General features: G+C 46.4%; 58 protein-coding genes and 1 tRNA gene (1 of these 59 cut by a window edge). 46 read left to right on the forward strand and 13 right to left on the reverse strand.

Annotated elements, in window-relative coordinates; translation table 11 throughout:
* From AC9UEY_RS00110 to AC9UEY_RS00120, 3 genes are all read left to right on the forward strand, one after another.
* Positions 1-399, forward strand: a 399-nt coding sequence (locus AC9UEY_RS00110; protein ID WP_509536169.1) for a preprotein translocase subunit SecD, incomplete at its 5' end; no start/stop codon positions are given.
* A gap of 2 nt (positions 400-401) precedes the next feature.
* Positions 402-1,454: a protein translocase subunit SecF gene (secF, locus tag AC9UEY_RS00115; RefSeq protein WP_509536171.1), complete on the forward strand. Its 1,053-nt coding sequence runs from the start codon at positions 402-404 to the stop codon at positions 1,452-1,454.
* Positions 1,455-1,462: 8 nt separating this feature from the next.
* Positions 1,463-3,625 (forward strand): RelA/SpoT family protein, encoded by a 2,163-nt coding sequence (locus tag AC9UEY_RS00120; RefSeq protein ID WP_509536173.1) that lies wholly within the window; start codon positions 1,463-1,465, stop codon positions 3,623-3,625.
* Here AC9UEY_RS00120 and AC9UEY_RS00125 read toward each other — a convergent pair.
* Entirely contained in the window at positions 3,622-4,920 is a 1,299-nt protein-coding gene (locus AC9UEY_RS00125) for a DUF349 domain-containing protein (protein WP_509536175.1), read from the reverse strand. The two genes, AC9UEY_RS00120 and AC9UEY_RS00125, sit on opposite strands and share 4 nt — an antisense overlap.
* A gap of 183 nt (positions 4,921-5,103) precedes the next feature.
* Between AC9UEY_RS00125 and AC9UEY_RS00130 the strand changes: the two genes are divergently transcribed.
* From AC9UEY_RS00130 to nusB, 15 genes are all read left to right on the forward strand, one after another.
* Positions 5,104-5,766: an MBL fold metallo-hydrolase gene (locus tag AC9UEY_RS00130; RefSeq protein WP_509536177.1), complete on the forward strand. Its 663-nt coding sequence runs from the start codon at positions 5,104-5,106 to the stop codon at positions 5,764-5,766.
* Positions 5,766-7,016: a histidine--tRNA ligase gene (gene hisS / locus AC9UEY_RS00135; RefSeq protein WP_509536179.1), complete on the forward strand. Its 1,251-nt coding sequence runs from the start codon at positions 5,766-5,768 to the stop codon at positions 7,014-7,016. Before AC9UEY_RS00130 ends, hisS begins: the two co-directional genes overlap by 1 nt.
* Before the next feature lie 23 nt (positions 7,017-7,039).
* Positions 7,040-8,794, forward strand: a complete 1,755-nt coding sequence (aspS, locus tag AC9UEY_RS00140; RefSeq protein WP_509536180.1) for an aspartate--tRNA ligase — start codon at positions 7,040-7,042, stop codon at positions 8,792-8,794.
* A 20-nt stretch (positions 8,795-8,814) separates the two neighbouring features.
* Positions 8,815-9,177 (forward strand): DUF948 domain-containing protein, encoded by a 363-nt coding sequence (locus tag AC9UEY_RS00145; protein ID WP_509536182.1) that lies wholly within the window; start codon positions 8,815-8,817, stop codon positions 9,175-9,177.
* A 9-nt stretch (positions 9,178-9,186) separates the two neighbouring features.
* Positions 9,187-11,859 carry an alanine--tRNA ligase gene (gene alaS, locus AC9UEY_RS00150; RefSeq protein ID WP_509536184.1) on the forward strand — a complete coding sequence of 891 codons (2,673 nt, stop codon included), beginning with the start codon at positions 9,187-9,189 and terminating at the stop codon, positions 11,857-11,859.
* A gap of 3 nt (positions 11,860-11,862) precedes the next feature.
* The gene (gene ruvX / locus AC9UEY_RS00155; protein WP_509536186.1) at positions 11,863-12,285 is read left to right on the forward strand and encodes a Holliday junction resolvase RuvX; all 423 of its coding nucleotides are present in this window, start codon (positions 11,863-11,865) and stop codon (positions 12,283-12,285) included.
* Complete coding sequence (gene mltG / locus AC9UEY_RS00160; protein WP_509536188.1) at positions 12,282-13,292, forward strand: endolytic transglycosylase MltG; 1,011 nt, start codon at positions 12,282-12,284, stop codon at positions 13,290-13,292. Before ruvX ends, mltG begins: the two co-directional genes overlap by 4 nt.
* Positions 13,289-14,095, forward strand: a complete 807-nt coding sequence (locus AC9UEY_RS00165) for a shikimate dehydrogenase (protein WP_509536190.1) — start codon at positions 13,289-13,291, stop codon at positions 14,093-14,095. Before mltG ends, AC9UEY_RS00165 begins: the two co-directional genes overlap by 4 nt.
* Before the next feature lie 45 nt (positions 14,096-14,140).
* Complete coding sequence (locus AC9UEY_RS00170; protein ID WP_509536192.1) at positions 14,141-14,530, forward strand: hypothetical protein; 390 nt, start codon at positions 14,141-14,143, stop codon at positions 14,528-14,530.
* 25 nt (positions 14,531-14,555) lie between these two features.
* Positions 14,556-15,737 (forward strand): chorismate synthase, encoded by a 1,182-nt coding sequence (aroC, locus tag AC9UEY_RS00175; RefSeq protein WP_509536194.1) that lies wholly within the window; start codon positions 14,556-14,558, stop codon positions 15,735-15,737.
* Between the two features lie 6 nt (positions 15,738-15,743).
* A complete protein-coding gene (locus AC9UEY_RS00180; protein WP_509536196.1) occupies positions 15,744-16,250 on the forward strand; it encodes a shikimate kinase in 507 nt (168 codons plus the stop codon).
* Positions 16,247-17,302, forward strand: a complete 1,056-nt coding sequence (gene aroB / locus AC9UEY_RS00185; protein ID WP_509536198.1) for a 3-dehydroquinate synthase — start codon at positions 16,247-16,249, stop codon at positions 17,300-17,302. Before AC9UEY_RS00180 ends, aroB begins: the two co-directional genes overlap by 4 nt.
* Complete coding sequence (locus tag AC9UEY_RS00190; protein ID WP_509536200.1) at positions 17,299-17,733, forward strand: type II 3-dehydroquinate dehydratase; 435 nt, start codon at positions 17,299-17,301, stop codon at positions 17,731-17,733. The genes aroB and AC9UEY_RS00190 overlap by 4 nt, the downstream gene beginning before the upstream one ends.
* 85 nt (positions 17,734-17,818) lie before the next feature.
* Positions 17,819-18,379: an elongation factor P gene (gene efp / locus AC9UEY_RS00195; RefSeq protein WP_029018688.1), complete on the forward strand. Its 561-nt coding sequence runs from the start codon at positions 17,819-17,821 to the stop codon at positions 18,377-18,379.
* A complete protein-coding gene (gene nusB, locus AC9UEY_RS00200; protein ID WP_509536202.1) occupies positions 18,379-18,801 on the forward strand; it encodes a transcription antitermination factor NusB in 423 nt (140 codons plus the stop codon). Before efp ends, nusB begins: the two co-directional genes overlap by 1 nt.
* Here the strand turns inward: nusB and AC9UEY_RS00205 are convergent.
* Positions 18,788-19,261, reverse strand: coding sequence for a helix-turn-helix domain-containing protein (locus tag AC9UEY_RS00205; protein WP_509536204.1), 474 nt, complete (start codon positions 19,259-19,261; stop codon positions 18,788-18,790). The genes nusB and AC9UEY_RS00205 overlap by 14 nt on opposite strands.
* A 125-nt stretch (positions 19,262-19,386) precedes the next feature.
* Here AC9UEY_RS00205 and pyrR point away from each other — a divergent pair, with 125 nt between their 5' ends.
* From pyrR to hisG, 19 genes are read left to right on the forward strand one after another with little or no spacing between them, the layout of a single operon-like run.
* Complete coding sequence (gene pyrR / locus AC9UEY_RS00210) at positions 19,387-19,920, forward strand: bifunctional pyr operon transcriptional regulator/uracil phosphoribosyltransferase PyrR (RefSeq protein ID WP_509536206.1); 534 nt, start codon at positions 19,387-19,389, stop codon at positions 19,918-19,920.
* Positions 19,920-20,867 (forward strand): aspartate carbamoyltransferase catalytic subunit, encoded by a 948-nt coding sequence (locus tag AC9UEY_RS00215; RefSeq protein WP_509536208.1) that lies wholly within the window; start codon positions 19,920-19,922, stop codon positions 20,865-20,867. The genes pyrR and AC9UEY_RS00215 overlap by 1 nt, the downstream gene beginning before the upstream one ends.
* Entirely contained in the window at positions 20,868-22,175 is a 1,308-nt protein-coding gene (locus tag AC9UEY_RS00220; RefSeq protein ID WP_509536210.1) for a dihydroorotase, read from the forward strand.
* Positions 22,175-23,290, forward strand: a complete 1,116-nt coding sequence (carA, locus tag AC9UEY_RS00225; RefSeq protein WP_509536212.1) for a glutamine-hydrolyzing carbamoyl-phosphate synthase small subunit — start codon at positions 22,175-22,177, stop codon at positions 23,288-23,290. The genes AC9UEY_RS00220 and carA overlap by 1 nt, the downstream gene beginning before the upstream one ends.
* Positions 23,290-26,550 carry a carbamoyl-phosphate synthase large subunit gene (gene carB / locus AC9UEY_RS00230; RefSeq protein WP_509536214.1) on the forward strand — a complete coding sequence of 1,087 codons (3,261 nt, stop codon included), beginning with the start codon at positions 23,290-23,292 and terminating at the stop codon, positions 26,548-26,550. Before carA ends, carB begins: the two co-directional genes overlap by 1 nt.
* A 45-nt stretch (positions 26,551-26,595) precedes the next feature.
* Positions 26,596-27,387, forward strand: a complete 792-nt coding sequence (locus AC9UEY_RS00235; protein WP_509536216.1) for an iron-sulfur cluster-binding protein — start codon at positions 26,596-26,598, stop codon at positions 27,385-27,387.
* Positions 27,384-28,334, forward strand: a complete 951-nt coding sequence (locus AC9UEY_RS00240) for a dihydroorotate dehydrogenase (protein WP_509536218.1) — start codon at positions 27,384-27,386, stop codon at positions 28,332-28,334. Before AC9UEY_RS00235 ends, AC9UEY_RS00240 begins: the two co-directional genes overlap by 4 nt.
* On the forward strand, positions 28,327-29,028 hold the full coding sequence (gene pyrF / locus AC9UEY_RS00245; protein ID WP_509536220.1) for an orotidine-5'-phosphate decarboxylase: 702 nt from the start codon (positions 28,327-28,329) through the stop codon (positions 29,026-29,028). Before AC9UEY_RS00240 ends, pyrF begins: the two co-directional genes overlap by 8 nt.
* A 21-nt stretch (positions 29,029-29,049) precedes the next feature.
* The gene (gene gmk / locus AC9UEY_RS00250; protein ID WP_509536222.1) at positions 29,050-29,925 is read left to right on the forward strand and encodes a guanylate kinase; all 876 of its coding nucleotides are present in this window, start codon (positions 29,050-29,052) and stop codon (positions 29,923-29,925) included.
* A gap of 45 nt (positions 29,926-29,970) precedes the next feature.
* The gene (rpoZ, locus tag AC9UEY_RS00255; RefSeq protein WP_018207237.1) at positions 29,971-30,219 is read left to right on the forward strand and encodes a DNA-directed RNA polymerase subunit omega; all 249 of its coding nucleotides are present in this window, start codon (positions 29,971-29,973) and stop codon (positions 30,217-30,219) included.
* Positions 30,220-30,229: 10 nt separating this feature from the next.
* Positions 30,230-31,414, forward strand: coding sequence for a bifunctional phosphopantothenoylcysteine decarboxylase/phosphopantothenate--cysteine ligase CoaBC (gene coaBC, locus AC9UEY_RS00260; protein ID WP_509536224.1), 1,185 nt, complete (start codon positions 30,230-30,232; stop codon positions 31,412-31,414).
* A gap of 2 nt (positions 31,415-31,416) precedes the next feature.
* Positions 31,417-32,607, forward strand: a complete 1,191-nt coding sequence (metK, locus tag AC9UEY_RS00265) for a methionine adenosyltransferase (protein WP_509536226.1) — start codon at positions 31,417-31,419, stop codon at positions 32,605-32,607.
* Positions 32,608-32,610: 3 nt separating this feature from the next.
* Positions 32,611-34,491, forward strand: a complete 1,881-nt coding sequence (locus tag AC9UEY_RS00270; RefSeq protein ID WP_509536228.1) for a primosomal protein N' family DNA-binding protein — start codon at positions 32,611-32,613, stop codon at positions 34,489-34,491.
* Between the two features lie 20 nt (positions 34,492-34,511).
* On the forward strand, positions 34,512-35,072 hold the full coding sequence (gene def, locus AC9UEY_RS00275) for a peptide deformylase (protein WP_509536230.1): 561 nt from the start codon (positions 34,512-34,514) through the stop codon (positions 35,070-35,072).
* Entirely contained in the window at positions 35,072-35,977 is a 906-nt protein-coding gene (locus AC9UEY_RS00280) for a methionyl-tRNA formyltransferase (RefSeq protein ID WP_509536232.1), read from the forward strand. The genes def and AC9UEY_RS00280 overlap by 1 nt, the downstream gene beginning before the upstream one ends.
* Entirely contained in the window at positions 35,958-37,325 is a 1,368-nt protein-coding gene (locus AC9UEY_RS00285; RefSeq protein WP_509536234.1) for an RsmB/NOP family class I SAM-dependent RNA methyltransferase, read from the forward strand. Before AC9UEY_RS00280 ends, AC9UEY_RS00285 begins: the two co-directional genes overlap by 20 nt.
* A gap of 9 nt (positions 37,326-37,334) precedes the next feature.
* Entirely contained in the window at positions 37,335-38,003 is a 669-nt protein-coding gene (gene rpe / locus AC9UEY_RS00290) for a ribulose-phosphate 3-epimerase (RefSeq protein ID WP_509536236.1), read from the forward strand.
* A gap of 20 nt (positions 38,004-38,023) precedes the next feature.
* The gene (locus tag AC9UEY_RS00295; protein WP_509536238.1) at positions 38,024-38,287 is read left to right on the forward strand and encodes a phosphoribosyl-ATP diphosphatase; all 264 of its coding nucleotides are present in this window, start codon (positions 38,024-38,026) and stop codon (positions 38,285-38,287) included.
* Between the two features lie 9 nt (positions 38,288-38,296).
* The gene (gene hisG / locus AC9UEY_RS00300) at positions 38,297-39,142 is read left to right on the forward strand and encodes an ATP phosphoribosyltransferase (protein ID WP_509536240.1); all 846 of its coding nucleotides are present in this window, start codon (positions 38,297-38,299) and stop codon (positions 39,140-39,142) included.
* Between the two features lie 8 nt (positions 39,143-39,150).
* Here hisG and serB read toward each other — a convergent pair whose 3' ends face one another.
* Entirely contained in the window at positions 39,151-39,786 is a 636-nt protein-coding gene (gene serB, locus AC9UEY_RS00305) for a phosphoserine phosphatase SerB (RefSeq protein ID WP_509536242.1), read from the reverse strand.
* 4 nt (positions 39,787-39,790) lie between these two features.
* On the reverse strand, positions 39,791-40,312 hold the full coding sequence (locus AC9UEY_RS00310; protein WP_509536244.1) for an ACT domain-containing protein: 522 nt from the start codon (positions 40,310-40,312) through the stop codon (positions 39,791-39,793).
* Between the two features lie 86 nt (positions 40,313-40,398).
* Here AC9UEY_RS00310 and AC9UEY_RS00315 point away from each other — a divergent pair, with 86 nt between their 5' ends.
* Both AC9UEY_RS00315 and AC9UEY_RS00320 read left to right on the forward strand, forming a co-directional pair.
* Positions 40,399-41,187: an ABC transporter ATP-binding protein gene (locus tag AC9UEY_RS00315; protein WP_509536246.1), complete on the forward strand. Its 789-nt coding sequence runs from the start codon at positions 40,399-40,401 to the stop codon at positions 41,185-41,187.
* Positions 41,168-41,809, forward strand: coding sequence for a uracil-DNA glycosylase (locus AC9UEY_RS00320; RefSeq protein ID WP_509536248.1), 642 nt, complete (start codon positions 41,168-41,170; stop codon positions 41,807-41,809). The genes AC9UEY_RS00315 and AC9UEY_RS00320 overlap by 20 nt, the downstream gene beginning before the upstream one ends.
* Positions 41,810-41,871: 62 nt before the next feature.
* Here AC9UEY_RS00320 and AC9UEY_RS00325 read toward each other — a convergent pair whose 3' ends face one another.
* A complete protein-coding gene (locus AC9UEY_RS00325) occupies positions 41,872-43,317 on the reverse strand; it encodes an NCS2 family permease (RefSeq protein ID WP_509536250.1) in 1,446 nt (481 codons plus the stop codon).
* Between the two features lie 93 nt (positions 43,318-43,410).
* The gene (gene yczE, locus AC9UEY_RS00330) at positions 43,411-44,076 is read right to left on the reverse strand and encodes a membrane protein YczE (RefSeq protein ID WP_509536252.1); all 666 of its coding nucleotides are present in this window, start codon (positions 44,074-44,076) and stop codon (positions 43,411-43,413) included.
* A 20-nt stretch (positions 44,077-44,096) separates the two neighbouring features.
* On the opposite strand from yczE, the gene AC9UEY_RS00335 reads away from it, so the two are divergent.
* Positions 44,097-44,828, forward strand: coding sequence for a DUF554 domain-containing protein (locus AC9UEY_RS00335; RefSeq protein WP_509536254.1), 732 nt, complete (start codon positions 44,097-44,099; stop codon positions 44,826-44,828).
* Between the two features lie 8 nt (positions 44,829-44,836).
* On the opposite strand, the gene AC9UEY_RS00340 is transcribed toward AC9UEY_RS00335, so the two are convergent.
* The 5 genes from AC9UEY_RS00340 to AC9UEY_RS00360 all read right to left on the reverse strand — a co-directional run bounded on the left by AC9UEY_RS00340 (position 44,837) and on the right by AC9UEY_RS00360 (position 49,008).
* Positions 44,837-45,877: an NAD(P)-dependent alcohol dehydrogenase gene (locus AC9UEY_RS00340; RefSeq protein WP_509536256.1), complete on the reverse strand. Its 1,041-nt coding sequence runs from the start codon at positions 45,875-45,877 to the stop codon at positions 44,837-44,839.
* A gap of 2 nt (positions 45,878-45,879) precedes the next feature.
* A complete protein-coding gene (locus tag AC9UEY_RS00345; protein ID WP_509536258.1) occupies positions 45,880-46,524 on the reverse strand; it encodes a thymidine kinase in 645 nt (214 codons plus the stop codon).
* Positions 46,525-46,545: 21 nt separating this feature from the next.
* The gene (locus tag AC9UEY_RS00350; protein ID WP_509536259.1) at positions 46,546-48,393 is read right to left on the reverse strand and encodes an acyltransferase family protein; all 1,848 of its coding nucleotides are present in this window, start codon (positions 48,391-48,393) and stop codon (positions 46,546-46,548) included.
* 2 nt (positions 48,394-48,395) lie between these two features.
* Positions 48,396-48,923 (reverse strand): adenine phosphoribosyltransferase, encoded by a 528-nt coding sequence (locus AC9UEY_RS00355; RefSeq protein WP_509536261.1) that lies wholly within the window; start codon positions 48,921-48,923, stop codon positions 48,396-48,398.
* Between the two features lies 1 nt (position 48,924).
* Positions 48,925-49,008, reverse strand: a tRNA-Leu gene (locus AC9UEY_RS00360).
* A 43-nt stretch (positions 49,009-49,051) separates the two neighbouring features.
* Between AC9UEY_RS00360 and AC9UEY_RS00365 the strand changes: the two genes are divergently transcribed.
* Entirely contained in the window at positions 49,052-50,365 is a 1,314-nt protein-coding gene (locus AC9UEY_RS00365) for a M20/M25/M40 family metallo-hydrolase (RefSeq protein WP_509536263.1), read from the forward strand.
* On the opposite strand, the gene AC9UEY_RS00370 is transcribed toward AC9UEY_RS00365, so the two are convergent.
* Entirely contained in the window at positions 50,362-51,306 is a 945-nt protein-coding gene (locus AC9UEY_RS00370; protein WP_509536265.1) for an aldo/keto reductase, read from the reverse strand. The two genes, AC9UEY_RS00365 and AC9UEY_RS00370, sit on opposite strands and share 4 nt — an antisense overlap.
* A gap of 51 nt (positions 51,307-51,357) precedes the next feature.
* Here AC9UEY_RS00370 and AC9UEY_RS00375 point away from each other — a divergent pair, with 51 nt between their 5' ends.
* Genes AC9UEY_RS00375 through mshC form a run of 4 tightly spaced genes read left to right on the forward strand, consistent with a single transcriptional unit; the run spans position 51,358 to position 54,497 of the window.
* On the forward strand, positions 51,358-52,035 hold the full coding sequence (locus AC9UEY_RS00375; RefSeq protein ID WP_509536267.1) for an Rv2135c family putative phosphatase: 678 nt from the start codon (positions 51,358-51,360) through the stop codon (positions 52,033-52,035).
* Entirely contained in the window at positions 52,032-52,541 is a 510-nt protein-coding gene (locus AC9UEY_RS00380; protein ID WP_509536268.1) for an Rv2134c family protein, read from the forward strand. Before AC9UEY_RS00375 ends, AC9UEY_RS00380 begins: the two co-directional genes overlap by 4 nt.
* Entirely contained in the window at positions 52,525-53,235 is a 711-nt protein-coding gene (locus AC9UEY_RS00385) for an SCO1664 family protein (RefSeq protein WP_509536270.1), read from the forward strand. The genes AC9UEY_RS00380 and AC9UEY_RS00385 overlap by 17 nt, the downstream gene beginning before the upstream one ends.
* A 20-nt stretch (positions 53,236-53,255) precedes the next feature.
* Positions 53,256-54,497: a cysteine--1-D-myo-inosityl 2-amino-2-deoxy-alpha-D-glucopyranoside ligase gene (gene mshC / locus AC9UEY_RS00390; RefSeq protein WP_509536272.1), complete on the forward strand. Its 1,242-nt coding sequence runs from the start codon at positions 53,256-53,258 to the stop codon at positions 54,495-54,497.
* On the opposite strand, the gene AC9UEY_RS00395 is transcribed toward mshC, so the two are convergent.
* Positions 54,494-55,357, reverse strand: a complete 864-nt coding sequence (locus AC9UEY_RS00395; protein ID WP_509536274.1) for a PAC2 family protein — start codon at positions 55,355-55,357, stop codon at positions 54,494-54,496. The two genes, mshC and AC9UEY_RS00395, sit on opposite strands and share 4 nt — an antisense overlap.
* Before the next feature lie 29 nt (positions 55,358-55,386).
* On the opposite strand from AC9UEY_RS00395, the gene metH reads away from it, so the two are divergent.
* Positions 55,387-57,671, forward strand: partial view of a methionine synthase gene (gene metH / locus AC9UEY_RS00400; RefSeq protein ID WP_509536276.1) — the 5' portion only. 1,216 nt of this gene lie beyond the right edge of the window; the window shows 2,285 of its 3,501 coding nt (coding positions 1-2,285); its start codon is at positions 55,387-55,389; its stop codon lies beyond the right edge, outside the window.

Raw genomic sequence — 57,671 nt, forward strand, 5'->3', positions numbered from 1 at the left:
ACGCTCACATTGGCAGGTATTGCTGGTGCAATCGTTGCAATCGGTGTTACTGCTGACTCATTTATTATCTACTTCGAGCGTATTCGAGATGAGATGCGAGAAGGTAGAACTCTGAGAACTGCAGTTGAAACTGGCTGGGTCAGAGCACGACGGACAATTTTGGTTGCAGACTTTGTATCACTCATTGCTGCCTCCCTTCTCTACTTCTTCGCCGTTGGCGGGGTACGAGGCTTTGCATTCACTCTAGGCTTAACAACACTTGTTGACCTCCTTGTGGTCTTTGTATTTACAAAACCACTCGTTTCGATCTTGTCGCGAGTTGCATTCTTTAATTCAGGTCATTCATGGTCAGGTTTCTCAAGCAAGAGCTTGGGCACTGTAGTTGCGAAGGAGGCATAAAGATGTCGAAGATGTCAGGTCTTGGTGGTCGTCTCTATCGCGGCGAAACAGCGGTTGATTTCATTGGGAAGCGTCGTCGCTGGTACTCCGTATCAGCCCTATTTGTCCTTGCATCGATAGCAGCTCTTGCTATTCAAGGTTTACACCTTGGAATTGAGTTCAAGGGTGGTTCATCCTTCACAGTAAATAAAGCAAGTGCCACCATTGAGCAAGCACGTTCTGCTGTTGAAGCAACTGGTATTCCAGGTGAGCTAATTGTTCAGGAAATTGGCAGTGACAAGGTTCGCGTTCAAACTGGCGCACTCGATACTGTTCAGAACAACGCAGTGCAGGATGCTTTGGCTGCAGAGTTTGGTGTTTCTGTTGAGTCTATTGATACGCAAATTATCGGACCTTCATGGGGTAAGGAAATCACTCGTAAAGCTATCTATGGACTCATCGGCTTCTTGATTGTTGTGATGCTTTATCTTGCGATGGCTTTTGAACCGAAGATGTCTATTGCCGCTATTGCTGCAGTTGTTCACGACGTCTTCATCACTGTTGGAATCTACGCACTCGTAGGCTTTGATGTTACGCCGGCCACGATTATCGGATTCTTAACTATTTTGGGTTATTCGCTCTATGACACGGTGGTTGTATTCGACAAGGTTCGTGAAAACACACGTGCTATTACCTCAAATTCAACCAAGACCTATTCACAAGCGGTAAACCACGCAGTTAATCAGACACTTGTTCGCTCTGCGAATACCTCGTTGATTGCACTCTTGCCTGTTGGGTCTATTCTCTTTGTTGGAGCTGGTTTGCTAGGTGCAGGAACATTGAAGGATCTCTCATTAGCATTGTTCATTGGACTAGCAGTCGGAACATATTCTTCGATCTTCATCGCACCACCTGTGCTTGCGCAACTTCGCGAAAGAGAGCCAGCAATGCAGGCTCTTGCAAAGCGCGTTAACGCTCGCTCAGGGGGAGCAGCTCCAGTTGCAACTTCTGCTGCAGTTGGTGCGGTTAATGGACGTGGCCCACGTAATCAACCAAAGCGTAAGGGTCGTAAGTAAGGTTTCTTGTGGATACTTTGATAGCACCAGTAATCAGTGCTCTCAAAGAGAATCACGCCTCAGTAGATTCTGATGAGGTCTCTCGTGCCTTTGATGTTGCGCGAGATGCCCATGAAGGTCAGCTGCGCAAATCAGGAGAGGCGTATATAACGCACCCTGTTGCCGTTGCCGAAATCCTTGCGCACTTAGGGTTGAATCAACCCACGGTCATCGCAGCACTGCTCCATGACACAGTTGAGGATACGCAGTACTCACTAACTCAATTACGAATTGATTTTGGCGATGAAGTTGCCAATTTAGTTGATGGGGTTACGAAGTTGGACAAACTGGCCTATGGCCCTACGGCAGAGGCAGAAACAGTTCGCAAAATGGTTATTGCGATGTCTCGCGATATCCGTGTGCTTGTCATCAAGTTGGCAGATCGTTTGCATAATGCTCGAACCTGGAAGTATGTATCTGAGGAAAGCGCGCTTAGAAAGGCGCGAGAAACCTTAGATATCTATGCACCATTAGCCCACCGTTTGGGTATGAACGCAATTAAATGGGAGCTTGAAGATCTTTCCTTTGAAGTATTAGAGCCAAAGAAATTTGAAGAAATCTCTCGTCTAGTAGCCGAGCGTTCTCCTTCTCGAGATGCCTTAACAGAGCAGGTCATTGGCTCTGTGAAAGAGGATCTAGCGCGTGAAAGTATTGAAGCAACAGTTACCGGGCGAAATAAGCATTTTTTCTCTGTTTATCAAAAAATGGTTGTGCGAGGACGAGAATTCAATGATATTTACGATCTGGTTGGCATCCGCGTACTAGTAAAGGATGTTCGTGATTGCTACGCAGTGCTTGGTTCTATTCACGCTCGATGGAGCCCAGTACCTGGACGCTTCAAAGATTACATTGCAATGCCTAAGTTCAATTTGTATCAATCTCTTCACACAACGGTAATTGGTCCAACAGGTAAAGCGATAGAAATCCAAATTCGAACATATGACATGCATGCTCGTGCAGAGTTTGGTATCGCTGCGCATTGGAAGTATAAGCAGGGTCCAGAGAACACGAATAGTTCTCCTGAGATGTTGTGGCTTCGCCAGTTACATGAATGGCAGAAAGAAACTGAAGATCCTTCAGAGTTTTTGGAAGCACTACGTTTTGATTTGGGCTCTCCTGAAGTATTTGTTTTCACTCCAAAGGGCAGCGTTGTGGCCTTGCCGGGAGGCTCAACACCAGTGGACTTTGCCTTCTCTGTTCACACAGATATAGGGCTGCGGTGTGCTGGTGCGAAGGTCAATGGACGCTTAGTTCCTCTTGATTCTCGACTCAATAATGGCGATGTGGTTGAGATTGTTACTAACAAAGGTGAAACGGCTGGACCTAGTCGCGATTGGTTAAACTTTGTTAAAAGTCCACGAGCACGTTCAAAGATTAAGGCGTGGTTTAGCAAGGAACGCCGCGAAGAAGCAATAGATGCGGGGCGGGAATCGATAGCTCGACAAATGCGAAAAGCTGGTTTGCCGTTGCAAAAGATATTTGCTGGTCATTCTTTACTGGAACTTGCGCATGAGTTACGTTATCCAGATATAGATGCGTTGTATTCAGCGGTAGGTGATGGTTATGTGTCAGCCGCCTCTATTATCGATAAGTTAGCAGCAGCACTACGTGCGGAAGATTCTCATCCAGAACCAACGATGGATGTTCTCCCTACTCGCGCCCCCACAACTCGTTGCTCAAGTAACGCGGTCGATGTTGAAGGCACCGATGATGTGCTTGTGAAGCTTGCACGTTGTTGTACACCAGTTCCTGGCGATGCAATCATGGGTTTTATAACTAAAGGAAGTGGTGTTTCGATTCATAGGGGAGATTGCGTCAATGCCCATGATCTACAGGTCCACCAGTTGGATAGGGTCGTAAATGTAAAATGGCGCATCGGAGCTTCTTCAGTATTTTTGGTAAACATCCAAGTCGAGGCTCTAGATCGAGCGTCATTACTGGCCGATGTAACTCGCACATTGTCTGATCAGCATGTAAATATTTTGAGTGCTTCTGTCAGTACCTCAAAAGATCGAACTGCATTTTCACGCTTTACTTTTGAGATGGCAGATGCAACACATTTGGATTCGGTACTTGCCGCTGTGCGAGGTATTGAAGGTGTCTACGATGTTTATCGAACAACCAACAATTAGTTAAACTCAGCCAAACTCTTCTCAGCCTCGGCTAACCACACCTTACGAGCGGTAGCAGACTCTGCAGCCTCTTCTGCCTTCTTTGTGTTTCCGCTGGCAGCAGACTTTGCTGCCACCTTTTCATAGTTAGCAATAGATTCAGTGAGCTGTGCAACAACCTCTTCAGCGCGCTTTTTCGCAGCAGGATCGGTCTTGCGCCAAACGTCAGCTTCGGCTTCCTTGATTACAGACTCAACCTTTGCAACGCGCGCATCTAAAGCGGCGCGCTTATCGCGGTGGGTCATTCCAATCTTTTCCCACGAGCGCAAATGCTCATTAAGCACCTTGCGTGACTCCTTGATATCGGTGATAGGCAGCACCGCCTCGATAAGAGTCAGTAACTCTTCTCGCTTGGCTAGGTTAGCTGCCATAGTCACATCACGCTTTTCTAGGTCTGCATTCTTAGATGCAAAGAATTGATCTTGTGCGGCCTTAAATCGTGACCATAGTTTGGCATCATCATTTTTCTTGCCACGACCAGATGCTTTCCAAAGATCCATCAAAGCCTTGAAGCGCTTAGCTGTTGGAACCCATTCAGTCGATGTTGCTAACTTCTCTGCCTCTTCAACAATTGCCTTCTTGGCATCTGCCACGACAGATTGAGTTGCCTCTAATGCAGCAAAATGTGTTCGGCGGCGCTTATCGAATTTATTACGTGATGAAGAAAAACGCTTCCATAAGTCGGCATCTGCTTTTTTATCAAGACGCGGGGCAGCCTTCCATTCATCAAGTAGAACCTTGAGGCGATCACCGGTACTCTTCCAACTTTCGGATAGAGCCAGACCTTCAGCTTCAACAACAATCTTTTCTTTTTCAACAATGATTTGTTCACGGCGAGCAGCCTTTGCAGCAGTTTCAGCTGCCTTCTTAGCCTCATACGCTTCGCGATGTCCTTCGATCAGCGGCTCAATTTGTTCAACTGAGGCGGCCAGCGCTTCGAGATCTCCAACACCGTTTAATTCCTTAACCTGTTCGCGCAACTTCTTAACCGCTGTGTATGCATCTGATGGAACCATCGCTCCACTTTTGATGCGCGCTGCCAGAAGTGCGACTTCAGCGGCAAGAACTTCGAACTTGCGGACAAAGTATGACAATGCTTCTTCAGGAGTTTTCCCTGGGTATGAACCAACGGCTGTTTCACCGTTTGATGTGCGAACGTATACTGTTCCATCTTCTGCGACTCGACCAAAAGCTGAAGGATCTCCGATCAACGCACTTGCTGCGCTGGCCTGGTGTGGGAAATTCATTTCTGTCATGAGAGTGAACCTTTCAGCGCGTTTCTTCGTGATGAAGTTCGCTATGTGGTGGGTGCGATGCTGAGAAGTTTTGACGCTTCTGAGCGTGGGTTGAGGGTGTATTCGTGTGCAAAAGGTACCCTGTCTCATGGTGTGAGCGTCAATCGCACCTCAATTTGAGCGTGGAATGGGGAGGGTTGTGCGATGCTGATCGACTCCTTTGCCGCTCCAATGTTTGCCACCAATTGCTGGGTGATAGCTACCGAGCCTGGTGCCGAGTGTGTCGTTATCGATCCGGGCATGCCAGATGTTTCTCACCAGTTAACAGAGATGTTAGAAAAACATAATTTGAAGCCGGTAGCGGTAATTGCCACGCACGGACACCTAGACCACACCTTTTCCATTCAATCAATAGCCGATGGATATGGAATCGCTTCTTATATTCATAGTGAAGATCGAGCTTTTTTGGGAAACCCTGAAAAACTCCATGGGCCAGAGTTCATGGCAACTTTGTCAGGAATGAGTTTTTCTGAGCCAAAAGATGTTCGCGAACTGCGCAACGGTGATGTGATTGATGTAGTCGGACTTTCATTTAAGGCAATACATGCTCCAGGCCATACCCGAGGCTCTTTAATGTTTGAGGTTTCCAATGAGGTATTGGTCAGCGGAGATGTCTTGTTTGCTGGTTCGATCGGTCGCACAGATCTACCGACAGGATCGGCAAGGGAGATGGAAGAGACCTTGCGTAAAAAAGTAGGGCCTCTATCAGATCATCTGCGCGTATTGCCTGGGCATGGCCCAGATACAACGATGGCACATGAAAAAAAGCACAATCCATACCTGAAGAGTTTGGTAGGTCGACACTAATGGCTGGACAGAAAATATCTGCACCTAAGGGTGTCAGCGAATACGTTCCGAGTAGATCTAGTGCATTTGAATTTGTACGAGATAGCCTCATTACTCCTGCAAAGTTGGCCGGCTATCAGTTAATTGAACTTCCAGTATTTGAAGATACTGAGCTCTTTACTCGTGGTGTTGGTGAATCCACAGATGTTGTATCTAAAGAAATGTATACATTTGAAGATCGTGGTGGACGTTCAATTACTTTGCGACCTGAAGGAACAGCGGGAGTAATGCGAGCTGTTATTGAACACGGTTTAGATCGCGGACAATTGCCGGTAAAAGTTTGGTACTCAGGTCAATTCTTCCGAGCAGAGCGCCCACAAGCTGGCCGCTATCGCCAGTTCTATCAGGTTGGGATTGAAGCAATTGGTTTAGATGATCCTGCAATTGATGCAGAGGTTATTGCTATCGCCGATGCGGGATTTAAAGCAATTGGACTGAAGCAATATCGCTTAGAGATAACATCACTAGGTGATGCTGAATCTCGAGCGGCCCATCGCATTGATTTAGTGAAGTTTATTTCAACTCTGACGTTGGATGAAGCAACAGCTGCTCGGGCGCAAATAAATCCGCTACGTCTATTTGATGATAAGCGTGAAGAGACGCGCAAAGCCATGGCTGATGCACCCTTATTGATCAACTACCTCAATGATGATGCGCGCCAGCAATTTGAGCAGGTACAAAAGTATCTTGATGCATTAGGGATTGCATACGTTGTTAATCCCCGAATGGTGCGTGGCTTGGATTACTACACAGGCACAACCTTTGAATTTGTTCACGAGCTACTCGGTGCCCAATCAGGCATCGGTGGCGGCGGACGCTATGACGGCTTAATGGAACAACTAGGCGGGCAATCGCTTTCCGGTATTGGGTTTGGATTAGGTGTTGATCGCGCTTTGTTAGCAGCAGAGGCGGAAGGAGTCATCGGCAACGATGCTTTTGTATCGGACCTTTTCATTATTCCTTTGGGGGAGGCGGCGAAAGTCAAAGCACTCACTCTTGCCTCTGATCTACGGGCTAGTGGCAAAACAGTGGAAATCGCTTTCGGTGATCGTGCGCTTAAGGGTGCTATGAAAGGTGCTGATAAGAGTGGTGCGACACATGTCATTATTCTTGGTGAGTCTGAGATTTCTAGCGGAACAGTTGAGTTGAAAGAGATGAAATCGGGTCACACATTGTCAGTTAAGATTGACTCATTGCTCGAAGTTCTCTAAATCGGAAAAATTGGACATAATTAATGTTGCGCACACATGAAGCAGGATCGCTCCGTAAATCCCATGCGGGTCAGACAGTCACACTTGCAGGATGGGTGTCACGTCGACGCGACCATGGCGGAGTGGCATTTATCGATCTACGCGACGCATCTGGCTCAGTCCAAGTAGTTATTCGTGACGAAAAAGTCGCAGGCTCTTTGCGAGCGGAGTGGTGTTTATTGATTACTGGTGAGGTAGTTGCTCGCCCCGATGGAAATCAGAATACGAATATTGCAACAGGTGAAATTGAAATTATGGGAGACACAGTAGTTGTCTTGTCAGAGTCAGCTCCGTTGCCTTTTCCAGTAGATAGTGGCGATGACTCAGATATCAATGAAGAGGTACGTTTGCGATATCGCTATCTCGACCTACGCCGTGAAAAACCGGCCCACAACCTTCGCCTGCGTTCTAAAGTAACTTCAACGATTCGTCGGGTTATGGAGGAAGAAACATTCCTCGAGATTGAAACACCTTATTTGACCAGATCAACACCAGAAGGTGCTCGTGACTTTTTAGTTCCAGTTCGATTGCAGCCAGGTAGTTGGTATGCACTGCCACAATCACCGCAACTGTTTAAGCAGCTACTTATGGTTGCAGGCATGGAAAAGTATTACCAAATTGCGCGTTGTTTCCGTGATGAAGACTTCCGCGCAGATCGTCAGCCAGAGTTCACTCAGTTGGATATAGAAATGTCATTTATTGATCAAGAGGATATCTTGGCTGTGGCAGAGAAGATCGTTGCTCGGATTTGGAAAGAGACAGTCGGCTATGACATTCCTCTTCCACTCAAGCGTATGACATATGCCGACGCGATGACACATTATGGTTCTGATAAACCAGATCTTCGTTTTGATAATCAACTCGTTGATCTCACGGCATTTTTTGCAGAAACTGAATTTAGAGTTTTCCAAGCACCATATGTTGGTGCTGTTGTCATGCCTGGTGGAGCATCATCTGCTCGTCGCGAACTAGATGCCTGGCAAGACTGGGCAAAGGCGCGCGGGGCCAAAGGTCTTGCATACATTCTTGTCAACGAGGATGGCACGCTAGGCGGACCAGTGTCGAAGAATCTTTCGGAAAAGGAAACGGCAGGAGTTGTGCAAGCAGCTGGTGCTAAGCCAGGGGATGCGATCTTTTTTGCAGCTGGTGAGCGCACCGCATCACAAAATCTCTTAGGAGCTGTTCGTTTAGAAATTGGTAAGCGATGTGGACTAATTCCAGATGGTAAGTGGGAATTTTTGTGGGTTGTAGATGCTCCTATGTTTGAGCCAACAGATAATGGTGGATGGACAGCGGTTCACCACCCATTTACTGGTCCTAAGCCAGAGTTTGCTTCAACATTTAAGTCTGATCCAGCGTCAGCACTTGCCTATGCCTATGACATTGTTTTGAATGGAACTGAATTAGGTGGCGGATCGATTCGTATTCATGATCGCACTATTCAAAAAGATGTTTTCTCTGTAATTGGTTTAACTGATGAAGAAGCAAACAGCAAGTTTGGTTTCCTATTAGAGGCTTTTAACTATGGTCCACCTCCGCATGGTGGAATTGCTCTTGGTCTCGATCGCGTCTGCGCATTATTGACTGGCTCTGACTCGATTCGTGAAGTCATTGCTTTCCCAAAGACTGCTAGCGGTGGCGATCCGTTAACAGGTGCTCCAACACCTATCACTCCGGCTCAACGCAAAGAGAGCGGAATCGACTGGGTTCCACAAGCAAAAACCAGCGAAGAGAAGTAAGGGTCAGGTAGGCTAAAGGTATGGGTCCAGGGGGAATTGCAACAATAATTGCAGCATCATCACTTGCTGTAATTGCAATAGCTATTGCGTATGTGGTCGTCCGAGTCGGTCGATTCATTGATGAGGCAAAAGCCTCGCTCAAAGCTATAACTGATGAAGCTGCGCCATTGATCGATGAGGTTCATACAACTGTGACTCTGGTAAACGGGCCTTTACACAGCATCAATCGTGTAACAAAAAACATTGAAGATTTGTCTGACAAGGTCAATGAGGCAACAACAGGTTTCATGAACAAGAATGGCTCAGCGGTTAAAGTCGCTGGGGCACTTTTGTCTGCAGCACAAATGAGCAAGGGCCGCTCAAAGAAGAAGAAGGCGGAGTGATCCCAGCTAGTGGAATCCGCCGAGATCCGTTCGCGCTGGCTGCGCTTCTTTGAATCTGATAATCGTCAGGGTTTAACTCACACGGTTGTGCCGTCAGCATCTTTGATCGCTGATGATCCAAATCTTTTATTAGTAAATGCGGGTATGGTGCCATTTAAGCCGTTCTTTCTCGGCGAGGTAACACCGCCGTATAAGCGTGCGACATCGGTTCAAAAATGTGTGCGCACACTAGACATTGATGAGGTTGGAAAAACAACTCGTCACGCCTCTTTCTTTCAGATGTGTGGCAACTTTTCTTTTGGTGATTACTTCAAGGAAGGCGCAATAGCACTTGCTTGGGAACTTCTCACCCGTCCTATTGCAGATGGCGGTTATGGATTTCCTGAAGAGAAGTTGTGGGTCACTGTTTACCTTGATGATGATGAAGCCGCAGATATTTGGCATAAACAAATTGGTATTCCTAAGGAACGAATCCAACGTCGTAACATGGCAGATAACTTCTGGTCCATGGGAGTACCTGGACCATGTGGGCCTTGTTCAGAGATTTACTATGATCGTGGTCCTGCATATGGAGCAGAGGGTGGACCGATTGCAGATGAAAATAGATATCTTGAAATCTGGAACCTTGTTTTCATGCAAAATGAACGCGGCGCAGGTGGCGGAAAAGATAGTTATCCAATTCTCGGTGAACTTCCAGCAAAGAGTATCGATACTGGTCTTGGCCTAGAGCGCACAGCTGCTTTGCTGCAGGGTGTTGAGAATATTTATGAGATTGATACAACGATCATGATTCTCAATCGTGCCAGTGAATTAACGGGTGTTAAGTACGGGTCTTCTGAAAAGTCAGATATTGCATTGCGAGTAATTGCAGACCACGCACGAACATCAGCGATGTTGATCGGTGATGGCGTTACACCAGGAAATGAAGGTCGAGGCTATGTGTTGCGACGTATGATGCGTAGAACAATTCGCAATATGCGCCTTTTAGGGTCAATGGATCCGATTATGTCTGAGTTAACTGTCACGGCAATTGCTGCGATGGGTTCACAGTATCCAGGGTTAATTGCTGACAAGAAGCGTATTTTGTCTGTCAGTGTTTCTGAAGAGGAAAGTTTCTTACAAACACTAAAAAGTGGGACGCAAATCTTTGATCTTGCTTCAGTTGCGTTAAAAAAGAGTAAGGCAACGGTTCTGCCAGGTGATGAAGTTTTCAAACTTCACGATACCTATGGCTTCCCCTTTGATTTAACTCTTGAAATGGCGCGTGAAGAAGGTCTTGGAGTTGATGAAGATGGCTTCCGACGCTTGATGAAAGAGCAAAAGGATCGCGCAAAGGCAGATGCTAAGGCGAAGAAATCAGGCCACACCGATGTTTCTGTTTATAAAGCAATCGCTGACAAGAGTGGTAAGAGTGAATTTATTGGATATGCACATCAAAGTACTGAATCTAAGCTAACAGGCATCGTTGTAGATGGCGTTGGAGTAGCTAGCGCCTCAGCAGGTGAAGATGTCGATATTGTTTTAAACCGAACACCATTTTATGCTGAAGGTGGAGGTCAGTTGGCCGATGGCGGTCGCATTACTTTGAGTAATGGTGCAATTATAGAGATTGAAGATGTTCAATCCCCGGTGCCAGGGTTATCTGTTCACCGCGGTCGAGTAATTAGTGGTTCAATCGAAGTTGGAAGTGAAGCTCTTGCTGAGATCGATATCGAACGCCGTCACGCAATTTCCCGAGCACACACAGCCACGCATATGGTGCATAAGGCGTTCCGTGAAATTTTAGGTGAGACAGCAACTCAAGCTGGTTCGGAAAATTCGCCAGGCCGATTCCGATTTGATTTTCCTGCTACTGGTTCAGTTCCTGTTAGCGTTTTGAATGATGTGGAATCTCGCGTTAATACCCTATTGCTAGATAATCTTGAGGTCACTGCAGAAAGTATGAGCCAAGCGAAGGCGAAAGAACTTGGTGCAATGGCATTGTTTGGTGAGAAATATGGTGATGTTGTTCGAGTTGTAAGCGTTGGTGACTGGGCACGAGAGCTCTGTGGTGGTACACACGTCGCACGTTCTGGACAACTAGGCGTTATCAAGTTGCTAAGTGAATCCTCAATTGGAGCTGGCGTGCGTCGCGTTGAAGCACTTGTTGGCGTGGATGCATACAAGTTCTTAGCTCGCGAACATATCTTGTTGAACTCATTAACGGATTTGATCAAGGGTGCTCGCACCGAAGAATTACCAGAGAGAATTTCAGATTTGCTCAACAAGATGAAAGATATTGAGAAGGAGTTAGCAACTGTTCGTTCTGTTCAGGCGCTTTCTCAAGTCGGAGATCTTGCCAAGACAGCCAAGGTCATCAATGGGATTTCCTTTATTTCATCTGTTATGGCTGATGGAGTTTCTGGTGATGATCTACGTAAGATTGCGCTGGATCTGCGAGAGCGTGAATCTAAATCTGTTGTTGCACTTATTAGTTCTAATGATGGCAAGCCGGTATTGGTTGTCGCGACAAGTGAGCAAGCACGTGCAGGTGGAGTCAAGGCGGGTGCGTTAGTCAGGATAGGTTCAACAGTTCTGGGCGGTGGCGGTGGCGGTAAAGATGATTTTGCACAAGGTGGCGGTACCGATGCATCGAAATCCTTAGAAGCTCTGACCGCGATCTCAAACGCACTCATTGGATAGATGATGGAGCGCGGACGTCGTATCGCATTTGATTATGGAGATGTGCGCATCGGTGTTGCTGTAAGTGATCCAGACTCGATTCTTTCCTCTCCACTGACGACATTAAAAGCTACGGACAAGCAATTAAGTAATCAGATCTCACAGATATTTACTGAGATTGAACCTGTGGTCATCTATGTCGGTAGACCTGCATTATTAAGTGGCAACGATGGGTCAGCGACAGAGAAGGCTTCAGAATTCGTAGCGCTGTTGAGGACAATCACTCAGGTACCAATCGAAATGATCGATGAGCGAATGAGCACGATTAGTGCAGCTCGAAATCTGCGAGACGCAGGTCGCAGTGCGAAGGATTCAAAGAATGCGATCGATATGGCAGCAGCGGTAGCTATATTGGAGTTTGCGATAGAGATAGAAAAGCGACGATGAAGAAGCAACTTGGAATCGTTGCAGGCCTGCTTGTTGTAATTGCAGCTTTTTTAGTGATGCGTATTGGTCCTTCTCCGGCGCCGGATTTCCCAACTAGAACAGTCCTGTCAGGTGCGACAGAGGTCATAATTGATATTCCTGCAGGCTCATCTGGTTCTGCCATCGCGGCATTGCTTTTTGAAAATCAAGTCATTAAGTCTTCAGAGGCATTCTTTAGAGTTGCGGTGGGGGATAAGCGTTCTGAAAAGATCGCTCCTGGAAATCATCGATTAACAAAAACAATATCTGCCCAACAGGCACTCGATCAGTTGCTAGATCCAGAACGTATACCGAACCTAATCAAAGTTTATGAGGGCAGCTGGAAAAGTGAAATCGCCAAGTCTCTGGTGAAGTACGGATTTTCGGCAAACGAAGTCTTGCGAGCACTTGCTACCGCGAAATTACCTAACGGTTTTAGGGATAGCGAAGGACTTTTGTTCCCGGCTCAATACAGTTTTGTAAAAGGCACCACGGCTAATGAAGCAGTTCAAGCAATGGTTGATCGATTTACACAAGAGCCCGCAGCAAAAGAGTTGCTGCTTGGCACAAAAAAGTTCAAGCCGTCACAGTTGTTAACGATAGCCTCGATAATTCAAGCCGAGGGAGAACAGAAGGATTTCGCCAAGGTCTCAAGCGTTATTTACAATCGATTGAAAATAGGAATGCCTTTACAGATGGATTCAACGGTCCACTTCGTTAAGAAGCTGCGTGGGGAAATTTTCTTGAGTTCCCAATCAACATTGATCAATTCTCCCTACAACACCTATAAAAAATATGGCTTGCCACCTGGTCCTATTTGTAGTCCAGGGGCAGAAGCTATTTCGGCAGCACTAAAACCTGCCGTCGGCGATTGGTTGTACTTCATTACAGTAGCCCCAGGGGATACACGTTTTACAAAGTCGCTTGAAGAGTTCAACAGTTGGAAAGCAATATATGTGAAGAATCGGAAGGCGGGTGTTTTCGGATGATTTCAGCCGGCGTTTTAGGTTCTCCGATCTCTCATTCACTGAGTCCTCTTCTGCATAACACGATGTATGACTTTCTCGGTATCAAGGCCAGCTATTCGGCGTATGAGGTTTCATCAGGTCAGTTGAGAAACTTTCTAGACAATGAGGGATCTTCCTTGAACAATCTCTCTTTGACGATGCCTTTGAAAGAAGAGGCTTTAGCCATTGCAGATACCATTTCAGATATTTCACGTCAGATTCAAAGTGGCAATACTTTGCGCAGAGATAGTGGATTATGGAATTTAACGAGCACTGATGTTGATGGCTTCACCCATGCATTGCAATTTAATAATCGAGATGCCAAGGGAAATATTTTGATCATTGGCGCTGGTGCAACTGCCCGAGCAGTTGTCGCAGCATGTGACAGAGTGAGTGAGTCAGTAACGGTAATTAATCGCAACCCTGAAAGAGAGCAAGCAATACGAGATTCTGGACCAAATCAGGATATTACTTTCATATCCTGGGGCTCAATCATTGACTTGAATATGTTTGATTTGGTTGTTAACACAACACCAGGGGAGACAGCTTCAATACTTGTGGATCAAATTGATGCAGCAAGTTCCACATTCTTTGAAGTTCTCTACAATCCTTGGCCGACACAGTTGCTATCACATTGGCGAAAAGCTGGTGGATTTGGAATTGATGGTTTGGATTTGCTGATTCATCAAGCAATTTCGCAGGTTGAAATATTCGCTTCATGCGTAGTTGAGCGAGAGTCAATTGCAAAGATGCTTCGCACAGTCGGTGAAAAAGCGCTGTCCTAATCCACAGGCGGTCTTTCAAGGGCATTTTCGTTGTAACTTGTTGTAATGAATTTTGTGCTGATCCTCTTAGCTATACCTGTATGTATCGCAGATATCAGCTCCTTTGTTATTCCGAACATCTATAATAAAATTCTTTCTTATGCAGCATTGATACACATAAGTCTCTTTGGAATAGGTCAGATCCGTGAATTCGGTTTCTCCCTTGTAATCCTGTTAATACTGTTGTTTTTCGGAATAGGTATGGGTGACATCAAGCTCCTGACGTTGATACTTGCGACGCATGCCTTTAGCGCAATTGATTTCTTGGGCTTTGTTTTTCTGTTGGCAATGGTTCATATAGTGGTACTTGTGGGAATTCATCGGAGGATCCCATCTAAAATCCCTTTGGCCCCAAGCATTTTTATAGGGCTTGCAACATATTTGGCAACGGGATAGCGCGGTTATCTGCAAGAATAAGCACATGCGTTGGTTAACAGCTGGTGAGTCTCATGGACAGGCACTTAGTGCCATAGTCGAGGGAATTCCTGCCTCTGTTTCAATCACAACAGCCGATATTGATTTTCATCTCCAACGCAGACGCTTAGGTGTCGGCCGTGGGGCCCGCCAGAACTTTGAAGCAGACAAAGTGACAATTCTTGGTGGCGTGCGTCTTGGTTTAACCCAAGGTGGACCCATTGCAATTCAAGTTGCTAATTCAGAATGGCCTAAGTGGGAAAAAGTAATGTCTGCTGATCCTGTGCCAGAGGAAGAGATCAAGGACCTAGGTCGCAATGCTCCATTGACACGTCCTCGTCCAGGGCACGCGGATTTAGTAGGAATGCAAAAATATGATTTGGATGATGCGCGTGCGATCTTAGAACGTGCAAGTGCGCGCGAAACTGCTGCCCGTGTCGCTCTTGGTGCAGTTGCACGAAACTTTTTGCAGCAAACAGTAGGGATAACGATTCTTAGCCATGTACTTTCAATTGGCTCTGTTCGAGTAGCCGATGATGCCCCTTTGCCATCAGCGGGTGATATGACAGCAATTGATGATGATCCAGTTCGTTGCGCCGATAAAGCAACAAGTGATCAGATGATTACTGAAATCGAAAATGCGCATCGTGATGGCGATACATTGGGGGGAGTAGTAGAAGTCTTAGCTTTCAATATGCCACCTGGCTTGGGCTCACATGTTCACTGGGATAGACGCCTTGATTCAAAATTGGCTGGCGCTGTAATGGGTATTCAGGCTATTAAAGGTGTTGAAATCGGTGATGGTTTTAGAACGGCAACTCGTCGTGGATCTGTCGCTCATGATGAAATCGAAAAGGATGCCAACGGGAAAATTGTTCGTCGCACCGATCGAGCAGGCGGCACTGAGGGCGGAATGTCTAATGGTGAAATTCTTCGCGTTCGTGCAGCGATGAAGCCAATTTCAACTGTTCCAAAAGCCTTAGATACGATCGATGTTGCAACAGGTGAGGCTGCAAAGGCAATCAATCAGAGATCGGATGTGTGCGCAGTTCCTGCGGCAGGCGTCGTTGCTGAAGCAATGGTGGCACTGGTTCTAGCCGAGGTTGTTCTTGAGAAATTTGGTGGAGATTCAGTAACTGAAACACGTCGTAACTTTGAGTCCTACATCGCTAATTTGAATTTTAAGTAGTAGGGCATGATGACGCGCATTGTTTTAATAGGTGCACCAGGTAGCGGTAAGAGCACAGTTGGCATGGCATTGGCCGCGCATCTGCAGTGGCCATTTGTTGATACTGATGCACTCATAGAGTTGAAGGAGTCAAAAAAGATTACGGATCTTTTCGTCGATAATGGTGAAGAGTATTTCCGTAGTGTTGAGTTCGAGACTTTGCAAGAGGTTCTTCTAGAACCTTCTGCTGTTATAAGTCTTGGTGGTGGAGCGCCGATATCTCAGCAGGCACAAGCTGCCTTGATCTCATCTGATTCCATTATCGTTTTTCTAGATGTTTCCCTTGCGACAGCAGCGCCACGAGTTGGATTCAATCGTGATCGTCCCTTACTTCTTGGTAATCCCCGCGCACAATGGCAGGCACTTTCTGACCAGAGACGCCCGACTTACGAGAAACTGGCAACACAATCTATTAAAGTTGATGATATGACCGTAGATGAAATAATTGCCATCATAGAATCGATGTTGTCATGACGGTAATCACGGTTAACGCTGAGCGTTCCTACCCAGTCACGATAACAAACTCATGGGGCAAAGATCTTGTTGCTATTTTTCAGGGGCGAACTCGTGTGGCGGTAATAGTTTCACAGAGTTACTCGCCAGACTTGTCAGCGTTAAGAGATCTAGATACGGATTGTCATGTCTTCGAAGTTCCTGATGGAGAAGAGGGCAAAAGTATTGCAACCATTACCAACCTCTGGAATTGGTTAGGCGCAGCTGGATTTACACGTTCAGATCTAATCGTTGGTATAGGTGGGGGAGCGATCACAGATTTAGCCGGTTTTGCAGCCGCTTCTTGGTTACGTGGCTTGGATTGGGTAGCAGTGCCGACATCATTGGCGGGGATGGTTGATGCCTCAGTAGGAGGCAAGACTGGGATCAATTCAGATTATGGAAAGAATTTGATTGGTGCGTTTCATTCTCCAATAGCGGTAGTTATTAATACGAGTTTCTTACAGACATTATCTGACCGTGACTTTTCTGCAGGTATGGCAGAAGTGATTAAGTGTGGTTTTATAGCTGATCCTAAGATTCTTACCGTAGCGGCGAAACATTCTGTTGAGTCTTTGCGCAATATGCCCGAGGATATCGCCGAACTGATTCAGCGAGCGATTGCCGTTAAAGCCCATGTTGTCTCCTCGGATTTCAAAGAGAGTTTTGCCCGTGAAGCACTCAATTATGGTCACACACTTGGTCATGCCATTGAGATTTATGCCAAGTATCAATTGCGTCATGGTGAGGCGGTTGCCATTGGCTTGGTTTATGCAGCCGAGTTAGCGGCAGCTCGTGGCTTAATTAGTGGGGTTGAACTTGATCTACATCGCACAATTTTGTCAGCGTATAAATTGCCGACAACCTTCGATCGTCAAGCATGGCAAAAGCTTGCACCGCTCTTGGCTTTGGATAAAAAGGCGCGAGGAAACACCATCAGATTCGTTGCACTCAGTGGCATCGGTGCAACAACTCGGCTTGAAGATTTAACCTCCGCCGAACTTGATGCTGCCTATGAGAGAATTAGCTCATGAAGTTACTCGTAATCAATGGTCCCAATTTATCGCGCTTAGACATACGAGACTCATCAGTTTATGGCGATCTCAATTATGGTGAATTGAAATCGATGATTGAGATAGCAGCAGGCAAGCACGGCTTCGAAGCTGATATTCGTCAGAGTGATGATGAAGCGACGATCATTGGCTGGTTGCATGAAGCGGCAGATAAGAAGCTTCCAGTGATCATTAACCCGGCAGCGTTTACTCACTACTCATATGCAATACGTGATGCCGCCGAGTTAGTGAACTCTCCTTTGATTGAAGTTCATCTTTCTAATCCACTATCTCGAGAAGAGTTCAGGCATACCTCTGTAATTTCTGGCGTTGCCAATGGAACTATCGGTGGATTTGGGCCTAATTCCTATGTTTTGGCCATCATTGCGATGCAAAATCTCCTAGCCAAGTAACAGAGCACCCCTTCGGAGCGGGTATCCTTACCCCTTCAATTACTTTTGAATTAAACCAAGTAGATAAAGAGCGGGTGGATTAGCTGTGGCATCAACAAATGATCTAAAAAATGGAATGACACTTGATATCGAAGGTCAACTCTGGACGGTTGTTGAATTCCAACATGTAAAGCCAGGTAAAGGTCCTGCCTTTGTTCGCACCAAGCTCAAGTCGGTTCTAAGCGGCAAGGTTGTTGATCGCACCTACAACGCTGGAGTCAAGATTGATATTGCGATCCTAGAGAAGCGTGAAATGCAGTACCTCTACAAGGAGGGCGATGATTTTGTGTTTATGGATACAAAGACCTATGACCAGATGACAATTAGTGCAGCAACGGTGGGCGATGCCGCTAATTACATGCTGGAAAATACTGAAGCGATTGTTGCTGTCAATGAGGGCAATCCTTTGTACATCGAGCTTGCGGCATCAGTACCACTCAAAATCACTTACACGGAGCCTGGCATTCAGGGAGATCGTTCTTCTGGTGGAACTAAGCCAGCAACCGTTGAAACTGGCATTGAAATTCAGGTTCCGTTATTTATTAAACAGGATGAGGTCGTTTTGGTTGACACACGTGACGGGTCATACCAGGGTCGCGCTAACTAGTGTCTGCTCGTAGTAAGGCACGTAAACAAGCTTTGGATTTACTGTTCGAAACAGACATCCGAGGAACTGACCCGGTTGCTACCTTGATGGCACGTGATATTCCTGCCGAAGGTCCAGATGCGCGTCCAATTCGTGAATATACCCGCGAGTTAGTCAATGGTGTTTCAGAACATCGTCGCAAAATAGATGAATTGATTACAACGTATGCACAAGGTTGGGACATGGATCGTTTGCCAGCTGTTGATCGCAACATCTTGCGCCTTGGAATCTATGAGATTCTTTGGTCTAACGCTGTGCCTATAAGTGTCGCAATTGATGAGGCGTTGGACTTGGCCAGAGAGCTTTCAAGTGATGATTCATCAAAATACATTCACGGTGTTCTTGGGCGTATAGCCAGCATCAAAGACACTATTTCGATTTAGGGAATTCGTAGTCAGCAATAACCTTTTTGATCTCTTCTGTTGTTAATCCTGAGAATACTTGAAAGTTATTGATATCTTGCGCCCTCAGGGAAATCACCTCACCGTTCCAATCTCCACGCATGCGAGCAATGTTGCGAAGTACCTCAGTGATCTTCTGTGCTACGGGGTTAGTAGTTGTAAGAATCTTTCGTAGATCGATACTGATGCGTTCTTCGGGCAGGAAATGTTGTGGCGGTTCGAAAAGCTCAGAGATCGGTACCTCGTACAAGTTTGCAATCGTGATCAATTTAAGTGCACTTACAGAGCGGTCTCCTCGTTCATAGGATCCAAGAGCAATAGCTGAAATCCGCCCTTTGGAAAGTTTTGCGGCTTGAATGAGGGTGAGGTGGCGTGATTCCCGAATGAGGCGCATGCGCGTATGAAGTGTTTGTATTTGAGTTTGAGCGTGAATAGTTTCCATAAAGCTCACACTATTGTTAGTACGACACCTGAAGATTTTGGTATCCACAGCCTGTCCAAGTCAATGCTATTATCTGCTCTGCATCCTTTAACGACCCATCCTGAGAGGTGGGAAAGGAGATTTACATGAGCGTAGCCCTGTCCGCACAAGACATTACACGTGCGTTGACCCGCATTTCCCACGAGATCCTTGAGAGGAATCAAGGCTCATCAAACATCGTTTTACTGGGCATTCCTACTCGAGGCGCACATATCGCGGTTCGTATTTCATCGATTATTACCTCGATAGAAGGTAGCGAAGTGCCTACCGGAACTTTGGATATCACCTTGTTTAGAGATGATCTAAGAATGCGTCCTCCGCGCGCGATCATGCCAACCAAGATTCCCACATCTGGAATTGAGGGCAAGGACGTCATCCTGGTTGATGATGTCTTGTTCTCTGGCAGAACCATCAGAGCCGCACTCGATGCGTTAGGTGAGATTGGTCGTCCTCGCACCGTGCAACTTGCTGCGCTGGTTGACCGCGGACACCGGGAACTTCCAATAAAGGCCGACTTCATCGGTAAAAACCTACCCACCTCAAAGAACCAATCAGTCAAAGTTTTACTCAGCGAGATCGATGGTCGAGATGAAGTAACGATTGAAGAGGGGGCTGAATAATGAAACATTTACTATCGATTGCTGACCTCAATAAATCTGAGGCTATCTCGATTCTAGACACGGCGACCGAATTAGCCCGAGTAAGTGATGGAGCGGTAAAGAAGCTACCAACGCTGCGTGGTCGGACAATTGTTAACTTATTTGCTGAGGATTCAACTCGTACACGCATTTCTTTCGAGGCTGCAGCCAAAAGACTTTCTGCAGATGTGATTAATTTTTCTGCAAAGGGATCAAGTCTGAGCAAAGGTGAATCACTCAAAGATACCGCCATGACACTTCAAGCGATGGGCGCAGATGCGGTAGTAATACGACATCCTGCATCTGGAGCGGCACAAAGATTGGCAGAATCTGAATGGATGTCCGGAAGTGTTGTAAATGCTGGTGATGGGACACATGAACATCCAAGTCAAGCGTTGCTAGATGCGTTTACTATCCGCAAGCACTTAGGTATGGGCGGTAGTGACCTATCGGGATTGAGTATTGCAATTGTTGGAGATATATTGCACTCCCGTGTTGCGCGTTCTAATGTGTTGTTACTGTCCATGTTAGGGGCTGAGGTAACTCTGGTTGCTCCACCAACCCTGCTTCCAGTCGGAATTCAGAACTGGCCTGTCACTGTTTCCTATGATTTTGATACGGTGATTCCGCATGTAGATGTGGTGATGATGTTGCGAGTTCAACAGGAAAGAATGTCGGAGCTATTTTTCCCCAATGCCAGAGAATATTCACGATACTTCGGCCTCAATGGGGAGCGAATGGCAAAGATGAAAAAGGGGGCAATAGTGATGCACCCTGGTCCAATGAACCGAGGGCTGGAAATTTCAGCCGAGGTTGCCGATAGTGCGCGTTCGGTGATAACTGAGCAAGTAACAAACGGTGTCAGTGTGCGGATGGCGATTTTGTATGTATTGCTCGCCGGTGGAACCTTAGAAGTTGGGAGCAACTAGATGACTACAGCAGATTACTTAATCAAGGGAGCATCTCTGCCTGATGGCAAGAAGACCGATATTGCTATCTCGAAGGGAATTATTTCTTCAATTGGATCCGGGTTAAAGGCTGAAGCCGATACGGTGATTGATGCTAAAGATTGTGTTGTATTGCCTGGCCTAGTCGATCTTCATTCTCATCTGCGCGAACCAGGACGAGAAGATGCAGAGACTGTTTTGAGCGGAAGCAGAGCTGGTGTCAAAGGTGGATTCACTGCAGTTTCAGCGATGGCAAACACATCACCGGTTGCAGATACGGCAGGAGTTGTTGAGCAGGTTTATAGATTAGGTCAAGAAGCAGGGTTGTTAGATGTTTTCCCCATAGGAGCTGTTACACAGGGCTTAAAGGGTGAAGCATTATCTGAGATTGGCGCGATGGCAGATTCAGTTGCCCGTGTTCGTGTGTTCAGTGATGACGGTAATTGTGTTTCTGATCCCTTGGTGATGAGACGAGCGCTGGAGTACATAAAGAAATTTGGGGGAGTGATCGCACAGCACGCACAAGATCCTCGAATGACAGTCGGGTCCCAGATGAATGAAGGTGAAATCTCAGCGCGTTTAGGACTTAAAGGCTGGCCGGCGGTTGCAGAAGAAGCAATTATTGCTCGAGATGTTTTACTTGCTGACCATGTGAAATCGCGGCTACATATCTGTCATCTAACAACAGCTGGTGGCGTTGAGATTATTCGTTGGGCTAAGGCTCGTGGAATTGATGTAACGGCAGAGGTAACACCTCACCACCTCTTACTGACAGATGACCTCGCGAATTCTTATGATCCTGTCTATAAAGTAAATCCGCCGCTTCGAACAGAAGCCGATGTTCACGCTCTTCGTGAGGCATTAGCAGATGGCACAATTAATATTGTCGCAACAGATCATGCCCCGCACCCAACAGAATCTAAAGAGTGCGAGTGGCAAGAGGCAGCTTTTGGAATGCTGGGGCTGGAAACTGCGCTGTCTATTGTTCAAAAGACCATGGTTGATACAGGATTAATGAATTGGATCCAAGTTGCCGATCGTATGTCAGTTGCACCGGCTCGGATTGGTGGGTATGAAAACCACGGTCAACCTTTGGTTGTAGGTTCGATAGCTAATCTTGTTGTGATTAATCCAACCCTCAAATGGACGGTAGACCGCGATTTAGTTCTGTCAAAGTCTTCTAATACTCCATACCATGGCCACGAACTACCTGGTGTGATCACACATACCTTCTTTAAGGGCGCTGCAACATATAGCAATGGAACCGTTGCTTCTATCGGAGGTCATTAATGTCTAGTGCATATCTTGTCTTCGATGACGGACGAATATTTGAGGGATCTTCGTGGGCTACAACTGGCAAGACTTTCGGAGAAGCTGTTTTCCAAACTGGAATGACTGGATACCAAGAGACATTAACGGATCCTTCCTATCACAAGCAGATTGTAATAATGACCGCCCCGCACATTGGTAATACTGGAGTAAATGATGCAGATAATGAATCTGCAAAGATTTGGGTTGCTGGATTTGTTGTGCGCAATCCATCATCAGTTACATCTAATTGGCGTGCACAAAATGATCTCGAAGCAGAGCTAATTTCTCAAGGAATTGTAGGCATTCAAGGCGTCGATACTCGAGCAATAACCCGTCACCTGCGCGATCGCGGTGCTATGAGAGTCGGCATTTTCTCTGGTTTAGAACTCTCTCGTGAAGAGATGGTTGTTGAGGTGCGCAAGGGTGAGGAGATGGCAGGTGCGTACTTAGTTCGGGATGTTTCAACACCACACACTGTCATCATTCCAGCGATTGGGAAGAAGAGGTTCACCATTGCGGCACTTGACCTTGGTATCAAAGGAGCAACACCTCGTGCTCTCGCTGAACGAGGGGTTGAAGTTCACGTTATGCCATTTGATTCATCAGCTGGAGAAATATTGGCGATTAAGCCAGACGGGGTCTTTCTATCTAACGGTCCGGGTGATCCATCAACGATGACAGACGTGATAGATGTTGTGCGAGAGTTACTTGTGGCTGAGGTACCTCTCTTTGGGATTTGTTTTGGTCACCAGATCCTTGGCCGTGCTTTAGGTTTTGAAACTTACAAGTTGCAGTTTGGTCATCGCGGAATCAATCAACCTGTCATGGATAAGAACACAGGCAAAGTCGAAATTACCGCCCACAATCACGGTTTTGCTGTGAAAGCACCAACGGATGCCGAGTTTGCAACTGTCTTTGGTCGCGGAGAAGTCACTCACATGTGTCTCAATGACGGGGTTGTTGAAGGTTTGCAACTATTGGATAAGCCAGCATTTTCGGTGCAGTATCACCCAGAAGCGGCTGCCGGTCCACACGATGCGTCCTATCTTTTTGATCGATTTGTTGATCTTATGTCAAAGAAGGTTCCTGCGTAATGGGTCTTGATACAACAATTAAAAGCGTTTTAGTAATTGGTAGTGGTCCAATTGTCATTGGTCAGGCGTGCGAATTTGATTACTCAGGAACTCAAGCTTGTCGCGTACTTCGAGCTGAGGGAATTCGCGTCATTTTAGTAAACTCAAATCCTGCAACAATTATGACTGATCCAGAGTTCGCCGATGCGACATACATTGAGCCGATAACTCCTGAAATTATTGAGCGAATCATCGCGCATGAAAAGCCTGACGCAGTTCTAGCTACTTTGGGTGGCCAAACAGCTTTAAATGCTGCGATTGGATTGCATGAACTCGGAACACTCAAGAAGTATGGCGTTCGTCTCATCGGCGCAGATGTGGATGCAATTCAGCGTGGAGAGAACCGCGAATTGTTTCGTGGGATCGTTGAAAAAGTCGGTGGAGAGTCCGCTAAATCCAAGATTTGCCACACTATGGAAGAGATCATGGAAGCGGTTGTACTACTTAATTACCCAGTAGTCGTTCGGCCATCTTTTACTATGGGTGGCTTGGGATCAGGAATCGCGTTTAACGAAGCAGAGCTAAGGCAGATTGCTGGTGCTGGCTTGCGCCATAGTCCGACATCAGAGGTGCTACTTGAGGAATCCATTATTGGCTGGAAAGAGTATGAACTAGAAGTCATGCGTGATCGCAAGGACAATGTTGTAATCGTTTGTTCGATTGAGAATCTTGATCCAATGGGTGTTCATACAGGTGATTCAATAACTGTCGCCCCGGCCATGACACTGACTGATGTCGAGTACCAGAAATTGCGCGATCTTTCGATGGAGATCATTCGTGAAGTAGGCGTCGATACAGGTGGCTGCAACATTCAATTCGCTGTAAATCCTGATGACGGCCGAATCATTGTTATTGAAATGAATCCGCGCGTATCCCGTTCGAGCGCACTAGCGTCGAAAGCCACGGGCTTTCCTATCGCAAAAATTGCCACAAAATTAGCCATTGGTTACACCTTAGATGAGATTCAAAATGACATCACAAAAGTCACTCCTGCATCATTTGAACCTACCCTGGACTATGTAGTCGTTAAGATTCCTCGTTTTGCATTTGAAAAGTTTGCAGATGCTGATCCCCGTCTGACGACAACGATGAAAAGTGTTGGTGAGGCGATGGCTATCGGCCGATCTTTCTCTGAAGCGCTGATGAAGGCCCTTAGGTCCCTGGAGCGAAGAGAAGCTATTTTTTCATGGCCTGTGATAACTCAGACCGAACTGTCAGCTCTTGTGCAGTCGATGAAGATTCCGACTGAATATAGATTGCAGCAGGTTCAAAAAGCGATGTGGGCCGGAGCAAGTATTGAGCAGGTGTATGAGGCGACCAAGATTGATCATTGGTACTTGCGACAGATCGAAATAATCAATGAGCAAGCATCTGTCATCTCACAACCTGGCGATTTATCGAAGGATGTACTTCGCGCAGCCAAGATGCAAGGTTTCTCCGATGCCCAGATCGCTAATTTGCGGGGAGTGACCGAAGAGGAAGTTCGTAAGGCTCGCCATCACTTAGGCGTAAGGCCTGTCTACAAAACTGTTGATACATGTGCGGCGGAGTTTGAAGCGTTCACGCCCTATCACTACTCAAGTTACGAGGAAGAAACTGAAGTTCGACCACGTACCACACCGGCTGTGATCATTCTGGGTAGTGGACCAAATCGCATTGGTCAAGGAATCGAATTTGATTACTCATGTGTCCATGCCTCTTTCACTTTGCGCGAAGCTGGTTATGAGACGATTATGATTAATTGCAATCCAGAAACTGTTTCGACAGATTACGACACTAGTAATCGCTTGTACTTCGAGCCACTAACACTTGAAGACGTACTTGAAGTGGTCCACGCTGAAACTCAGGCCGGTCCTGTCTTAGGTGTGATTACTCAGTTGGGTGGACAGACTCCACTTGGTTTGGCAGCTGGTTTAAAGGCTAATGGAGTGACAATCCTTGGTACTTCACCCGAAGCAATCAACCTAGCTGAGGAGCGTGGAGCATTTGGAAATATTCTTGCCCAGCAAGGCCTCACAGCTCCTCAATTTGGAATGGCGTCTTCTCAACTAGAGGCAACAACCATCGCGCACGAAATTGGATATCCAGTACTGGTTCGTCCTTCATTTGTACTCGGTGGTCGAGGAATGGAGATTGTTTACGATGATGTTGCACTTGGTGGATTCATCACACGAGCAACAGACATAACTCCGGATCATCCTGTCCTAGTTGATAGATTTTTGGATAACGCAATTGAAATAGATGTTGATGCCCTATTCGATGGACAGGAACTCTTCCTTGGGGGAGTAATGGAACACATTGAAGAAGCTGGTATTCATAGTGGTGATAGCGCGTGCGTCCTTCCATCAATGACTGTCACAGATGAACAGCGAGAGGAAATCCGTGTAGCAACTGAAAAGATTGCACGCGGTGTTGATGTTCGCGGGTTAATAAACATCCAGTTTGCCCTTGCCGACAACGCGCTTTACGTCCTTGAAGCAAACCCTCGTGCCTCTAGAACAGTTCCCTTCGTGAGTAAAGCAACGGGTGTGCCTTTAGCAAAAGCTGCCGCAAGAATTTCAGTTGGGGCAACGATCGCTGAATTACGTGTGGAAGGTTTACTTCCTGCAACAGGGGATGGAATTGCTAAGGGGATCTCTGTGAAAGAGGCGGTTCTTCCATGGAATCGTTTCCGTCGTACAGATGGGCGAGGCGTTGATGCGGTGTTGGGACCAGAGATGCGCTCTACTGGTGAGGTGATGGGAATTTCTCCAACTTTTGGAGAAAGTTATGCAAAGAGTCAGATCGCTGCATTTGGTCCACTACCGAAATCTGGCACAGTGTTTATTTCCTTGGCTGACAAGGACAAGGCCACGGGAATAGAGCCAGCAAAGGGTTTCTCTGATCTTGGTTTTCATATATTGGCCACCGATGGAACAGCGCTATTTTTGCAAAAGCACGGTATAGAGTGCACCACAGTTCGTAAAAACTCTGAAGGAACTGGCGCTATGGGCGAAAAGACTATCGTTGACATTATCAACGCTGGGGAGATTGATTTGGTGATCAATACGCCGGTTGGCCGTGGCACACGCGCAGATGGTTGGGCAATTCGAACAGCAGCTGTGCAGCGATCTATCCCTTGCATCACAACAACGGCCGGTTTTAGTGCCGCAGTTGATGCGATCACTTTTCTACAGAGCAGCCCGCTTGGCATCAAGTCCCTGCAAGAATGGTTGGCATAGATGTCGCAGATAAACAAAAACGCGCAGCAACTACTCGCTCCCATAGTGAGCAATAAAAAAGTAGGTCAGTACCATCAAATAATTATTAACGTTGGTGATCTTGCTTCGCTGTGTAAGCCAGGAAACTTTGTGGCTATCAATGTTGGTGGTGACTCATCCAGCATGATCTTGCGCCGTGCTTTTGCTATTTCTCGTGTTGCTGTTAACGCTACATTTGGTGGCACGATGGAGATCATTGCTGCGGCGCATGGTCAAGGAAGTAAGTGGCTATGTGCGCAAGGTGAAGGTGTAGTCCTCGACATTGTTGCCCCTCTTGGAACAGCTTTTGGAATTCCAACAGAGCCTGTGCCTGTGTTACTAGTTGGTGGCGGTTATGGATCAGCTCCCTTGTTTGGTTTAGCAGAGGTGCTAAACGCTCGTGGCTGTCGGGTAGACATGTTGCTTGGAGCAAGTACCGCGTCGAAGATTTATGCACCCATGGAGGGTAAGCGGGCGGTTAATTCAATGCGAATCTATACCGAAGATGGCTCCATGGGGCAGACCGGCAGAGTTACCGACCCAATATCTGAAATAATTAAGGATTTAGATGTTGCTGTTGTGTATTCATGTGGACCAATGGCGATGTTGTCTGCGATAACAAAAATCACTGATTCACTCTCCGTTGTCCATCAATGCGCAGTTGAAGAAGCCATGGCCTGTGGTATCGGAGTGTGCATGACATGTGTCCTACCAGTTGAAAATGCGGATGGAAAGATTTCGATGCTTCGTTCCTGCATCGATGGTCCTGTTATGGATGGATCTAAAGTTCAGTGGAGCCTGGTCGGTAAGCAATTATGAGTAGTTTAGATTTCTCTACGACAATTGGAAACACGTGGTTTCCTGCACCAACTTTCACCGCTAGTGGATGCGCAAGTTCAGGTCGTGAGTTGGCGCAATTTTTCCCTTTGCGTGAAATGGGCGGAGTTGTTACAAAGTCTGTGATGTCTAAGGAGCGTGCTGGTCGCTCAACGCCACGTATGGCTGAAACTCCCAGTGGCATGCTCAATTCAATTGGTCTGCAAGGTCCTGGCATAGATGCCTTCATTGCGAAAGATATTCCTTACTTAATTGAACAGAAAGCACGTGTAATCGTTTCGATTGCTGGCGAAACGGTTGAAGAGTATTCAACTCTTGCCAGAAAGCTTCGCTCTGTATCTGGTATCAGTGCAATCGAAGTTAATATCTCGTGTCCGAACGTTGAAAACCGTGGCCTAGTCTTCGCCTGCGATCCTGAAGCTTCCCGTCGCGTTATTGATGGAGTAAGACGAACAATCGGGGGAGAACTACCCATAATTGCAAAGTTGTCACCTGATGTCACAGATTTAGTGTCCATCGCACGTGGTGTTGTTGATGCAGGAGCTGACGGACTAGCGCTCATTAATACTGTCCTTGGAATGGTTATCAATGTTGACACCATGCGTCCACATTTAGGTGGCAAGACTGGTGGATTGTCCGGACCAGCTATTCGACCTATTGCGGTTCGCGCTGTTTATCAAGTGCACGCTGCTCTTCCGCACGTTCCTATTTTGGGGATGGGCGGAGTAGCAAGCGGGAAAGATGCTTTAGAGATGATCTTGGCTGGAGCAAGTGGTGTGTCTATTGGTACAGCTACCTTCGGTAACCCAACTGCGATCATGAAGATTCAAAATGAACTCAAGCAATTGTTGATAGATCGAGGATTTACTTCGCTTAAGCAAGCTATTGGGTACGCACATAGACCTGAAACGGAGCAGGTCAATGCCTAAAGCACCGATAGTTTTAGCAGTCGACACACCCAAACTGGCAACAGCTATTGAATGGGTCAAAGCAACGCAGGATTACGTTGCAGTATTCAAACTGGGTTTAGAGTTCTTTTTGACTTTCGGCATTGATGGTGTGAAAGCAATTCAGGACGTAACTGATTCGGATATTTTCTTAGATTTGAAGCTCCACGACATCCCGCACACAGTAAGTGGCGCCGCTAAAGCTGTTTCGAATCTCGCGCCACGATTTTTAACGGTGCATGCATCGGGTGGTGCCGCAATGATTAAGGCCGCAGTTGATGCATCTCCAAAAACACATGTAACGGGAGTTACGATTCTGACCTCATTGTCAGAAGATGACGTGTCACAGATTGGATTCAAAAACAATGCTCTTGATTCAGCGGTTGGTTTAGCCAACATTGCTGTAGCAGCCGGTGCGGGAGCAATAGTGTGCTCACCTTTGGAGATCGCCGCTATCCGTGCTGCCATAGGTCCTACTCCGATCATTATTACGCCAGGAGTTCGTCCGGCAGAATCTGTCGCGAGCGATGATCAAGTTCGCACCACGACTCCAAAGGCGGCCATCGCCATTGGAGCCAACCTGGTTGTGATCGGACGTCCAATTACCCAAAGCTGGAACCTAGGTGCTGGGGCGATGCGTGATCGCGCCGCTCACATCGCATCCGAACTTATCTAGATTAAAGGCTAGATTTATCGCATGGGATCACCACCGCAGTTAACACCCGAGCAACGCCAAGAAGCACTGCTCAAAGCTGCGACTTCTAGAAAACGCCGTGCTGAGGTAAAGAACAAGATTAAAAATGGTGAGTTTTCTATCGATGTAATTCTAGAAATTGCAAAGACTGAAGATGCAATAGCAAAAATGAGAGTCAAAGAGCTGTTGGAGTCCTTGTCTGGTGTTGGAAAAGTGCGAGCACTGTCACTTATGGAGCGTTTGAACATCTCTCCAACCCGTAGAGTTCAGGGACTAGGGCGTCTCCAGATAAAGCAGTTGCGGGAGGAGTTTATGAAGTCAGATCATGCGATCAAAGCCGGCAAGCTTCTTGTTCTGTCTGGTCCGGGCGGCGTCGGAAAAAGTACTGTAGCCAAGAAGTTACGGGAGGCCGGAGATTTTTGGGTAAGCATTAGTGCAACAACTAGGAAACCCCGGAGTACCGAAATTGAAGGTAAGGATTACTTTTTTGTAAGTGATGATGAATTTACTCGAATGATCAAGGCTGATGAGTTCTTGGAATGGGCAGAGTTTGCTGGTAACCGATACGGCACTCCCCAAGAAAAGGTTGAACAAGCATTATTGTTGGGTAGGAATGTTTTGTTGGAAATTGAAATTGCAGGAGCGAAACAAGTTAAATCACATTTGCCGCAATCTGTTCTTGTCTTTCTTGAGCCTCCCACGTGGGAGGAGTTAGTCGCTCGGCTTGAAGGTCGAGGAACTGATGGCCCTGAAAGAAGGGCTGAACGGCTGCAATTAGCCCAAGAAGAGCTTGTAGCAGCATCGTTTTTCGATGTAGTCCTCGTAAATGACCAGGTCGATAGCGTGGTCGAGAAACTGATAGAGTTAGCCCATAATTAATAGGTAGTTATTAATTCAGTATTGATCAATGAAGCGGGGTAAACCATGGATGGAATCACAAATCCACCGATTGACGAACTTCTAGACAAGAGCGGTTCTAAGTACAGCTTAGTTTTGTATGCTGCAAAGCGCGCTCGTCAGATCAACGCTTACTACTCTCAACTCGGAGAAGGACTACTTGAATACGTAGGACCTCTAGTTGAAACACATGTGCACGAGAAGCCTCTTTCAATCGCTCTTCGCGAAATCAATGAAGGTCTTCTTACAATCGAAAACCTCGAGCCAACAGCTTAAAACCTTTCAGATGTCACTAGTCGGCCGTGAAGTTGTACTCGGCGTTGGTGGTGGAATTGCTGCATATAAGTCCTGTGAGTTGCTGCGGCGTCTTCAAGATCGCGGTTATTTAATTACTGTGGTTCCAACGCCTTCCTCTCTGAACTTTGTCGGAAAAGCAACATGGGAAGCTTTATCGGGTCGTCCCGTAAACACACAGGTATGGGAGAACGTTCATACCGTTCCTCATATTGCACTGGCTGAATCTGCGAATTTCTTTGTGATTGCACCTGCAACGGCAGATCTCATAGCTCGCCTTGCTGCTGGTCGCGCCGATGATCTCTTAACCAATTTAGTATTGGCATCAGATGTACCAAAAATGTTAGTGCCAGCTATGCATCCATCGATGTGGCTAGATCCTGCAACGGTAGCAAATGTTGCAACGCTACGTTCGCGTGGTTTCTTGATTATGGATCCTGATGTGGGACGACTTACCGGAAAAGATATAGGCCCAGGTCGTTTTCCTGAAGTTCCAGCGATTATTGAAAGATTCGATGAATTGACTGGCAATGTTCAGGATCTCAAAGGAAAGCGTGTCTTAGTAACTGCGGGTGGAACACGCGAAGCGATTGACCCTGTCCGTTTTATAGGGAACAAGTCTTCAGGCAAGCAGGGAATAGCCATCGCGCTAGCTGCGCGTAACCGAGGTGCGCACGTACATGTGATCGCTGCAAATTTCGACACATCTGCATTAGAGGGAATAGAGGTGTCTAATGTTGAAAGTGCTGCAGATATGCACAAGGTGTTGTTAGAGCAGTTTGCCACGTGTGACATCTTGATCATGAGCGCGGCGGTTGCTGATGCAAAACCCAAGAATTTCTCCCTTGAAAAAATCAAGAAAGCTCTTTTGGGAAGTATCGAATTAGAAGAAAATCCAGATCTGTTGGCATCTGTGGCATCGTTGAAGAAGAATCAAATAGTTATTGGATTTGCGGCTGAAACCAAGGATCACTTGCAAGAGGCTCGCAGAAAGCTTGAGGCAAAGGGTTTAGATCTTATTTATGTTAATGATGTTACTGGCGGGGCGATTTTTGGCCAGGACCAAACTATGGGTACCATTCTCTTACGCAATGATGCGGATATAGCGGTCAAGGAAGTCTCCAAAGACGCTCTCGGAAATTTACTTCTTGATCAAGCCATCCGGCAGTTAGGTTAAAAATGTCAAAGCGCCTTTTCTCCTCAGAATCAGTAACCGAAGGACATCCAGACAAGATCGCAGATGCAATCTCCGATGCAGTTTTGGATTCATTGCTATCACAGGACAAGAAGAGTCGTGTAGCGGTTGAAACACTCATCACAACTGGTCAAGTGCACGTTGCTGGTGAAGTTACTACTGATGGATACGCAGATGTAATGGGCATCGTTCGCGATACTGTATTAAATATCGGATATGACTCATCTGATAAGGGTTTTGATGGAAATAGTTGTGGTGTATCAATTTCGATTGGTCAGCAATCTCAGGATATTTCTCAAGGTGTCGATGACGCATACGAACACCGAGTCACATCAGCAGTAGATCCACTAGATCTGCAGGGTGCCGGTGATCAAGGATTGATGTTTGGATATGCTTGTGATGACACTAAAGAACTTATGCCTTTGCCAATTTGGTTGGCCCATGCCCTTGCCCAGCAGCTAACTAAGGTCCGTAAGTCAGGCGCACTGCCATATCTTCGTCCGGATGGAAAAACTCAAGTAACAATTGAGTATGACGGGGATCGTGCGATCGCACTCAATACGGTCGTGATATCTAGTCAACATGCAGCGGAAGTAGATGTTGTAAAGAAGTTAACGCCCGAGGTTATTGAGTATGTAATCAATCCAATCTTGGCAACAATTGATCTACCTAAGTCTGATCTGCGTACTTTGATTAACCCAACGGGTCGTTTCGTTATAGGTGGTCCAATGGGAGATGCTGGTTTAACAGGTCGCAAAATTATCGTCGACACTTACGGTGGCATGGCTCGACATGGCGGGGGAGCATTTAGCGGTAAGGATCCATCAAAGGTGGATCGATCAGCTGCATATGCGATGCGTTGGGTAGCAAAGAACGTTGTTGCTGCAGGTCTTGCACGTCGTTGCGAAGTGCAAGTTGCTTATGCAATTGGAAAAGCACAACCTGTTGGAGTATTTGTTGAAACATTTGGCACTGAAACTGTTCCTGTTGCCAAGATTCAAGATGCTGTTGTTTCCGTCTTTGATCTTCGACCAGCGGCGATTATTCGTGATCTTGATTTACTTCGTCCAATCTATTCCCTTACAAGCGCATATGGTCACTTCGGTCGTGAACTTCCTGAATTTTCATGGGAACGAATCGATCGCGTGTCAGCGCTTCAAAACGCAATCAAGTAGTCGGTGGCAACGCCGAAGCTCTTTCGATTAAAGGCTGAAGTTGCACCCGCATCTTCTGGGCCTAGAGCTTTGGTTTTGCCATTTGCACGTGTCAGAGTTGATACTGGGGTTTTCCATTTAGATCAGCTCTATGACTATCAGATTCCTGAAAAGTTGAGCGATTTCATCCAGGTAGGCGTTCGAGTGCAATTACCCTTTGGCAACCGCGAAACTGAAGGGATCGTTGTGGAACGTGTCGCGGCTCCGGAAAGAGCTGGCGATCTTAAAAGCATCACTAAGGTCTTATCTGTTGTGCCTATCGCCACAACTCAAAGTTTGTCTTTAATTGATTCTGTTTCTCAACATTATGCCTGTAATCCTTGGGATGTAATCCGCTCTGCGATTCCTCCAAGAGTTGCTTCAGTCGAGAAGAATTTCGTAGTCGATGAACAGGAACAATCAGTCATTTCCAAGAACACAGTTGAGTTTCAAACTCTGGCTCCATATGTCGAGGCACATGAGCAAATCGTCTCGCTTGTACGAAGCAATTGTGAGGCAGGATCAGTATTAGTTATTGCTCCTGATGAAAAGGATGTTGACCGGATCATCCAGGCCCTAGGCAAGCAGGATCTCCGAGCCATAAAACTAACCGCGGCCTTGCCTCGAGAAGATAGGTATCGCAATTTCCTAGATGCTATGCATAGCGCCAATAGCATCGTAGTCGGAACACGTAGTGCAATCTTTGCACCAATAAGTAACTTGACTACCGTGATTGTTCATAATGAATCTTCCAGTGATCATTACGAGATTAGATCCCCGGGCTGGAACACTAGAACTGTTGCGCTCATGCGATGCAAACAAGAGGCCTTGAAGCTAGTACTAACTGGTTTTAGTCCATCGATTGAGGTGTCTGATCTAATCGATAAACGTGAAGTGATGTACCTTAATTCAAAAGAATCAGTAAATGTAAAAGCATTCACGCCAAATGAGGGTGCCTTACTACCTGGGCGAATTTTTTCAGATATCAAAAAAGCCCTAATAGTCGGCCCTGTTTTGTTCATCGCTCCACGCAAAGGTTATGGAAATGCATTGTTGTGCTCACACTGTAGGAATGTAGCTGCATGTGAGTGCGGGGGACGATTATCCGTGTCGGCAAAGGGTAAGGCACCATCATGTGTACATTGCGGAAAAGTTTTTCAAGGGTGGAAGTGCTCGTTCTGTAATCGAGATAAACAGTATTTAGCAGGTCGTGGAATCGAGCGTGCTGCAGAGGAGATTTCACGAGCATTCCCTAAGTTTCCGGTCGTCATTTCAGCAGGTGATGTCATCAAGGATCGTATAGATCCAAAGCCTGCTCTAGTCCTGGCTACCTCTGGCGCTCAACCGCACGTTAAGGGAGGTTATTCAGCTGTTGTCATTTTAGATGGAATGCGATTCTTTGCTCACACAGATCTACGCACACAAGAGCGAGCTCGAGAACTCTTCTTTGAAACCTCATCACTTATTTCTTCAGACGGGGTCGTCCTTCTTGTTATCGATGATTCACATCCAATAGTGTCGGCTATTGCGAGATGGAATGTTGCTCCACTTATTAAGCGAGAATTGAGTGAGCGGACTGAGCTGCACTTACCACCTTCAGTATTTTCAGCGGTTTTGGTCATGGATCAATCCATCGGGATGCAGATCGTTAGTGGATTAAAGAAAGCCCTAACTGATGGGCGCATACCCCAATCCTCAAGTATTTACGGACCCACCGAGATATCTAAGGGCCAGGTAAAAATAGTCATACATGCGGACAAAAAGGATGCGAAGGCATTAACAGATGTTATTCATGAACTGCAGCGGCGAAGAAGTATTGCAAAGAAGGAACTCTTTACGCTTAGGGTTGAACCATATTCACTGTGATCAATTGGTAGACTAACTCCATGTCAATTCAAGAGATACGATTCTTCGGGGACCCGGTGCTGACAACTCCTGCCTCTTTAGTCGTCGATTTTGACAAGGAATTGCGCGTACTGGTTCAAGATTTAACAGAGACAATGATTGACTCTCCAGGGGCTGGATTAGCCGCTCCGCAAATCGGTGTTTCGTTACGGGTATTTGTATGGGATGTGGATGAGGAACTTGGGCATCTAATCAATCCAGTCTTGACTCTCAGCGATGAACTGCAAGATGGCGAAGAGGGATGTCTATCATTTCCGGAGATTCGATATCAAACACCTCGCGCAATGCGCGCCGTTGCTAAGGGCTTTAATATGTATGGGGAGCCAATCACCGTTGAAGGCTCAGAGTTTTTAGCACGTGCTTTGCAGCATGAGACAGACCATTTAGATGGGATTCTTTTCATAGATAAGTTATCCCCAGAGGATCGCAAATTGGCAATGAAGGAAATCCGTGAGTCAGAATGGTTTAATCTTGCCTCCGAGCAAGGTCGAGCTCTTCAGGTTAAAGATTCACCGCATACAATCTTCGGACGGATTTCTTAGTGCGTATCGGAGTAGCTGCTACTCCGGATGTAGCAATACCAACCTTAAATTGGTTACTGCAATCTGGCCATGAAATTTCAATAATCATCACTCAACCAGATCGACCTGCTGGTCGGGGTCAAGTACCGCAACAAACTGTAGTAGCAGATTGGGCTTTCAGCCATCAGATACCAGTCGTGAAGCCTGGGACTCCCAAGGATTTGGTGGGAAAGATTGAGGACTTGGACTTAGTGTTAACAATTGGTTTCGGTGTTTTACTGCCTGAAAACATTTTGTCTTTGCCGAAAAAAGGATTCCTAAATCTTCATTTTTCATTGCTTCCTGCATATAGAGGGGCAGCACCTGCTCAAAGAGCGCTGCACAACGGCGAAACGGTAACCGGTGTTACGGTGTTTCAATTAGATAAAGGGATGGACACTGGGCCTGTATTCGCCCAGCAATCAGTCAACATTGATCCCTCATGGAGGAGTTTTGAACTACTTGCGCATCTGGCCGCACTCGGTCCAGAAGTCGTTAAGCGTTCATTTGAAATGATAGAAAATGGCGAAAGTACTTACGCACAAAGAGGCGTGGCATCAATTGCACCAAAGATCAACAAAGCTGAGACAAAGATCGACTTTGAGCAAGATGCCACCCGTATCGCAAATGCTATTCGGGCCTTTACCTATGAACCAGGTGCTTGGACTGTGTGGAAGGGAGAATCTTTCAAGATTTCTTCGGTTAGAGCGTCCGATGAAGTAGTTGGTAAACCTGGTGAACTTTTGGTTCTTGATAAGTCAGTTTTCGTCGGGACTGGTTTAGGTGGTCTGGAAATTTTAAGAGTTACTCCTGCTGGCAAGAAGGAGATGGATGCTATTGATTGGGCACGGGGAGCACGTTTGACCGGTGGTGAAATTTTTGGTTGAGGCGCGACGCAATACCTTCAAGTCACCTAAGCCGGATGCTTCTCGCTTATTGGCTTTTGATCTATTGACTGAAGTAAATCGTAATGAGGGTTATTCAAACCTGCTCTTGCCACAGGCTTTAAATGCCAGCAAGCTAGAAGATCGGGATCGCTCCTTAGTAACCGAACTTCTATACGGCACTATCCGAATGCAGGGTAAGCATGATTGGGTCCTGTCTCAAATCAGTGATCGTCCGTGGTCTGAAGTTGACCCTGGAATAGTAGATATTTGTCGACTAGGGGTTCATCAAATACACGAGATGCGCATCCCAGACCACGCTGCAGTCGCAGCTACGGTTGAGGTTGCGCGAAAGCGAATTGGTGAATCAAAAGCAAGTTTTGTGAATGCTCTTCTGCGCAGTGTTACCCGCAAATCTATTGAGGAGTGGTTTGTGCCATTGGAGACAATTAGTGATCCCATAGAGAGACTTGCGATCAAATACTCCCATCCAGAATGGATCGTTTCTGCCTATCACGATCTCTTGAAAAGCTGGGATCAGGTTGAGTCAGCGCTGCGAATAAACAATGAAGCAGCAACGCCGACCTTAGTTTCCTGGCCAGGTTTTTCTACTCAACAAGATTTAATTGATATTGGGGGAGAACCCACGGACTTTTCTCCATATGGAGCTCATTGGAAAGGTAATCCTGGAGCTCTTGATTTGATCAAGGCACGGAAGATCGGTGTGCAAGATGAAGGCTCTCAACTCGTAGCTGACGTTTTCGCACGTGCAGCAACAGGTACGAGCTGGTTAGATCTATGTGCGGGGCCTGGTGGAAAAGCCGCATTGCTATCAAGTATTGCTAAGCAACGAAATATTCGGTTCACAGCAAATGAAATTTCTGCTGCTCGGGCAGAGTTAGTTAGCCAAGTTGTTCATGGCGATCGCGTACTCGTTTCAGACGGACGAAGTATTGGTACCTCTGCTGAGAAGTTCGATGCGATTTTAATTGATGCTCCATGCACTGGGTTGGGGGCGCTGCGACGACGTCCCGAGGTCCGCTGGCGTCGAACCTTGCAAGATTTGCGAGCTTTAACCCAATTGCAACGTGAACTAGTCGACTCTGCTGTTCAAGCTCTCAACCCAGGAGGAGTTCTTGGGTATGCAACGTGTTCTCCGCATTTAGCTGAAACGAGCATTCAAATAGCAGATATTAAAAAGAAGCATCCTGAACTGCAACAAATAGTCGTGGATGAATATCTACCTCCATCCCTTCAGGGTGCAACTCGCGATGGCGCTATGTCGTTATGGACACACAAACACGGCACTGATGCGATGTACCTAGCGCTGTTTCGAAAAGAGATTGGTTAAGATCTGAGCATGGGCCGTGAAATTCGAATTACTCCCAGCATTTTGAATGCTGACTTTTCACAGATTGATCAAGAAATCAAACGAATTGCAGATGTGTCTGATCTTCTGCACTTAGATGTTATGGATGATATTTTTGTTCCTAACTTTACATTTGACTTTGAGGCCGCTTCTTCGATAATTAAGAGCTCTGTATTGGCTGTCGACGCCCATTTAATGGTCGCCAATGTTGATAAAATCGCTGTGCAATATGCTGAGATTGGTTGTGCCTCGGTAACGATCCATGCTGAGGCGACATTGAATATTCCGCAAACATTGAAAAACATCCGCAGAGCAGGTGCGCGATCAAGTTTGGGTATCAAGCCGAATACTGACATTTCTGACTATGAGTTCGTAATCGATGATGTGGACATGTTTTTGATCATGACGGTTGAACCAGGTTTTGGTGGTCAAAGCTTTATGGAGAACATGATGGACAAGGTTCGCCGAACCCGAGAGATGATTGGAGATCGTCCTATTTGGCTCCAAGTGGATGGAGGAATATCGATGAAGACGATTGAGATGGCTTTAGACGCCGGAGCCGATACATTCGTAGTCGGTAGCGCGGTCTTTAACGCCCCAGATCCAGCAGCAATGGTTGTCACATTGCGAGAGTACGCAACTGCGCACGGGAACAAGTAACTCTCTAGTAAACTCACCCCATGAAAACCTTTGAAACTCTATGGGCAGAGCTGAGTGAAAAAGCTTTAACTCGTCCAGAAGGTTCAGGCACGGTGGAAGCAATTGAGGCCGGTGTTCACAGTATCGGCAAGAAGATTCTGGAAGAAGCTGGCGAGGTTTGGCTAGCAGCCGAACATGAGTCAGATGAGGCTTTGGCTGAAGAGATAAGTCAGCTTATTTATCACGTGCAAACATTGATGCTTGCACGTGGGCTATCAATCAACGATGTTTATAAGTTTCTTTAGGAGAAATCAATGTTGCGAATAGCCGTGCCCAATAAGGGATCCTTAGCTGAAAGTTCAATTCAAATTTTGAAAGAAGCTGGCTATCGTCAACGCACTGATACCCGCGATCTAGTTCTAATTGACAACGACAACAGTGTTGAATTCTATTATTTGCGCCCGCGTGATATCGCTGTCTATGTTGGTTCAGGGGAGTTAGAAGCAGGCATCACTGGACGAGATCTTCTGATTGACTCAGCTGCAGAAGCCGATGAGATTTTGTCATTGGATTTTGGTGGATCAACGTTCCGCTTTGCTGCACCTGCAGATAAGAATTGGTCAGTACAAGACATTGCCGGCAAGCGTGTTGCAACTGCCTATCCTGGATTAGTTGAACACAGTCTTGCCGCCCTTGGTATTAAGGCACATATTGTTCGACTAGATGGCGCAGTCGAAAGTAGCGTCCGTTTGGGAGTAGCAGATGTAATCGCCGACGTTGTCAGTACTGGAAACACTTTACGACAGGCTGGCCTAAAGATATTCGGTGAACCAATTTTAACTAGTGAGGCAATTGTAATCTCACGTAGAAACACCACGATTCCTGCCGAATTAGAGATCCTCATTCGTCGCTTGCAAGGTGTAGTCACTGCAAGACGTTATGTTTTGCTTGATTACGACATTGCTAAGGACTTGGTTGAGAAAGCCTGCGCGATTTCTCCTGGACTTGAATCACCAACAATTTCTCCTCTACAAAAGCAGGACTGGGTTGCAGTGCGAGCCATGGTTCTGCGTAAAGAGACAAATCAAGTTATGGACGAACTGTGGGCATTAGGCGCACGAGGAATCCTAGTTACAGATATTCACGCCTGCCGTTTGTAGTGCTACCGCTAACCGATTAAATCGATAACCGACCTTAAAGAAGGTTCATTAATCGAAAGGTCTGCAGCTGCGACAACTATTGGCTTGGCGTTGAAAGCAATACTTAAACCAGCCGCTGCCATCATGTCTAGATCATTTGCACCATCTCCAATAGCGACAGTGTTTTTTAGCTCCACGCCAGTAGCCGCGGCGAATTCAAGTAACGCAGTCGCCTTTGCACTACGGTCAATTACTGGACCAATGAGACCACCAGTAAGTAGACCAGCAACTACTTCAAGCTTATTGGCTTTGTAATACTTGATAGACAGGGTGTGAATCATTGGTTCAATGATGTCAATAAATCCGCCTGAAACGAGTGCAACGCTGTGCCCTTTACTATGCAGAGTTGAGACTAGATCTTCAGCGCCATCAGTTAGAGAAATTTCCTTTTGCACCTGATTAATCGCAGATTCCGGAAGTCCCTTTAGGAGCAAAACTCGGGCACGCAGGCTTTGTTCGAAGTCCAGCTCTCCGCGCATTGCAGAGGCGGTGATCAGAGAGACCTGCTCTAATACTCCAGCCTTTGCGGCTAGAAGTTCTATAGCCTCCTGTTGAATAAAAGTTGAGTCAACATCTAATACAACTAATCGCTTCACAAATACCATTGAATTAGATTTCGTTCACTTTGACTGTCGTATTATCTTCAAAGGCCAGGGCTGATAGAGCGGGCCCGATTGTGTCTTTGGTTACCCCAGAAATGGAGAAACATAGTGAAACAGGATCTGAAGAAGTTCGAACTACCCTTTGAATATTTCCACCAGAGTCTGTTATTACTTGAGAGAGTAAAGCGACGACCTTTGGATGTAACTTCCCAGAAGTTATCTGAACCTCAATCAGGTTGTGTGCAATCGGTGGTAACTGACCTTTGCTAAATAGGGTGGCAATATCCACATCGAGACTGACTGCACATGAATTGAGATCCTCTTCGATTGCGCTTTGGTGAGCAGGACTTGCACCAATCAAAACCGTCAAAATTAAACGATTATTGATCACAACTTGTTCAATATCGATCACGTGCACGGCAAATGGAGCTAATGTCTCAAATAGTGAAGCCGCGATACCAGGATTGTCGGTTCCAGTTAAAAGGATCAGACCGGTAAATTGCTCGGATTGCGCTGTATTTTCTGTCATAAGAAGGCAAGGTTATCGTGAATCACTCCTTGCTAAGGCGAGGCTTTGAGCCATGTTCGCTCACACAACCAGTATCTTGTGCATCTATGGGCACCACTGTTTTGAGTCTTGATGATGTGTCAGTTCGCAGAGGCGAACGAGTCATCTTGGGTCCGCTTACCTTCTCAATCGCCCAAGGAGAACGATGGGTGGTGCTGGGGCCAAACGGTGCAGGAAAATCTACGCTTTTACAGATTCTTGCGACAAAGATGTTTCCCACTCATGGTGTTGTGCGTGTTCTTGATAAACAAATGGGCATGGTTGATCTATTTGAACTAAGAACACGTATTGGAATCTGTGGTTCGGTAATCGCTGAAGATATTCCCTACGATGAGACTGTGAAAGATGTTGTTCTAACTGCAGCATATGCAATTTTAGGTCGATGGAATGAAGATTACGATCTCTGGGACGAATCACGTGCAATGGCGCTGTTAACGACATTTGGTGTGCGTGAACTAGGCGACCGTACATACGGAACTCTCAGTGAAGGTGAAAAAAAGCGTGTACAAATTTCACGTGCATTGATGACTGATCCCGAATTGTTGTTACTAGATGAGCCAGCCGCCGGATTAGATCTAGGTGGTCGTGAGGATCTATTGCGGCGGTTCGCAAACTTCGCTGCAGATCCTGGAGCCCCGGCTACGATTCTAGTTACTCATCACATTGAGGAAATTCCCGTTGGCACAACACATGCACTTTTGCTCAACGATGGCGTAATTGCAGTCTCTGGCCCCATCGAGCAGGTCTTAACATCTGAATATGTTTCAGCTGTTTTTGGAACGGCAATTACCGTAACACCCGAGTCTGGTCGCTACTTTGCCCGCGCAACTATTTGAACAACTCCATTCGGATTGGCAAGTGGTTCTTCAACCTCAGAAAGATCTAATTAACCACATAGAGAAGAGGTTGGTTGGCATTGATATTGCACCTGATTTTCCCAGAGTTTTTCGTTCTCTAACACACTCAATTAAATCCACGAAGGTTGTGATCTTTGGGCAAGATCCATATCCATCTAAGGGTCATGCACATGGTCTTGCTTTTTCTGTCGACAAGTCCGTTGATCCATTGCCTCCCTCGCTTAGAAACATATTTGCCGAACTGGCCACTGATTACGGAGTTACCAGAACACAAGGAGATCTTTCAGATTGGTTTGATCAAGGGGTATTGCTAGTTAACCGTGTTCTAACAACAGAGATTGGAGTTTCTCTAGCGCACTCTGATATTGGGTGGCAGGAGGTCACCGATGCAGTAGCACATGAACTAGGAAGACATGATGTTGTAGCAATTCTGTGGGGAAAGTCTGCGGGGGAGCTATCTCAATACTTTCGTCCAGATTGGCGGATTGAATCGGTCCATCCGAGCCCTCTGTCTGCTTATCGCGGTTTCTTCGGTTCTCAACCATTCTCACGATGCGACCAAATTTTGATTTCTAGGGGAAAGAATCCCATTGTGTGGTGATGAAGATTTATTGCAAGGAAAAAGGCCCCCGGTTTCCCGAGGGCCTTTCCCTTTAAATCTTTCTAGCCGATCCAAGCATTTATTGGAGATGACAAGAAGTAGATCACGAATAGTCCTGAAACTAATAGGAGAAGCGGATGTACTTCTTTTCCACGTCCTTGGACTATACGAATCACTACGTGAGTAATGAAACCTGCACCAATACCTACTGAGATGTTGTATGTAAATGGCATCAAGATGATGGTTAGAAATGCTGGAATTCCTATACCCAGATCATTCCAATCAATATTCTTGATTTGTGACATCATCAGGAATCCAACGATGATCAACGCTGGAGTTGCAGCCTCATAAGGAATAATTGCAACTAGAGGAGCCAAGAATGTAGTTGATAGGAATGCGATTCCAGTAACTATCGAGGCAAGACCTGTTCGTGCGCCTTCACCAACACCTGCAGCGGATTCGATGTAGCTAGTATTTGAAGAAATACCAGCGGCACCACCTGCAGCAGCAGCCACAGAGTCAACCAAAAGAATCTTCTGGATGTTATCTACGTTGCCATCTTTGTCGGCTAGTCCAGATTCGTGACCAATCGCTGTAACAGTACCGACTGTGTCAAAGAAATCTGAGAGTAGCAATGTAAAGAGAAGAAGAATTGCGGCAACAAGTGAGACATTATCCAGAGTAAATGCACCGAATAGATCAAACTGTCCTGTGAAATCAAACTTAGGAACGGCAAGAACCTCTTTTGGAACTGCAGGAATACCTAGCTGCCACCCGCCATCAACGATGGTTGGTGGATTTCCTGGGGTGAAATTAGGTTTGATGTTAAACGCTTGCTGGATACCGATAGCTAAAGCGGTTGCTGAAGCGATTCCAATGAGAATCGCTCCCTTAACCTTACGGACCATGAGTGCAATGATGAGAAGTGTTCCGAAAACGAATACAACTGTTGGCCAGCCAACAAGATTTCCGTTCACGCCTAGACCCACTGGAACTGGCCCAGCTGCTGTACGACGAACGAAACCTGCATCAACTAATCCAATTAGAGCGATGAATAGACCGATTCCAACCGAGATTGCGATCTTGATTTGTGCTGGTACTGCCTTGAACACCGCAACACGGAATCCCGTGAGAACAAGTACCAAGATGATCAGACCTTCAAGTACAACAAGACCCATTGCTGCAGCCCATGTCATCTGTGATGCGATACCAACTGCAACAAAGGTGTTAAGTCCCAAACCTGTAGCCAGTGCAAGCGGATAGTTTGCAACTGAGCCCATCAAGAGTGTTAGTAAACCTGCAACTAGCGCAGTTGTTGCCGCCACCATCGCTGGTGCAGGTGCAGCGCCACCGAATAGGAATTGACCATTTACATCAGGTGAATAGGCCAGAATGATTGGATTGAGGGCCACGATGTATGCCATCGTGAAGAAAGTAACTAGTCCACCTCTAACCTCTTGGGCTACAGACGAACCACGCTCTGAGATTTTGAAATATGAATCCAGCATGAATACAGCCTTTCTAATTTTGTTAACGGGGGTGTTTGCGACCCCGTGCACGAGAAGGCGTACAACCCTGGGAAGATGTGATGATCCTATGCGCTACCTAGAGGTAACTCTTGAAACGACTCCCAGAGAAATGGCGATTGATTGTCCAATTAATGTCGCGAACATGAGCGTGCCTAAGCCGACTGTGCCTCCTAGAAGCCAACCAGCAACCAATACGGTGCCTTCGATGCCCAACCTGACTCTGCCAATACGAACGCCGGTCTTGTTATGGATCGCAGTCATCAAACCATCACGAGGTCCAGGACCTAATCCACACGTTATGTATAACGCGGAGCCAATTCCGACCATCGAAATTCCAAGTAAGCAATACAAAATTCCAACGAGATATGAATCTTGTGCCGGAAAGATCGTGACGCCAACCTGAATCGCAATCGCGATGAGAGCAATGTTGGACAAGGTACCAAAGCCAGGTTTTTCCTTTAATGGGATCCACAGCAGCAAGACAAGAGAGCTAATTCCAAAGGTCGACCAACCCATAGTGATATCTAAACTATTAGAAATACCCTGAGCTAGGACAGACCAAGGCGCATTTCCAATCTGACTTTGAATGAGTAGGGAATCACCAAGTCCGAAAATAAATAAACCAAAAAATAGAACTCCGGTGCGAAGAGGGGAGAGATCCCATCTAGATTGTGCTGTCCACGGTGTGTGAGGAACAGTTTTATGCGGACGTAGGAACTCTAGAAATGGATTGGACATTGCATGAGTATAATCAGCATATGTTTCCTGGCGTAGGCACAATCATAAATATTCTCACCATCATTTCTGGTGCTTCACTTGGTGTCCTCGTAGGAAATCGAATGAATACACGTACCAGGACTTTATTGACTGATGTGTTGGGATTAGTAACCCTTCTTGGCGCAGGATCTGCATTAATCCCACTGTGGTCTGATCGTTACATCGATGCTTTGCCTCAAGGGTGGACTCTTCTAGTCGTACTTGCTTCACTACTGGTAGGTGGATTGATTGGTTCTGCCCTTAAGTTGGAAGATCGTTTGGATTCCTTAGGGGAGAGCTTGCGAATTAAATTCAAAGCATCAAGTGACTCTCCATTTGTAGAAGGATTTGTAGCTGCCTCACTACTTTTTGCCATCGGCCCGCTAGCGATTTTGGGAAGCATTAGCGATGGCATGGGTACCGGAATCGATCAACTCATTTTAAAAAGTACCCTCGACTTTTTCGCCGCTATGGCTTTTGCGACATCACTGGGCTGGGGAGTGGCAGTGTCGGCTATCCCAGTCGGCATCTATCAAGCCACGTGGACGGTCATCGGTTTTGGCTTAGGGGAAATATTGGATGGTTATCAGGTTGATGCGATGACAATTGTGGGCGGGGTAATGCTCATCTGTATTTCCTTCAGATTACTGAACATAAAAAATGTTGCTGTAGGAAATCTACTTCCCGCTCTTGCTATCGCGCCAATATTTGCGTTACTAGTTCATTCCCTTTAACAACAGGATCAAAAGGTAGCTGCGTCAATAACAAAGCGATACTTCACATCGCTTGCCACTGTTCGCTTATACGCCTCGTTAATGTAGGAGGCTTTAATAACCTCTACATCACTTACGATTGACTTTTCTCCACAAAAATGAAGCATCTCCTGCATTTCTGCAATTCCACCGATCATCGAACCCGCAATGCGGCGGCGACCGTTGAGCAACGCACCTGCGTGCACCTGATACGGCTTGCCGGGTAATCCAATAACCACCAAGGTTCCATCTAATCGGAGTAAATTGAGATAGTCGCCAATTTCTAATTCAGCACTGACGGTGTTGAGAATCAAATCAAATGATTTGGCGAGTGGGAGCAGCGCGCTAGAGTCTTTAGTTGAAATAAAGTGATGGGCACCCATGGCTAATGCATCTGCCTGCTTCGACGGGGAGTGAGACAAGACGGTTACTTCAGCACCCATGGCTACCGCGAACTTAACTCCCATGTGCCCTAAACCGCCAAGGCCCATTATGGCTACCTTCATTCCTGGACCAACATTCCAGTGCTTAATGGGGGAATACAAGGTGATTCCAGCGCACAGCAATGGTGCTACACCTTCAAGTGGAAGATTATCCGGAATATGTACCGCATAGTCTTGATTGATGACAAAGTTGTTTGCATAACCGCCGAGTGCAACAGTTTTTCCGTCTCGCTCTAAACCGTTATATGTTCCCGTCATTCCTTCGACGCAGTACTGCTGCAAACCTTGAACACAGCTAGAGCATGTGCGACATGAATCGACAAAGACACCTACGCCAATTTTATCTCCCACTGAAAACTTTGTAACAGAGGCTCCTATTGATGTCACAATTCCGGCGATCTCATGGCCTGGGACCATCGGAAAGATTGCTGGACCCCATTCTTCGGCCACCTGGTGAATATCACTGTGACAGATTCCAGAGTATGAAATATCAAGTGCTACATCATGAGCACCAAGATCACGACGATCAAATTCATGGCTTACGAGTGATGAACCAGCAGATAGAGCTGCGTAGCCACGAGATTTCATTGTTACTCCTTGAAAGGTAGGGGGATCGACGATGTGTGGGCTGCACCTGATACACGCGCAGTTACCTGACGCATATGGTGACGGCGGCACAATACTTCATAAGCCACATCAGCGCCTGTCGATACATCTCCAACAACTACTTGCTCACCTTCGACGACCATTACGCCACCAACAGTTCGTGCATTGTGTGTAGCGCGGGATCCACACCAACAGAGCGCCTCTACTTGAAGAGTGTTGACGCGATCTGCCAGTTCTACCAGCCGTGCGGAACCAGGGAAAAGCTTGGTTCGAAAATCTGCCAGGATTCCAAAGGCAAAGACGTCAATACTCAATCCATCGACTATTCGTGCTAGCTGATCAATTTGGATGCTTTCATAAAACTGGGCTTCATCACAGATGATGTAATCAATACGTTCACCCATCGATAATTGATCTACTACTAGTTTGTGCAAATCCATAGACGGCGTGACCTCTATGGCTGGACTCGATAAACCCAAACGACTAGAGATCACTCCGCTACCTGCGCGGTCGTTGTTAGTAAAAATCAATCCAGTTCGGCCGCGACTTTGGTGGTTATGGGCCGTTTGCAAGGCCAGCGTGGATTTTCCGCTGTCCATCGTTCCGCAGTAATAAATCAGCTCGGCCATAGTACGCATCCTGCCATAGCTCTAAGAAAATAGCCCCTTCGCCATCAAGGCGGTTTCAAGCTGTGACTTCAACGCCAAAGCGGCGGCAACAGAAATATGTGATGCGTCACGGTAGACGACATAGCCATCTTGAATCGCGGGACAGTAATTTGAACACAACCATGGTGTTGGATCAACCTTTTCAAAACCATTGATGATTTTCACAGGTGTTTTTTTTGTTGAATCACATGATTGAGAATCTCTAGATGCTAAGCAATTAGGAATGTCCCGCAATGGCCGTGGTGTATCACTGATGTAGATCAGGTGCTTTGATGAACCACGCAGGGAATCCAGCAAACGGACTTGCCCTTCCTTCCACCATTCGTATTCATTGGGATAACCACTAGGGGGAGAGAAGTACTGGAAACTGCTCATGATCACAGCTGCTGGATTTAATTTCTTAATTCTAGCAATGGAGTCATCACGCCATTTATCACAATGTATATTCTTGAATGCGCCTTGATCCGCCCGTGGGACATCCACAGAAGGACAAGCTGACTTTGTGAGTGAAACCAGCTTAAAACCACGCTCGTTAGCAAGTTCCTCTAGCGCTGGGAACCATTGTGCTGCATGTGAATCACCATAGAGAACAACCGTGGTTTTTGAGTTGGTATCACCGTAGGTGCAGTAGCCAGATTTCGTTTCACCATAGTTCGAATGGCAATTATCCCCATATACCGAAGGCTTTTGCATGACATCAATGAGATTGAACTTGTAGTTAGTTCCTTTTACGCTAATTATTGAGGAAGCGGTCGATGTAATTAGTAAACCAGCAACGAGGGAAGCGACTGTCGTTGCAGCGAAGAAACGATAGATGTTCTTCCCAGGCACTTTCTTGTTTCGAAGTGGCTGTTCAATATATTTACTTGTGAAGTGCGCCAAGATTATTGTCAATAGGATGCAAAATATGCGCTCACGAATTCTAAGTGGTCTTCCAAGTGCACTACTTGGTAGAACTAATGCTGGCCAATGCCATAGGTACAATGGATAGGAAATCGCTCCTAGCCATTGTGAAATACGGTTATTGCTTAAGTCATTGAACAAACGCGGCCATATAGCAATCGACCCAATCAATAGCGCTGTCGCACCAACTGGTAACACGGCGTTGATACCGGGAAAGGCGGTGTTCTCATCGAATCTAAGGGCGGCTATCGCAATACCAATCAGACCCACCCAGGGTATAAATCTATTTTTCCAAAAAGTATCTGGAATGAAAAGTAGCAGTGCGCCGACGCCAAGTTCCCAAGCTCTGGTGGGCAGGGAATAAAAAGCCCAAATGGGAGAGGTTTGAGTTTGGTATATGGAGAGCAGTAATGAGAGAGCACTAGATACGCCGACACCGTATAAGACTGCTCGTTTACCGTATCGGGAGAGAAAGAGAATAAAGATTGGCCACACAAGATAGAACTGCTCTTCAACGGCCAGTGACCAATAGTGAATGAAGGGGGAAGGGGTGGCATTTAGATTCTGGTAATCATTTTGCCACCAGGCAAACAAATAATTAGAAATATAAGTTGCGGCAGCAAAGAGATCTCGCCCAAGAGCACCCCTTGTTATTGCAGGAAGTACAAACATTCCCACGATTGCTGTTACAAAGAGAACAAAAACAGATGTTGGGAGTAAACGCTTTATGCGCCTCTGATAAAAATTCTGCAGATTTAATGTGCCGGTATTTTCGATCTCCCGAAGGATCAAGCCGGTAATTAGGTATCCAGATATCACGTAGAAAATATCTACGCCGATGAATCCGCCCGGTACTAATCTGGCATGGAAAATAGTTACAAGGAGAGCGGCTAAGGCTCGCAAACCTTGAATTTGAAGTATGCGCACCTCTAGGAAACTACCAGCGAAGTAATAGGAATATTTGGATATTTAGCAGCAAGTGTCGCCCTACCTGGCAAACCATCGATCTCCAGCAAGGCCAACACATGGATAACTTCACCGCCTAGGCGATGCATCAATTCAATTGCCGCCCCGATGGTTCCGCCGGTCGCCAACACGTCATCAATCAATAAGACTCGCGCTCCCTTTGTTAGGGCGTCAGCATGGACTTCCAAAGTATCGGTGCCGTATTCAAGACCATAACTCTCAGAGATTGTGAGGTGTGGAAGTTTTCCTGCCTTGCGAATGGGAACAAACCCGGTGCGCAGTTGGTTTGCTACCGCCGAAGCGAATATGAATCCTCGGGCTTCAATACCTGCTACAAGAGTCGACGAGTCAGCAAAGCTTGCAAATTTTTCAGTAATGGCGATGAACGCTTCTCCATTTGCCAGAAGCGGTGTGATGTCCTGAAATCTGATACCCAGTTTTGGGTAATCAGGTATTTCGCGGATGAGGGACAGAGCCTCTTCGATTTTCATGTGTCCGAGAGGGGACTTGAACCCCTAATCCCTTGCGGGAACTAACACCTCAAGCTAGCGCGTCTGCCAATTCCGCCACCCGGACTAAGTGTTCGGAAAGAATAGCAATTGGGTGCGAGAATAGCGAAATGACCACCACGACACACTCAGAACTTGAACTTGAAGCCATCCGTCTTTGCCAAGAGTTAATCAGAATTCCTAGCGTTAACTTCGGTGATGGAAAAGGCGATGAGAAGGATGTCGCTGCTCATGTTGTTAAGTTGTTAAGTGAAGTCGGCATTGAGTCAAAGACCTATGAGTCAGCACCTGGTCGCTGTAACGTAATTGCTCGTATAAAAGGTTCAAATCCAAATCGACCAGGGTTAGTTGTTCATGGCCATTTAGATGTTGTACCAGCTAATGCAGCCGATTGGTCTGTAGATCCATTTTCCGCAGAAATTAAGGATGGTTTTATTTGGGGTCGCGGCGCAGTAGATATGAAAAATATGGATGCGATGATTCTTGCGACGGTTCGACAATGGGCTCGCACTGGATATGTTCCACAACGAGACATTGTTTTAGCATTTTTTGCCGATGAAGAAGCTGGAAGTAATTTTGGTTCTCATTACATGGTTAAGAATCATCCAGAAGTTTTTGCAGGTTGCACCGAAGCTGTTTCTGAGGTTGGTGGGTTTTCAGTGACAGTTGCTGGCGGAAAGCGTTTATATCTCATCGAAACTGCAGAAAAGGGAATCCATTGGATGCGACTAACAGCCAATGGTCGTGCAGCACATGGCTCCATGATGAACGATGAAAATGCCGTAACTCGTTTGGCAGAAGCTGTCGCAAAGATCGGTCAATTCCAGTGGCCACAGCGCTACAGCAAGACTGTTAAAGCATTTTTCAAGCGAATCGCTGATGAAACTGGAAAGCCATACAACGAGGAGGATCTACGCCCTCTACTAAAGGAAATTGGGTTTGCCGCCAGAATGATCGGTGCAACACTTCAGAACACTGCCAATCCAACAATGCTCGAAGCCGGATACAAAGCCAATGTAATTCCGGGAGCGGCTAGCGCCGTAATTGATGGACGTTTCATTCCAGGTTTTGAAGATGAACTCAATGAAACAATTAAGTCATTAGTCGGAGAGCATGTAAAAGTTGAAACTATCACTCGCGACAAGGCGCTAGAAGTACCTTTCGAGGGAGATTTAGTTGAAGCTATGTGTAATGCCTTGATCAAAGAGGATGCTGTCGCAATCCCAGTTCCTTATGTGATGAGCGGGGGAACGGATAACAAGGCGTTAGCAGATCTCGGGATTATCGGTTATGGATTCTCACCATTAAAACTAGATGCCGACTTTGATTTCATGGCGATGTTCCATGGTGTTGATGAACGAGTACCGATAGAAGGCCTTACTTTTGGTGCACGCGTTCTTAAAGAGTTTCTGGAAAACGCTTAAACGCTCACATCGTTTAGAGCATTGCGGACGATGTCTGGCAATGAAATCTCTTCACTCTTAAGTACGCCTCGCAGTTGTGCCCCAGTTCTTGCCCCAATAAGAGATGTAGTCACGCCAGGTGCATCTCGCACCCATGCAAGTGCAACCTCCAAGGGTGAGTAACCCAATCCTTCAGCTGCAACTGCAACCGCCTCGACTATCCGTGCCGATCGACTATCTAGATAGGGCTCAATATGTTTTGCAAAGTGTGGCGCTGCTCCTCGTGAGTCACTAGGAACACCTTTTCGATATTTTCCGGTTAAGACACCTCTAGCTAGCGGTGCCCATGCTAGAAATCCAACGCCGCATTCCTGTGCTGCATCTAATACTTCTACCTCGACCTCGCGATTGAGCAATGAGTATTCGTTTTGAATAGTTGTTAGTGGCGCTTTCATTGAATTTGATTGCTGCTTTGTGGCTGCTCGGGCTATCTGCCATCCCGAATAATTACTAATTCCAACATAGCGGGCTCTGCCCGTTGTGTAGGCATAATCGAGCGCCGACAAGGTGTCATCTAAAGGAGTTGAATCATCCCAGGCATGAATCTGCCAAATATCTACAAAATCAGTACTTAAACGTGAGAGTGATCGATCTAGCTCTGCGATCAGTGAATGTCGTGAAGCATCAATCCTTCGAACACCATCTGAAAATCCAATTCCAGCTTTGGTAGCAATAATTACTTCCTCACGAATAATAAGGGTTCCAATAAGGCCGCCTATTACTCGCTCACTGTCGCCATCTCCGTATGTGGAGGCGGTATCTATGAAATTACCACCCGCATCTAAGTAGGCACGGCATTGATCGGCAGCCTCGATTTCATCGGTATCTCGACCCCACGTCATCGTTCCAAGCCCCAAGCGCGAAAGGGTTAGGCCACTCGTACCAGCTCTGCGCTTTTCCATGGACCGACCTTAGCAATAGCAAGAGTGAAAAGCTGCGATAGCCTTTGATTTATGCGATTGGTTTTGATCAGACATGCACATTCGGAAGCCAATGCTGCCGGAATACTTTCCGGACGCTTACCTAATGTGCACCTGACTGAAAAAGGAGTAGAGCAATCCGAGCATTTGGCTGTTCGATTAGGAAAATTTCCTGTATCCAATTTGAGAATAAGTCCCATGGAAAGATGTTTTGAAACGATTTCTCCATGGATAAATTCGATTGTTTTTCCTAATAATCCAAAGTTTGAACCCATCATCGATCAAGAACTAACAGAGGTTGATTATGGGAGTTGGAGCGGTAAGAAACTGGCCGTTTTGAGCAGAAACAAACTGTGGAAAATAGTTCAAGAATCACCCAGTCGAATGTATTTTCCTAAGGGTGAAGGAATTGCACAGATGCAATCCCGAGCTATGACATCTGTTCACGAAGCGGTATCGAGTAAAGCAAAGGGTGCGGCTGTAATCGTCAGCCATGGCGATGTCATCAAGTCCATAGTCGCATCAGCACTTGGAATGCATTTAGATGAGTTCCAAAGAGTTGTTATAGATCCTGCATCAGTTTCGATTTTAGATTACTCATCAACAAAGCCCCGAGTTTTGCTTCTCAATGATTCACGCTCGGTAGTGACTGAACTACTTGTATCTCCTAAGCGAGCAAAAAATTTGTTAGGTGGCGGGTCTGGCCGATGAAGTATGAATTTACACAACCCGATCGGTTCATAGCTGGGACAGTTGGGGAGCCAGGGGAGCGTGCTTTCTATCTACAGATTCGTTCCTCTACCCGTCTGTTATCTGTCGCAGTTGAAAAGGCCCAGGTGCAGGCGATCTCGGAGCGACTAGAGGTAATGATTTCCGAAATTCGTAAATCTACGCCTCTGATGATCATTGAAAAATTACCCAAGGATGACGCACCTTTGGAGTCTCCAATAGATGCTGAGTTTCAAATCGGTGCAATGTCATTAGCGTGGGATGAATCAACTCAGTTAATTTGCATACAACTATTTGAACTAGAAGATGATGAAGAAGATGCAGAGGGCGAAATTGTTGAAATCAACATCACACCTGCTATGGCTGCAGCGTTTTCCTTAAGATCCAAGGCGGTCGTTAATGCCGGGAGATTGCCTTGTCCTTTCTGCGGTATTCCAATCGACCCACGTGGTCATCTATGTCCGAGGGCTAATGGTTACAGACGATAAATTACTGACCTTAACCAATGGCGAACTTCATGTAACAGGTCGCTTGGTTGATGCATCCAACGCAACTCTTTATGCAACCGCCTCTCTTGAAGATCAAGCGATAGTTTGTATATACAAACCAATAGCAGGTGAGCGTCCATTATGGGATTTTGCAGATGGTTGTTTAGCACATCGAGAGTACGCGGCATATTTAGTGAGTCATCACTTGGGTTTTGACTTGGTTCCTTTAACGATTTTGCGTGATGGTCCTTATGGTTTTGGCATGGTGCAACAGTGGATTGATATCGATGAGAGTATAGATCTGGCGAAATTCTTTGCTACCGATCATCCCAAACTACGATCCATGGCGCTATTTGATGCCATCATAAATAACACTGACCGAAAGATTGGTCATTTATTGCCTGAAGATGATCAAAGGTTATTCGGATGCGACCATGGCGTTACATTTCATGCTGAGGATAAATTACGCACCGTTTTGTGGCAGTGGGCCGATGTTCGATTTACACCCGAAGAGGTAGCTTTACTAAAGAGAGCTCAGTCGGAGATGTCAGGAGAACTAGGGAAAAAGCTAACTCCGCTTCTTACAGAATTAGAAATTCAACAAACTGCCCGCAGAATTGCCGATCTTGTCGCCTCTGGATCTTTTCCTCTGCCTAATCCGGACTGGCCCGCAGTCCCGTGGCCGGCCTTTTAAATTACGAATACGATAGAGACATGAGATCGTGGACTGAAGTTGTAATCCCATCAATAGATTCGACTCTCAAATTTCCTGCATTACAACTCACTAATTCTGCCTCTGGCAGAAAAGAATTAACGCCGCCTAAGCCTTTGTATCGTATGTATGTCTGTGGGATTACTCCATACGATGCAACTCATCTTGGTCATGCTGCTACCTATTTAACCTTTGATCTCATCAATCGCTACTTGCGAGCTAGTGGTTCACAAGTCCGTTATGTTCAAAATATCACCGACATCGATGATCCACTATTGGAGCGAGCAAAGCGCGATGGAGTTGATTGGACTGAATTAGCCAACCAACAAATCGATCTTTTCCGCAGAGATATGGTCAACTTACGCGTCATCCCTCCCGCTGATTACATAGGTGCTGTTGATGGAATTCCACTAGTTACCGCCGCTATTCAAGAGCTTGCCCGTAAAGTGAGCATCTACACAGTAGACAATGATCTCTACTTCAAAGTACATGCGGATAGAAACTTTGGTCAGCGATCGCACCTTTCCCAAGAAGAGATGTTACGAATATTTTCAGAACGTGGGGGAGATCCAGATCGTGTTGGAAAGTCTGATCCTCTTGACTGCTTGGTGTGGATGTCACAACGAGCTAATGAACCCGGCTGGCCTTCACCATTTGGTCTCGGTCGACCTGGCTGGCACATCGAGTGCACCGCCATAGCAATTAAGTACCTCGAACCATCATCAGATGATGAAGTACTTATTGATATTCAGGGTGGCGGTTCAGATTTGATTTTTCCACATCATGAAATGTGTGCCGCGCAAGCACAAGTTCTCACAGAAAAGCGCTTAGCACATACCTATGTCCACGCCGGAATGATCGGGTTAGATGGCGAAAAGATGAGTAAGAGCAAAGGAAATCTAGTCTTCGTTTCTAAATTAGTTGCTGATGGTCGAGATCCCATGGCCATACGTTGGGCACTCATGAAGAATCACTACCGAACAGACCGAATGTGGACCGATAATCTTCTAGTTACATCTGAGAAGGAGATTGCGGCTCTGCGCTCCGCTCTCTCCCAAAAGAGTGTTGCACCTACCAAAGAATTAATCGAGCGGATAGTTAACTTCTTGGCCGATGATTTGGATACGCACTCCATCACAGAAGCTATAAAGGTATGGGTTCAATCGACACAATCTGGCGATACTGGGGGAGATGCAGATTCTCTAGCTAAGACTTTGGATACCTTACTCGGAGTCAAGCTTTAATTTTCGCTTTGTCGGCGTAGATATCGTTCGAATTCTTTAGCAATAACATCTCCTGAAACATCGGGCAGTTCAGCAGCGTCCTTACTTTCTTCTAATGCTTTGACGTAATCTGCGACATCGGTATCTTCCGCGGCTAACTCATCAACAGATTTTTCCCATTCATCCGAATCAATGTGCAAGGATCCCAAAGGAATAGATATATCCAGAAAGTCTTCTAGCGAATTTATGAGCGCGAGCGAAGCCTTAGGTGAAGGTGAGTTGGAAGCATAATGAGGAACTGCCGCCCACAATGAAATTGCGTCTATGCCACGACGCATACATCCATCTTGGATGATTCCCAGAATTCCTGTTGATCCCTCATATTTTGAAACAGAGACGCCCAGTCGATCTGCGATATTCGGATGTGAAGCAGTTCCCGTAACTGTGATGGGGCGTGTGTGTGGAGAGTCTGCAAGTAGCGAACCAAGGGTTACGACTAGTGAGACCTCTAGATCATCGGCCAAATCCAGAAGATCTGATGTAAATCTCTTCCATCGCATCGATGGTTCAACACCTGTCACTATTACGAGGTCGCGCTTCATCAATGGGATAACTAATCCGAAAACTTGAGTACCGGGCCATGTGATGCTTCTTATGGATGAATCATCGATAGACACTTGAGGCCGGTTGACTTGAAAGTCATAGAACTCTTCTGCTTCAACATCGGCAATCAATTGAGGGACTACATCATCATCTTTTTCCCGCCAAGCCGATAGCAAGTGCTCTAAAGCACCTGACGCACCTTCGGCAGCATCATTCCAGCCAGTAAAGGCAACGATCATTACTGGGTCGCGCAGCAGCGGTATGTTATGAATCTCCACGAACGCAACCTTACGGTAACCTTCGACAGATGAACACGCCGAAAAAAGCTGATGGATTGCTGCGGCGTACCCTTTCTGAGCGAGTAGTAATCGCCGATGGGGCTATGGGAACAATGCTTCAGGCGGCCAATCCCTCCCTTGCAGACTTTGAAAATCACGAAGGCTGTAACGAGGTCCTCAACGTGAGCCGTCCGGACATCGTTCGTTCAGTCCATGACGAATATCTGGCTGCAGGTGTTGATGCAATTGAAACGAATACCTTTGGTGCGAATTGGTCTAACTTGGCCGACTACGGAATTGAAGATCGAATTTACGAATTAGCTTTTGCTGGTGGCACAATCGCCCGTGAAGCGGCAGATTCATTCTCCACACCTGATAAACCACGCTTTGTCTTGGGCTCACTTGGTCCGGGAACGAAATTACCAAGTCTTGGCCATACGACATACGAAAACCTTAAAGTCGCCTACTACACCGCCGCCAAGGGTTTGGCTGACTCCGGTTGCGATGCATTGCTTGTTGAAACATCACAAGATCTATTGCAAGTAAAAGCTGCAGTTAATGGTTGCCGAGAGGCGATAAATGAGACATCCCGTGACATCGTTTTAATAGCTCAGGTAACAGTTGAAATTACCGGAACAATGCTGATGGGATCTGAGATCGGAGCTGCGCTCAATGCACTTGAACCAATGGGTGTCGATCTAATTGGCTTGAACTGTGCCACTGGTCCTGCGGAGATGTCCGAACATCTTCGTTATTTGAGCAAGAATGCCAAGATCGCAATTTCGGTAATGCCCAATGCGGGATTGCCTCAACTAGGTCCCAACGGGGCGTCATATCCACTGAAGCCAGAAGAGTTAGCAACTGCGCTGGATGGATTCGTTACTGATTACGGCATCTCTTTAGTTGGTGGATGTTGTGGAACAACGCCTGCACACATGGCATCGGTAGTTGCGAAGTTGAGTGCGAGAAAGATTTCACAGCGTGTACCAGCACTTGATCCTGGTGCTTCATCTCTTTATCAATATGTACCGTTTCGACAAGATAAGACATATTTGGCGATCGGTGAGCGAACCAATGCCAATGGTTCACGCGCTTTTCGTGATGCATTACTCGCTGAAGATTGGGAAAAGTGTGTAGAAATTGCGCGCGACCAGATTCGAGATGGCGCGCACATGCTGGACTTATCAGTTGATTATGTTGGTCGAGATGGCGCTGCAGATATGAGTAATATTGCTTCACGCTTTTCGACATCCAGCACATTACCGATCGTTCTAGATTCAACCGAGCCACATGTATTGAAAGCTGGATTAGAACACCTCGGCGGAAGATGCGTCATTAACTCTGTTAATTATGAAGATGGCGATGGACCAACATCTCGATTTGCAAAGATCATGCCCTTGGTAAAGGAGCACGGCGCAAGTGTTGTCGCTCTAACGATTGATGAAGAGGGTCAGGCGCGAGATGCTGAATGGAAATTGCGAGTAGCTCGGCGATTGATCAATGATCTTCATGACAACTGGGGCATGAATATTGGCGATATTTTGATTGATTGCCTGACTTTTCCCATCGCAACGGGTCAGGAAGAAACCCGCAAAGATGGAATAGAAACTATTGAGGCGATCAAGCGGTTAAAACTTGAGTTCCCAGAGGTGCAAACAACACTGGGTGTGAGCAATGTTTCTTTTGGTCTAAACCCTGCCGCACGCGTTGTTCTTAACTCTGTTTTCTTGAATGAATGTGTTCTAGCCGGACTTGATTCGGCCATTGTTCATCCTTCAAAGATCACACCTATGGCACGGATAGATGAGCGTCAAAAACAAGTAGCACTGGATCTTGTTTATGATCGCAGAACCTTTGATGGGGATGAATGTACATATGATCCACTGCAAGAGTTCTTGCAGTTATTTGATGGTGTAGAACTAGCAACAAGCAAGAACGCGCGTGCCGAAGCCCTCGCTGCATTGCCATTATTTGACCGATTACAACGTCGCATCATTGATGGTGAAAAAGTAGGTCTGGACGTTGACCTCAAGGAAGCCATGGCACAGGGTACGCCACCACTTGAAATCATAAATTCTCACTTGCTTGAGGGAATGAAAATTGTGGGAGAGCTTTTCGGTAAGGGAGAAATGCAGCTTCCTTTCGTTCTGCAAAGCGCAGAGGTGATGAAAACTGCGGTGGCAATGCTGGAACCATACATGGAGAAGACTGGCGATGATGGTCGCGGCACCATGCTCTTAGCGACGGTGCGCGGAGATGTGCACGACATTGGGAAAAACCTCGTCGATATCATTTTAACAAATAATGGATACCG

The organism is Candidatus Planktophila sp., from assembly GCF_040402275.1.
In the GTDB taxonomy this organism is placed as follows: Bacteria; Actinomycetota; Actinomycetes; order Nanopelagicales; family Nanopelagicaceae; genus Planktophila.

Excerpts from the sequence above, each read along its gene's own strand:
- aroB (WP_509536198.1), top strand. The coding sequence starts at position 16,247 with ATGACGGTAATCACGGTTAACGCTGAGCGTTCCTACCCAGTCACGATA.
- AC9UEY_RS00315 (WP_509536246.1), top strand. The coding sequence starts at position 40,399 with ATGGGCACCACTGTTTTGAGTCTTGATGATGTGTCAGTTCGCAGAGGC.
- gmk (WP_509536222.1), top strand. The coding sequence starts at position 29,050 with ATGGGATCACCACCGCAGTTAACACCCGAGCAACGCCAAGAAGCACTG.
- mltG (WP_509536188.1), top strand. The coding sequence starts at position 12,282 with ATGAAGAAGCAACTTGGAATCGTTGCAGGCCTGCTTGTTGTAATTGCA.
- aroC (WP_509536194.1), top strand. The coding sequence starts at position 14,556 with ATGCGTTGGTTAACAGCTGGTGAGTCTCATGGACAGGCACTTAGTGCC.
- AC9UEY_RS00340 (WP_509536256.1), bottom strand. The coding sequence starts at position 45,877 with ATGAAATCTCGTGGCTACGCAGCTCTATCTGCTGGTTCATCACTCGTA.
- yczE (WP_509536252.1), bottom strand. The coding sequence starts at position 44,076 with ATGTCCAATCCATTTCTAGAGTTCCTACGTCCGCATAAAACTGTTCCT.
- AC9UEY_RS00310 (WP_509536244.1), bottom strand. The coding sequence starts at position 40,312 with ATGACAGAAAATACAGCGCAATCCGAGCAATTTACCGGTCTGATCCTT.
- AC9UEY_RS00205 (WP_509536204.1), bottom strand. The coding sequence starts at position 19,261 with ATGGAAACTATTCACGCTCAAACTCAAATACAAACACTTCATACGCGC.
- AC9UEY_RS00345 (WP_509536258.1), bottom strand. The coding sequence starts at position 46,524 with ATGGCCGAGCTGATTTATTACTGCGGAACGATGGACAGCGGAAAATCC.
- metK (WP_509536226.1), top strand. The coding sequence starts at position 31,417 with ATGTCAAAGCGCCTTTTCTCCTCAGAATCAGTAACCGAAGGACATCCA.
- AC9UEY_RS00325 (WP_509536250.1), bottom strand. The coding sequence starts at position 43,317 with ATGCTGGATTCATATTTCAAAATCTCAGAGCGTGGTTCGTCTGTAGCC.
- hisG (WP_509536240.1), top strand. The coding sequence starts at position 38,297 with ATGTTGCGAATAGCCGTGCCCAATAAGGGATCCTTAGCTGAAAGTTCA.
- mshC (WP_509536272.1), top strand. The coding sequence starts at position 53,256 with ATGAGATCGTGGACTGAAGTTGTAATCCCATCAATAGATTCGACTCTC.
- coaBC (WP_509536224.1), top strand. The coding sequence starts at position 30,230 with ATGTCACTAGTCGGCCGTGAAGTTGTACTCGGCGTTGGTGGTGGAATT.
- AC9UEY_RS00125 (WP_509536175.1), bottom strand. The coding sequence starts at position 4,920 with ATGACAGAAATGAATTTCCCACACCAGGCCAGCGCAGCAAGTGCGTTG.
- AC9UEY_RS00370 (WP_509536265.1), bottom strand. The coding sequence starts at position 51,306 with ATGGAAAAGCGCAGAGCTGGTACGAGTGGCCTAACCCTTTCGCGCTTG.
- AC9UEY_RS00180 (WP_509536196.1), top strand. The coding sequence starts at position 15,744 with ATGATGACGCGCATTGTTTTAATAGGTGCACCAGGTAGCGGTAAGAGC.
- rpoZ (WP_018207237.1), top strand. The coding sequence starts at position 29,971 with ATGGATGGAATCACAAATCCACCGATTGACGAACTTCTAGACAAGAGC.
- AC9UEY_RS00165 (WP_509536190.1), top strand. The coding sequence starts at position 13,289 with ATGATTTCAGCCGGCGTTTTAGGTTCTCCGATCTCTCATTCACTGAGT.
- rpe (WP_509536236.1), top strand. The coding sequence starts at position 37,335 with ATGGGCCGTGAAATTCGAATTACTCCCAGCATTTTGAATGCTGACTTT.
- serB (WP_509536242.1), bottom strand. The coding sequence starts at position 39,786 with ATGGTATTTGTGAAGCGATTAGTTGTATTAGATGTTGACTCAACTTTT.
- pyrR (WP_509536206.1), top strand. The coding sequence starts at position 19,387 with ATGAGCGTAGCCCTGTCCGCACAAGACATTACACGTGCGTTGACCCGC.
- ruvX (WP_509536186.1), top strand. The coding sequence starts at position 11,863 with ATGGAGCGCGGACGTCGTATCGCATTTGATTATGGAGATGTGCGCATC.
- AC9UEY_RS00215 (WP_509536208.1), top strand. The coding sequence starts at position 19,920 with ATGAAACATTTACTATCGATTGCTGACCTCAATAAATCTGAGGCTATC.
- AC9UEY_RS00365 (WP_509536263.1), top strand. The coding sequence starts at position 49,052 with ATGACCACCACGACACACTCAGAACTTGAACTTGAAGCCATCCGTCTT.
- AC9UEY_RS00380 (WP_509536268.1), top strand. The coding sequence starts at position 52,032 with ATGAAGTATGAATTTACACAACCCGATCGGTTCATAGCTGGGACAGTT.
- carB (WP_509536214.1), top strand. The coding sequence starts at position 23,290 with ATGGGTCTTGATACAACAATTAAAAGCGTTTTAGTAATTGGTAGTGGT.
- AC9UEY_RS00170 (WP_509536192.1), top strand. The coding sequence starts at position 14,141 with ATGAATTTTGTGCTGATCCTCTTAGCTATACCTGTATGTATCGCAGAT.
- carA (WP_509536212.1), top strand. The coding sequence starts at position 22,175 with ATGTCTAGTGCATATCTTGTCTTCGATGACGGACGAATATTTGAGGGA.
- AC9UEY_RS00220 (WP_509536210.1), top strand. The coding sequence starts at position 20,868 with ATGACTACAGCAGATTACTTAATCAAGGGAGCATCTCTGCCTGATGGC.
- aspS (WP_509536180.1), top strand. The coding sequence starts at position 7,040 with ATGTTGCGCACACATGAAGCAGGATCGCTCCGTAAATCCCATGCGGGT.
- AC9UEY_RS00295 (WP_509536238.1), top strand. The coding sequence starts at position 38,024 with ATGAAAACCTTTGAAACTCTATGGGCAGAGCTGAGTGAAAAAGCTTTA.
- AC9UEY_RS00240 (WP_509536218.1), top strand. The coding sequence starts at position 27,384 with ATGAGTAGTTTAGATTTCTCTACGACAATTGGAAACACGTGGTTTCCT.
- AC9UEY_RS00130 (WP_509536177.1), top strand. The coding sequence starts at position 5,104 with ATGCTGATCGACTCCTTTGCCGCTCCAATGTTTGCCACCAATTGCTGG.
- AC9UEY_RS00375 (WP_509536267.1), top strand. The coding sequence starts at position 51,358 with ATGCGATTGGTTTTGATCAGACATGCACATTCGGAAGCCAATGCTGCC.
- hisS (WP_509536179.1), top strand. The coding sequence starts at position 5,766 with ATGGCTGGACAGAAAATATCTGCACCTAAGGGTGTCAGCGAATACGTT.
- AC9UEY_RS00145 (WP_509536182.1), top strand. The coding sequence starts at position 8,815 with ATGGGTCCAGGGGGAATTGCAACAATAATTGCAGCATCATCACTTGCT.
- AC9UEY_RS00385 (WP_509536270.1), top strand. The coding sequence starts at position 52,525 with ATGGTTACAGACGATAAATTACTGACCTTAACCAATGGCGAACTTCAT.
- AC9UEY_RS00335 (WP_509536254.1), top strand. The coding sequence starts at position 44,097 with ATGTTTCCTGGCGTAGGCACAATCATAAATATTCTCACCATCATTTCT.
- def (WP_509536230.1), top strand. The coding sequence starts at position 34,512 with ATGTCAATTCAAGAGATACGATTCTTCGGGGACCCGGTGCTGACAACT.
- secF (WP_509536171.1), top strand. The coding sequence starts at position 402 with ATGTCGAAGATGTCAGGTCTTGGTGGTCGTCTCTATCGCGGCGAAACA.
- AC9UEY_RS00190 (WP_509536200.1), top strand. The coding sequence starts at position 17,299 with ATGAAGTTACTCGTAATCAATGGTCCCAATTTATCGCGCTTAGACATA.
- AC9UEY_RS00355 (WP_509536261.1), bottom strand. The coding sequence starts at position 48,923 with ATGAAAATCGAAGAGGCTCTGTCCCTCATCCGCGAAATACCTGATTAC.
- pyrF (WP_509536220.1), top strand. The coding sequence starts at position 28,327 with ATGCCTAAAGCACCGATAGTTTTAGCAGTCGACACACCCAAACTGGCA.